Annotated in this window: 46 protein-coding genes and 2 tRNA genes (2 of these 48 cut by a window edge); 34 read left to right on the plus strand and 14 right to left on the minus strand. The window is 64.8% G+C overall.

From position 1 onward, the window contains the following. Positions 1-1,763, minus strand: partial view of an ATP-binding cassette domain-containing protein gene (locus KIH77_RS03855; RefSeq protein ID WP_219099779.1) — the 5' portion only. 466 nt of this gene lie to the left of the window's left edge; 1,763 of the gene's 2,229 nt are visible here — the first part of the coding sequence; it begins with the start codon at positions 1,761-1,763; its stop codon lies beyond the left edge, outside the window. A gap of 121 nt (positions 1,764-1,884) precedes the next feature. Here KIH77_RS03855 and KIH77_RS03860 point away from each other — a divergent pair, with 121 nt between their 5' ends. The 15 genes from KIH77_RS03860 to KIH77_RS03930 all read left to right on the plus strand — a co-directional run bounded on the left by KIH77_RS03860 (position 1,885) and on the right by KIH77_RS03930 (position 19,601). Continuing rightward, positions 1,885-5,094 carry a UPF0182 family membrane protein gene (locus tag KIH77_RS03860; RefSeq protein WP_219099780.1) on the plus strand — a complete coding sequence of 1,070 codons (3,210 nt, stop codon included), beginning with the start codon at positions 1,885-1,887 and terminating at the stop codon, positions 5,092-5,094. Between the two features lie 130 nt (positions 5,095-5,224). After that, on the plus strand, positions 5,225-5,773 hold the full coding sequence (locus KIH77_RS03865; RefSeq protein ID WP_308283203.1) for a GNAT family N-acetyltransferase: 549 nt from the start codon (positions 5,225-5,227) through the stop codon (positions 5,771-5,773). Between the two features lie 4 nt (positions 5,774-5,777). Beyond that, entirely contained in the window at positions 5,778-6,377 is a 600-nt protein-coding gene (gene pth, locus KIH77_RS03870; protein WP_219099781.1) for an aminoacyl-tRNA hydrolase, read from the plus strand. Next, complete coding sequence (gene mfd, locus KIH77_RS03875) at positions 6,367-9,933, plus strand: transcription-repair coupling factor (protein WP_219099782.1); 3,567 nt, start codon at positions 6,367-6,369, stop codon at positions 9,931-9,933. Before pth ends, mfd begins: the two co-directional genes overlap by 11 nt. After that, complete coding sequence (locus KIH77_RS03880) at positions 9,930-11,390, plus strand: anthranilate synthase component I family protein (RefSeq protein WP_219099783.1); 1,461 nt, start codon at positions 9,930-9,932, stop codon at positions 11,388-11,390. Before mfd ends, KIH77_RS03880 begins: the two co-directional genes overlap by 4 nt. Beyond that, positions 11,383-12,228: an aminotransferase class IV gene (locus KIH77_RS03885; RefSeq protein WP_219099784.1), complete on the plus strand. Its 846-nt coding sequence runs from the start codon at positions 11,383-11,385 to the stop codon at positions 12,226-12,228. Before KIH77_RS03880 ends, KIH77_RS03885 begins: the two co-directional genes overlap by 8 nt. A gap of 124 nt (positions 12,229-12,352) precedes the next feature. Continuing rightward, positions 12,353-13,651 (plus strand): phosphopyruvate hydratase, encoded by a 1,299-nt coding sequence (gene eno / locus KIH77_RS03890; RefSeq protein WP_219099785.1) that lies wholly within the window; start codon positions 12,353-12,355, stop codon positions 13,649-13,651. 255 nt (positions 13,652-13,906) lie between these two features. Then, the gene (locus tag KIH77_RS03895; RefSeq protein WP_308283205.1) at positions 13,907-14,359 is read left to right on the plus strand and encodes an FtsB family cell division protein; all 453 of its coding nucleotides are present in this window, start codon (positions 13,907-13,909) and stop codon (positions 14,357-14,359) included. Continuing rightward, positions 14,356-14,970, plus strand: a complete 615-nt coding sequence (locus KIH77_RS03900) for a DUF501 domain-containing protein (protein WP_219099787.1) — start codon at positions 14,356-14,358, stop codon at positions 14,968-14,970. The genes KIH77_RS03895 and KIH77_RS03900 overlap by 4 nt, the downstream gene beginning before the upstream one ends. Beyond that, positions 14,967-15,980 (plus strand): Ppx/GppA phosphatase family protein, encoded by a 1,014-nt coding sequence (locus tag KIH77_RS03905; RefSeq protein ID WP_219099788.1) that lies wholly within the window; start codon positions 14,967-14,969, stop codon positions 15,978-15,980. Before KIH77_RS03900 ends, KIH77_RS03905 begins: the two co-directional genes overlap by 4 nt. Positions 15,981-16,034: 54 nt before the next feature. Then, a tRNA-Leu gene (locus KIH77_RS03910) sits at positions 16,035-16,114 on the plus strand. Between the two features lie 57 nt (positions 16,115-16,171). Then, on the plus strand, positions 16,172-17,797 hold the full coding sequence (ptsP, locus tag KIH77_RS03915) for a phosphoenolpyruvate--protein phosphotransferase (RefSeq protein WP_219099789.1): 1,626 nt from the start codon (positions 16,172-16,174) through the stop codon (positions 17,795-17,797). A gap of 97 nt (positions 17,798-17,894) precedes the next feature. Further along, positions 17,895-18,494 carry a 4-hydroxybenzoate polyprenyltransferase gene (locus tag KIH77_RS03920; RefSeq protein WP_219099790.1) on the plus strand — a complete coding sequence of 200 codons (600 nt, stop codon included), beginning with the start codon at positions 17,895-17,897 and terminating at the stop codon, positions 18,492-18,494. Between the two features lie 147 nt (positions 18,495-18,641). Beyond that, a complete protein-coding gene (locus tag KIH77_RS03925; protein ID WP_219099791.1) occupies positions 18,642-19,052 on the plus strand; it encodes an FKBP-type peptidyl-prolyl cis-trans isomerase in 411 nt (136 codons plus the stop codon). A gap of 60 nt (positions 19,053-19,112) precedes the next feature. Further along, positions 19,113-19,601, plus strand: coding sequence for a GreA/GreB family elongation factor (locus KIH77_RS03930; RefSeq protein ID WP_219099792.1), 489 nt, complete (start codon positions 19,113-19,115; stop codon positions 19,599-19,601). A gap of 94 nt (positions 19,602-19,695) precedes the next feature. On the opposite strand, the gene trhA is transcribed toward KIH77_RS03930, so the two are convergent. Continuing rightward, a complete protein-coding gene (trhA, locus tag KIH77_RS03935) occupies positions 19,696-20,589 on the minus strand; it encodes a PAQR family membrane homeostasis protein TrhA (RefSeq protein WP_219099793.1) in 894 nt (297 codons plus the stop codon). A 175-nt stretch (positions 20,590-20,764) separates the two neighbouring features. On the opposite strand from trhA, the gene KIH77_RS03940 reads away from it, so the two are divergent. Then, positions 20,765-22,249 (plus strand): sensor histidine kinase, encoded by a 1,485-nt coding sequence (locus KIH77_RS03940; protein ID WP_219099794.1) that lies wholly within the window; start codon positions 20,765-20,767, stop codon positions 22,247-22,249. Positions 22,250-22,390: 141 nt separating this feature from the next. Here KIH77_RS03940 and KIH77_RS03945 read toward each other — a convergent pair whose 3' ends face one another. The 3 genes from KIH77_RS03945 to KIH77_RS03955 form a co-directional block, all read right to left on the minus strand. Continuing rightward, positions 22,391-22,669 (minus strand): WhiB family transcriptional regulator, encoded by a 279-nt coding sequence (locus KIH77_RS03945; RefSeq protein ID WP_093961469.1) that lies wholly within the window; start codon positions 22,667-22,669, stop codon positions 22,391-22,393. Between the two features lie 66 nt (positions 22,670-22,735). Further along, positions 22,736-24,634, minus strand: coding sequence for an FtsK/SpoIIIE domain-containing protein (locus tag KIH77_RS03950; protein WP_236024445.1), 1,899 nt, complete (start codon positions 24,632-24,634; stop codon positions 22,736-22,738). A gap of 115 nt (positions 24,635-24,749) precedes the next feature. Continuing rightward, positions 24,750-25,808, minus strand: a complete 1,059-nt coding sequence (locus tag KIH77_RS03955; RefSeq protein ID WP_308283208.1) for an LCP family protein — start codon at positions 25,806-25,808, stop codon at positions 24,750-24,752. Between the two features lie 570 nt (positions 25,809-26,378). Here KIH77_RS03955 and KIH77_RS03960 point away from each other — a divergent pair. The 3 genes from KIH77_RS03960 (at position 26,379) to KIH77_RS03970 (ending at position 31,444) form a co-directional block, all read left to right on the plus strand. Further along, complete coding sequence (locus tag KIH77_RS03960) at positions 26,379-26,702, plus strand: WhiB family transcriptional regulator (protein WP_219099796.1); 324 nt, start codon at positions 26,379-26,381, stop codon at positions 26,700-26,702. 81 nt (positions 26,703-26,783) lie between these two features. Continuing rightward, the gene (locus KIH77_RS03965) at positions 26,784-29,897 is read left to right on the plus strand and encodes a glycosyltransferase family 2 protein (protein WP_219099797.1); all 3,114 of its coding nucleotides are present in this window, start codon (positions 26,784-26,786) and stop codon (positions 29,895-29,897) included. Beyond that, positions 29,894-31,444, plus strand: coding sequence for a DUF5719 family protein (locus tag KIH77_RS03970; RefSeq protein ID WP_219099798.1), 1,551 nt, complete (start codon positions 29,894-29,896; stop codon positions 31,442-31,444). Before KIH77_RS03965 ends, KIH77_RS03970 begins: the two co-directional genes overlap by 4 nt. A gap of 43 nt (positions 31,445-31,487) precedes the next feature. Here the strand turns inward: KIH77_RS03970 and KIH77_RS03975 are convergent, their stop codons facing one another. Continuing rightward, positions 31,488-31,958 carry a metallopeptidase family protein gene (locus KIH77_RS03975; RefSeq protein ID WP_219099863.1) on the minus strand — a complete coding sequence of 157 codons (471 nt, stop codon included), beginning with the start codon at positions 31,956-31,958 and terminating at the stop codon, positions 31,488-31,490. 163 nt (positions 31,959-32,121) lie between these two features. On the opposite strand from KIH77_RS03975, the gene KIH77_RS03980 reads away from it, so the two are divergent. Together KIH77_RS03980 and KIH77_RS03985 are read left to right on the plus strand one after the other, a co-directional pair. Continuing rightward, complete coding sequence (locus tag KIH77_RS03980; protein WP_219099799.1) at positions 32,122-32,943, plus strand: HAD-IIB family hydrolase; 822 nt, start codon at positions 32,122-32,124, stop codon at positions 32,941-32,943. A 110-nt stretch (positions 32,944-33,053) separates the two neighbouring features. Beyond that, positions 33,054-33,827 carry a ComF family protein gene (locus KIH77_RS03985; protein ID WP_219099800.1) on the plus strand — a complete coding sequence of 258 codons (774 nt, stop codon included), beginning with the start codon at positions 33,054-33,056 and terminating at the stop codon, positions 33,825-33,827. A gap of 2 nt (positions 33,828-33,829) precedes the next feature. Here KIH77_RS03985 and KIH77_RS03990 read toward each other — a convergent pair whose 3' ends face one another. The 3 genes from KIH77_RS03990 to glgB all read right to left on the minus strand — a co-directional run bounded on the left by KIH77_RS03990 (position 33,830) and on the right by glgB (position 38,000). Further along, positions 33,830-34,906 carry a sensor histidine kinase gene (locus KIH77_RS03990; protein ID WP_219099801.1) on the minus strand — a complete coding sequence of 359 codons (1,077 nt, stop codon included), beginning with the start codon at positions 34,904-34,906 and terminating at the stop codon, positions 33,830-33,832. Beyond that, positions 34,906-35,625 carry a response regulator transcription factor gene (locus KIH77_RS03995; protein WP_219099802.1) on the minus strand — a complete coding sequence of 240 codons (720 nt, stop codon included), beginning with the start codon at positions 35,623-35,625 and terminating at the stop codon, positions 34,906-34,908. Before KIH77_RS03995 ends, KIH77_RS03990 begins: the two co-directional genes overlap by 1 nt. A gap of 122 nt (positions 35,626-35,747) precedes the next feature. Then, a complete protein-coding gene (gene glgB / locus KIH77_RS04000; RefSeq protein ID WP_219099803.1) occupies positions 35,748-38,000 on the minus strand; it encodes a 1,4-alpha-glucan branching protein GlgB in 2,253 nt (750 codons plus the stop codon). A gap of 194 nt (positions 38,001-38,194) precedes the next feature. On the opposite strand from glgB, the gene KIH77_RS04005 reads away from it, so the two are divergent. Further along, positions 38,195-38,818: a CarD family transcriptional regulator gene (locus KIH77_RS04005; protein ID WP_219099804.1), complete on the plus strand. Its 624-nt coding sequence runs from the start codon at positions 38,195-38,197 to the stop codon at positions 38,816-38,818. A 29-nt stretch (positions 38,819-38,847) separates the two neighbouring features. After that, complete coding sequence (gene ispF / locus KIH77_RS04010) at positions 38,848-39,363, plus strand: 2-C-methyl-D-erythritol 2,4-cyclodiphosphate synthase (protein ID WP_236024446.1); 516 nt, start codon at positions 38,848-38,850, stop codon at positions 39,361-39,363. 33 nt (positions 39,364-39,396) lie between these two features. Here the strand turns inward: ispF and KIH77_RS04015 are convergent, their stop codons facing one another. The 3 genes from KIH77_RS04015 to KIH77_RS04025 all read right to left on the minus strand — a co-directional run bounded on the left by KIH77_RS04015 (position 39,397) and on the right by KIH77_RS04025 (position 42,230). Further along, entirely contained in the window at positions 39,397-40,224 is an 828-nt protein-coding gene (locus tag KIH77_RS04015) for a metal ABC transporter permease (RefSeq protein ID WP_219099805.1), read from the minus strand. Next, positions 40,221-41,105, minus strand: a complete 885-nt coding sequence (locus tag KIH77_RS04020) for an ATP-binding cassette domain-containing protein (protein ID WP_219099806.1) — start codon at positions 41,103-41,105, stop codon at positions 40,221-40,223. Before KIH77_RS04020 ends, KIH77_RS04015 begins: the two co-directional genes overlap by 4 nt. A 147-nt stretch (positions 41,106-41,252) precedes the next feature. Continuing rightward, positions 41,253-42,230 carry a metal ABC transporter solute-binding protein, Zn/Mn family gene (locus tag KIH77_RS04025; RefSeq protein ID WP_236024447.1) on the minus strand — a complete coding sequence of 326 codons (978 nt, stop codon included), beginning with the start codon at positions 42,228-42,230 and terminating at the stop codon, positions 41,253-41,255. A gap of 165 nt (positions 42,231-42,395) precedes the next feature. Here KIH77_RS04025 and KIH77_RS04030 point away from each other — a divergent pair, with 165 nt between their 5' ends. The 11 genes from KIH77_RS04030 to KIH77_RS04080 all read left to right on the plus strand — a co-directional run bounded on the left by KIH77_RS04030 (position 42,396) and on the right by KIH77_RS04080 (position 55,786). Continuing rightward, positions 42,396-43,271, plus strand: coding sequence for a bifunctional methylenetetrahydrofolate dehydrogenase/methenyltetrahydrofolate cyclohydrolase (locus KIH77_RS04030; protein ID WP_219099808.1), 876 nt, complete (start codon positions 42,396-42,398; stop codon positions 43,269-43,271). A 166-nt stretch (positions 43,272-43,437) separates the two neighbouring features. Next, the gene (gene rpsA, locus KIH77_RS04035) at positions 43,438-44,919 is read left to right on the plus strand and encodes a 30S ribosomal protein S1 (RefSeq protein WP_219099809.1); all 1,482 of its coding nucleotides are present in this window, start codon (positions 43,438-43,440) and stop codon (positions 44,917-44,919) included. 179 nt (positions 44,920-45,098) lie between these two features. Next, positions 45,099-45,725 (plus strand): dephospho-CoA kinase, encoded by a 627-nt coding sequence (gene coaE / locus KIH77_RS04040; RefSeq protein WP_219099810.1) that lies wholly within the window; start codon positions 45,099-45,101, stop codon positions 45,723-45,725. A 50-nt stretch (positions 45,726-45,775) separates the two neighbouring features. Then, positions 45,776-47,887, plus strand: a complete 2,112-nt coding sequence (gene uvrB / locus KIH77_RS04045) for an excinuclease ABC subunit UvrB (RefSeq protein ID WP_219099811.1) — start codon at positions 45,776-45,778, stop codon at positions 47,885-47,887. Between the two features lie 147 nt (positions 47,888-48,034). Then, positions 48,035-48,397 (plus strand): hypothetical protein, encoded by a 363-nt coding sequence (locus tag KIH77_RS10420; protein WP_236024448.1) that lies wholly within the window; start codon positions 48,035-48,037, stop codon positions 48,395-48,397. 64 nt (positions 48,398-48,461) lie between these two features. Continuing rightward, positions 48,462-49,454, plus strand: a complete 993-nt coding sequence (locus KIH77_RS04055; RefSeq protein WP_219099812.1) for a TerC family protein — start codon at positions 48,462-48,464, stop codon at positions 49,452-49,454. A 211-nt stretch (positions 49,455-49,665) separates the two neighbouring features. After that, complete coding sequence (gene pyk / locus KIH77_RS04060) at positions 49,666-51,108, plus strand: pyruvate kinase (protein ID WP_219099813.1); 1,443 nt, start codon at positions 49,666-49,668, stop codon at positions 51,106-51,108. Between the two features lie 128 nt (positions 51,109-51,236). Further along, positions 51,237-51,310: transfer RNA gene (locus KIH77_RS04065), tRNA-Leu, on the plus strand. Between the two features lie 62 nt (positions 51,311-51,372). After that, the gene (locus KIH77_RS04070; RefSeq protein WP_109136476.1) at positions 51,373-51,975 is read left to right on the plus strand and encodes an ANTAR domain-containing response regulator; all 603 of its coding nucleotides are present in this window, start codon (positions 51,373-51,375) and stop codon (positions 51,973-51,975) included. Positions 51,976-52,005: 30 nt separating this feature from the next. Next, on the plus strand, positions 52,006-54,864 hold the full coding sequence (gene polA, locus KIH77_RS04075) for a DNA polymerase I (RefSeq protein WP_219099814.1): 2,859 nt from the start codon (positions 52,006-52,008) through the stop codon (positions 54,862-54,864). A gap of 25 nt (positions 54,865-54,889) precedes the next feature. Next, positions 54,890-55,786: a Nif3-like dinuclear metal center hexameric protein gene (locus tag KIH77_RS04080; protein ID WP_219099815.1), complete on the plus strand. Its 897-nt coding sequence runs from the start codon at positions 54,890-54,892 to the stop codon at positions 55,784-55,786. Between the two features lie 63 nt (positions 55,787-55,849). On the opposite strand, the gene KIH77_RS04085 is transcribed toward KIH77_RS04080, so the two are convergent. Both KIH77_RS04085 and KIH77_RS04090 read right to left on the minus strand, forming a co-directional pair. After that, complete coding sequence (locus tag KIH77_RS04085) at positions 55,850-56,509, minus strand: response regulator transcription factor (RefSeq protein ID WP_219099816.1); 660 nt, start codon at positions 56,507-56,509, stop codon at positions 55,850-55,852. Positions 56,510-56,579: 70 nt separating this feature from the next. Continuing rightward, positions 56,580-57,671, minus strand: partial view of a sensor histidine kinase gene (locus tag KIH77_RS04090; protein ID WP_219099817.1) — the 3' portion only. 132 nt of this gene lie beyond the right edge of the window; only the last 1,092 of its 1,224 coding nucleotides appear in the window; its start codon lies off the right edge, out of view; its stop codon occupies positions 56,580-56,582.

Consider the following 57,671-nt stretch of genomic DNA (forward strand, 5'->3'; position numbering starts at 1 on the left):
ACGGACTGCAGCAGCGTCTCCAGACACAGCACGATGAGCTTCGACGCCGTATAGGACGTGGGCGAGAGACCCACGGCGCGCTCGCGGTAGTAGATGGGCCGCTCCGAGACGATGTCGCGCACCGAAAGCGCCGCGCCCATGAAGCATGCGCCGAGAATCATCAGCACGAGCAGCTGGTTGGGCTCGGTGGGGGAGTCCTTCACGTCGGCGAGCCCGAGGCCGTGGTCGCCGGGCACGACCAGGGACAACGCGCCGAGGATCAGCGGAAGCAGCAGGAGGAACACCAGCAGCCCCGGGTCGGCCACGACGAGATGCAGCTGGCGGACCACCAGCGTGGCCGTCTGGCTGAATCTGCGTGGCTTCGGGGGTTTCTCGCCCGGATGACGGTCCACGCCCGCACCGGGAACGGCCGGCGCCGCGCCGAACGTGCGCGTGGGATGCTCGGCGACGTCGTTGAAGATGTCCGCCCACTGCCGGCCCTTGAACGTCTCGTCCATCTGCTCGACCGAACCGTAGAACGCGGGACGTCCGCCGGGGGCGAGCATGAGCACGTTGTCGCATACGTCGCGGATATATGACAGGGAGTGGGTGACGACCACGACCACACGCCCCGCATCGGCGAGCTTGCGCAGCATGGTCATCACACGCAGGTCGAGGGCCGGATCCAATCCGGATGTGGGCTCGTCGAGCACCAGCAGCTCCGGTTCGGTCAGCAGCTCGATCGCCGTCGACACGCGTTTGCGCTGGCCTCCGGAAAGCCGGTCGATGCGGGTGTCGCGATGCCGGGTGAGCTCGAGTTCGTCGAGCACCTTGTCGATCACCTTCGCCCGTTCCTCGGGCGACGATCCGGGCAGACGCAGTTTGGCCGCGTACTCCAGGGCGGCGTCCACCTTCAGTTTGTCGTGCACCACGTCGTCCTGCGGCACGAAGCCGATGCGCGTGCGCAGCAGGGCGATGTCGCGCTGCACGTCATGGCCGTCGAAGACGACATGGCCCTCGGTGGGGGATTCCAGACCAGCGAGAATCTTCACGAACGTGGACTTGCCGGCGCCGGACGGGCCGATCACCGCGGTGAGGGAGCCGACGTCGAAATTCGCGTTGATGCCTTCGAGCAGCCGCTTCGCGCCGGCGCCCCTGCCGACCGTCAGTCCGATGCCCTCGCAGGAGACGCATTTCGTGCTCATGAACGATTTGCGCGACTGCAGCACGGAACCCTGCACGACAAGGTCGGTGTTGCCCAGCGTGACGACATCGCCCTCCTGCAGCCAGACCCTGCCCACGCGTCTGCCGTTGACATAGGTGCCGTTGGCGCTGCGCAGGTCCGTCAGCTCGATGCCGTCCTTCGTGGACTCCACCCTGCAGTGGCGTCGCGACACCAGCATGTCGTTGAGTACGATCGCGCAGGCGGGATCGCGTCCGATGACGCCGCCGCTGCTGCTGCGAGGGTCGAACACGCCCTTGACGATGTGCGGCATGGCGACGGATGCGCGGCCGGCGGAGGCCCCGCCGCGCCGCCGCAGCATGGTCGCGCCCATGCTCCCGTTTCCATCGTCCGCGGTCCCGGGCGCGGCGGGCGTCCTCCGCCCAGTGTCGGCCCTGTCGGGGATCGCCGGCAGGCGAGGGGGAAGGGAGGGGGTTTTGGACGGTCTTCCGGGCATATCGGGGGCGTTCGTACGCCCGGCGTCGTTCCTCGTGCGCGGCGGGCGCGGCAGGGGGATGTCCGGCTTGTCGGGGGACTGGTTCATGATTCGCGGTTCCTTCATGCTGTCTTCGACTCTTCTACATCAATCATTATCGGACGCCATGTGACGTCCGCGTGTCATCGTCCATCCTCTCTCACGGCGTATTCCGCGCCCTCGGGCGGCCGTACGGTAGGCTGGAACCATGTCCTTATTTGATATGTTTGGAATTCCCGACCCCTTCGACCCCCGTGGCGGCCGCGGCCGGAACGGCAGGAACGCCGATGACGACGGGCCCGTCATCCTCGACGTCACCGCCGACGGCGACGACGAACGCCGTGGTTCGTCGTCCGGCCATGGCTCCGGCCGGGGCGTCCCGCCCAACTTCCCCCGCATCCCGCATGCCGCGAAGCCCTCGCCGGGGGCGGGCCGCGGCAACAAGATCTTCATCGGCGTGGTGCTTGCGCTGGTCATCATCGTGGGACTGGTGTTCGCCCTCTCCCGGTTCATCACCGAGGTGATGTGGTACACGCAGCTCGGCTTCTCCAGCGTGATCTGGACGACCTACGCCGTACGCATCGGCCTGTGGCTGGCGTACGCGCTCGTGGTGGCGCTCGTCGCCTACCTCGCCGCCGTGCTGGCCATCCGCGTGCGCCCCGACTTCGCCGACGGCACCAAGATCCGCTTCCGTGACGGCGTCATGGAGATGGACCCCGGAGTCAGCTCCAAGCTGGCCCGTCGCGTCGCGTTCGGCGTCGCACTGGTCGTCGGCCTCGTGTTCGGATTCCAGTTCAACGCCAACTGGTCCGAGATCCTTCTGCTGTTCCACAACCAGTCCTTCGGCACGAAGGACGCGCAGTTCGGCCTGGACAACGGCTTCTACGTGTTCGTGCTCCCGGGCCTTCGGCTGGTGCTGTCCGCGGCGTTCACCATGCTGCTCATGGGATTGGTGTTCTCCGTCGTCGCCCACCTGCTCATGGGAGGCATTCGGCTTACCATGCCGACCGGGGGCCGGTCGATCTTCGACATCACCAAACGCGCCCGCCGCCAGGTGGCCGTCTGGCTCATCCTGTTCTTCCTCATCTGGGCGGTGCGCATCGGCGTGGGCGTCTTCGCCACACTGACCCAGGAGGGCGATCGCATCACCGGCGCCGCATACTCATCCGTCCACGCCACGATTCCCGTCACCTTCGCCATGGCCGTGGTGGTGGCCCTGCTCGGCATCGTGCTCGGCGTATGGATGATGACCACCAGGACCCTGAGCAACGACACCCCCGCGGTCTCCGCCAAGGCCGCGCTCAGGGCCTGGCGCACGCCCATCGTCGCCGTGGCGGTCGCCGTGGTGGCCTCCCTGGTGCTCACCATGATCTACCCGGCCCTGCTCCAGCGGTTCAAGGTGAATCCGAACGCGCAGGAACTCGAATCCACGTACATCCAGCGCAACATCGATGCCACGACCGCGGCCTATGGGCTCGACAAGGTCAAGACGCAGAGCTACGACGCCACGACCGCCGGCAAGTCCGGCGCCCTCGAATCCGACGCCGAGACCACCGCGCAGATCCGACTGCTCGACCCGCAGGTCGTCGCCCCGACGTTCCGCCAGCTGCAGCAGTCCAAGCAGTACTACACCTTCGCCGACACACTGGCCGTCGACAAGTACGAGATCGACGGCGCAAGCCAGGACACGGTCATCGGCGTGCGCGACATCAACCTCGCAGGAAACGACAACCGCAACTGGGTCAACGACCACACCGTGTACACCCACGGCTACGGCGTCGTGGCCGCATACGGCAACAAAGTGACCTCCGATGGGCAGCCGCAGTTCTTCGAACAGGGCATCCCCACGCAGGGCAAGCTCACCGAATCGCAGCACTACGAACCGCGCATCTACTTCTCCCCGAACTCGCCCGACTACTCGATCGTCGGGTCGCCCAAGGGGACCGGCGCATGGGAGTTCGACTATCCGACCGGCTCGAAGGGCGCCACCACCACCTTCCAAGGCGACGGCGGCCCCGGCGTGGGCAACCTGTTCGCCCGCATCCTCTACGCCATCCGCTTCGGCTCCGACCAGATCCTCTTCTCCGACCGCGTGACCTCGGACTCGCAGATCCTCTACGACCGCGACCCGCAGACGCGCGTGGCGAAGGTGGCCCCCTATCTCACGCTCGACGGCCGCGTCTATCCGGCGGTCGTCGACGGCCGCGTCAAATGGATCGTCGACGGATACACCACGTCCGACGCCTACCCGTATTCGCAGAAGACCGATCTCGGGTCGGCCACCACCGACTCGCTGACCGTCAGCTCCGACACCGTCAAGGGCCTCGGCAGCCAGCAGGCGAACTACATCCGCAACTCGGTGAAGGCCACCGTCGACGCCTACGACGGTTCGGTCGACCTGTACGCCTGGGATCCCACCGATCCGGTGCTCAAGGCGTGGCAGAGCATCTTCCCGAACCAGTACAAGCCCATCTCCGATATCTCCGGCGACCTCATGAGCCACATGCGCTATCCGGAGAGCCTGTTCAAGGTGCAGCGCTCGCTGCTGAGCAAGTACCACGTCACCAGCGCCAGCCAGTTCTTCTCCGGCGAGGACTTCTGGCAGACGCCGACCGACCCGACCGAGTCCCAGCAGGAGCAGAAGGAGGACATCAAGCAGCCGCCCTACTACCTGACCATGCAGACGCCGGGCACCAAGGAGCCGACCTTCTCCCTGACCTCCACCTATATCCCGGCCGGAGGCCAGACCCGTGAGATTCTCACCGGGTTCCTTTCGGTCGACTCCGATGCCGGCAGCAAGAAAGGCACCATCGGGCCGAACTACGGCACGTTGAGACTGCTCGAATTGCCGAAGGACACCAACGTGCCCGGACCGGGACAGGCCCAGAACAACTTCAACTCCAGTGCCGACGTGTCGAAGGAGCTCAACCTGCTCGAATCCGGCAGCACCAACGTGGAGCGCGGCAATCTTCTGACCCTGCCGATCGGCGGCGGCCTCGTCTACGTGCAGCCGGTATACATCAAGTCCAGCGGCGCCACCAGCTACCCGCTGCTGAAGAAGGTCCTCGTGGCGTTCGGCGACCAGGTCGGGTTCGCCGACACCCTGGACGAGGCGCTCGACCAGGTGTTCGGCGGCGACTCCGGGGCCTCCGCAGGCGATGCCGAGAAGACGGGGCAGAGCCAACAGCGGTCCGGGGACACCGGCAAGACCACAACCGGCAAATCGAAGTCGCAACAGACCGGCGGCAACGCCACGATGACGCCCGAGATGAAGCAGGCGCTCGCCGACGCGTCCCAGGCCATGAAGGACTCCGACGCCGCCATGAAGAACGGCGACTGGACCGCCTACGGCAAGGCGCAGAAGCAGCTGCAGGACGCCCTGAACAAGGCCATGGCCCTCAGCGGCGACCAGCAGTGACGGCAATCCGCCGTCCCTCCGGAGCATAGGGGAGGGGGATTCTCATGCGTGAGGATTCCCCTCCCTTCGCGTATCGGCGAAAACTGGGGCGGCGGACGCGCGGCGTCACGCGGCGGTATACACTATTGCCGTGCAGTTATTGAACGAAACCTATTCCACGACGTATTCCAACGGGCGCACCATCGTGATCAGGGACGCCGAGGACGACGATCTGGACGACATCACCCGCATCTACAACATGGCCGTGGTCGTCGGAGGCAGCACGGCGGACCTCACGCCGCGCAACCTCGACCAGAGGCGTGAATGGGTGTATTCGCACAACCCACGGGACCAATATCCCGTGGTCGTCATCGAGGTCGACGGCAAGGTGGCGGGATTCGCATCGCTGTCGCGCTACCACGCGCGTGCCGGATACTCCGACATCACGGAATTCAGCTACTACGTCGACAAGGCATTCGCCCGTCAGGGGCTGGGCAGCATGCTGGTCGAATGGCTGATCGCGGCGGCCACCCGCATCGGCTTCCGCATCGCCGTGTGCGTGGTGTTCGCCGACAACGCGGGCTCCACCGCGCTCATGCACCGTTTCGGATTCGAACGCTATGGCTACCTGCCGAAGGCATGCTGCAATGGAGACCAGCTGCTCGACGTGGCCTACTGGTACAAGGAACTGGGGAACTGAACTGATGGCATCTGATTTCTGGCTTATCGCGGGACTGGGCAATCCCGGGTCGAAGTATGAGGGGACCCGCCACAACATGGGATTCATGTGCGCCGATGTGCTCGCCGAACGCTGGTCCGTGAGCCTGTCCGACCACAAGGGGCTGGCGAAGCTCGGCAAGGGCGTCATGGCGCTGGACGGCCGGCGGGTCAAGTTCTTCCTGGCCAAGCCGCTGACCTACATGAACGAGTCCGGCAATGCCGTCTCGTCCATCAGCGCATATTATGACATCCCCGCCGAGCATATCGTCGTCATTCACGACGACATGGATCTCGACTTCGGCCGTATCAAAGTGAAGGCCGGGGGCTCCGCCGGCGGCCACAACGGCATCAAATCCATCGACCGGTCCCTGGGAACCAACAAATACGCGCGTGTGCGGCTCGGCGTGGGGCACGCCAGGCGCGGCCCCAACGCCCACGACAACACCATTAACTGGGTGCTTGGCGGCTTCTCCCCCCAGCAGCGCAAGCAGTTGGACGAGTTCCTCGCCGACGGGGCCGACGCGGCCGAGACCGTCATCATCGACGGTCTGAGCAAGGCCCAGGAGCGGTTCAATGGCCGATGAGCGGGAAGCGCATGCGACGCTACGGGTAGACGGGATGCTGCACGATCTGCTGCGACGGCTTGACGGCGACGCCGATTTCCGGCGTCTCGTGGACGTCGGTGCCTCCCACGACGGCGGACGCTCCCGCCTGACCATCGGTGCGCCGGAAGGCATCCGTCCCGCGCTGGTCGCGGCGCTGGCCGAAGAAGCGCCGGGCTCCACCGTGGTGATGGTGGTGCCCTCCGGACGCGACGCCGAGGAATGCGTGCAGTCCATACGGTCATGGTATGGCGGTGACCCCGGGGACGTCGCCATACTGCAGGCATGGGAGACGCTGCCCCATGAGCGGCTCTCCCCGCGGTCCGACACCGTGGCGGGACGCATGGCCGTCTTCCGTCGCCTCGCCCATCCCGAACCCGGATCGGCGATGTCCGGCCCCATCCGCATCCTTGTGATGCCGATCCGTTCGATGATCCAACCCGTGGTCCGGGGCCTTGGGGACGTGGAGCCGCTCGTCTTCGCCGCGGGAAGGGAGATATCCCTCGAAGACGCGGTCCGACGGCTCGTGCGGAATGCGTACACACGCGCCGAACTGGTCATGGACCGCGGTGAATTCGCCGTACGAGGCGGCATCCTCGACGTCTTCCCCCCGACGGCGGCGCATCCGGTGCGCATCGAGTTCTTCGGCGACGAGATCGACTCCATCCGGGAGTTCCATGCCTCCGACCAACGCACCTACGGTGACGACGTCGGCACCGTCTGGGCGACCCCATGCCGTGAGCTACAGCTGACCGATTCGGTGCGCGAACGCGCCGGAAGGCTGGCCGGGCAGATACCCAACGCGCACGACATGCTCGAATCCATCGCGCACGCCATTCCCGTCGAAGGCATGGAATCGCTCATGCCCGCGCTCGTCGACGACCTCGTCCCGGTTGCCTCCTTGCTGCCGGAACGATCCCTGGTGTTGTTGGACGACCCCGAACGGCTGCGTCGGGCCAGCGAGGACCTCAACAAGACGGCGGACGAGTTCCTCGCCGCCAGCTGGCATGTGGCGGCCTCGGGCCACGGCGACGGCGCACCCATCAGCTTCGACGAGGCGAGCTTCCTCGACTATGGGGAGACCGTGGAATCGCTGGAATCCTCCTGCGACGCCGTGTGGGGGCTCACCGGCTTCGGTGTGGACGACACGATTGACGGGCACATTCAGCTCGACGCCGTGGCCCCCGAGGAGTTCCGCGGCATCGAGAGCAAGACGTCCGAAGGCATCCATGGACTGCTGTCGGCGGGATTGGACGTCACGGTCACCGCGGCGGCCAACGGCACACTGTCGAGGCTGCGCAGGATGCTGTCGCAGATCGGCGTCTCCGACATCCGATACGTGACGTCATGCGCCGTGGACGGCTTCATCGACAGGTCCGCAGGCATCGCCCTGCTCACCGAACGCGACCTGACCGGCAAATCCAGCGTCGCGGCCCATGCGAAGACGCCGAAACGCCGGCGCAAGGCCATCGACCTCATGGAGCTCAAGGCCGGCGACTACATCGTCCACGACCAGCATGGCATCGGACGGTTCGTCGAGATGCGGCAACGCACCATCGGATCCGGGCCGACGAAATCCCAACGCGAATACCTGGTCGTCGAATACGCGCCATCGAAACGCGGCGCCCCTCCGGACAAGCTGTTCATCCCCACCGACCAGCTCGACAAGATCAGCAAATACATCGGCGCGGACGTCCCCAAGCTCAACAAGCTCGGCGGTTCCGACTGGGCCGCCACCAAGGCCAAGGCCCGCAAGCATGTCAAACAGATCGCGCAGGACCTGGTCAAACTGTACTCCGCCCGCCAGCAGGCCAAAGGATTCGCGTTCAGCCCCGACACCCCGTGGCAGCGCGAGCTGGAGGACGCCTTCCCCTACCAGGAGACGGCCGACCAGCTCACCACCATCGACGAGGTCAAGGCCGACATGGAAAAGCCCGTGCCGATGGACCGCCTCATCTGCGGCGACGTCGGCTTCGGCAAGACCGAGATCGCGCTGCGCGCCGCATTCAAGGCGGTCCAGGACTCGAAGCAGGTGGCGGTGCTCGTGCCCACCACCCTGCTCGTGCAGCAGCACTACGAGACCTTCACCGAACGATTCTCGGGATTCCCCGTCAACGTCGCCGCCATGAGCCGTTTCCAGACGGCCAAGCAGATCAAGGAGACCACCGAAGGGCTCGCCGCGGGCACCGTCGACGTGGTGATCGGCACCCACAAGCTGCTCAATCCGAAGATTCGCTTCAAGGACCTGGGACTCGTCATCATCGACGAGGAGCAGCGTTTCGGCGTCGAACACAAAGAGACGCTCAAGGCGCTGCGCACGAACGTCGACGTGCTGAGCCTCTCCGCCACGCCGATCCCGCGAACCCTCGAGATGGCCGTCACCGGCATCCGCGAGATGTCCACGCTGGCCACCCCGCCCGAGGACCGTCTCCCCGTGCTCACCTACGTGGGCGCCTACGAGGACGCCCAGGTCACGGCCGCCATCCGGCGCGAGCTGCTGCGCGGCGGCCAGGTGTTCTATGTGCACAACCGCGTGGGGGACATCGAACGTGTCTCCGCGAAGATCAAGGAACTCGTCCCCGAGGCGCGCATAGGCGTCGCGCACGGCAAGATGGGGGAGAAGCAGCTCGACGCCATCATCCGCGACTTCTGGCACCGCGACATCGACGTCCTGCTCTGCACCACCATCATCGAGACCGGTCTGGATATCTCCAACGCCAATACGCTCATCGTGGACCATGCCGACAAATTCGGCCTCTCACAGCTGCACCAGCTGCGAGGCAGGGTCGGCAGGGGGCGGGAACGCGCCTACGCGTACTTCCTTTACGACCCGTCCAAGACGATGACCCAGACCGCGCACGACCGCCTCGCCACCATCGCGCAGAACACCGCGCTCGGCTCCGGGTACGACGTGGCCATGAAGGACCTCGAACTGCGCGGCACCGGCAACCTGCTCGGCGGCGAGCAATCCGGCCATATCGAAGGCGTCGGATTCGACCTGTACGTGCGCATGGTCTCCGAGGCCGTCGCCGAATACAAGGAGCCGCAGCGCACCGAACCGGTGTCCGTCACCATCGACCTGCCCGTCGACGCCTCCATCCCCGAGGCGTACATCGACTCCGACAAGCTGCGCCTCGAAGCCTACCGCAAGATGGCCGCGGCCCGCGACGAGCACGACCTGCAGGAGCTGCGCGACGAGCTCACCGACCGCTACGGCAATCCCCCCAAGGAACTCGACACCCTGTTCGACGTGGCCCGGCTGCGCGCACGCGCACGAGCGCTCGGGCTCAGCGAGATCGTCGCACAGGGACGCAACGTACGCGTCGGCAAGATCGACCCTCCCGAATCAGTGGCAATGCGCCTCGAACGCATCTACAAGGGCATCCAATACCGTCCCGTCACCCACACCTATCTCATCCCCGCCCCATTCCGCGGGACGATGGGCTCAGGGGCCATGGACTCGACCCAGGTCCTCGCCTGGGCCAACCAGCTCCTCGACGACCTGGCATGGAAGCACACACCAAAACGACGGTCATGACGCAACGAACCACCATCACCGAGCTGCGGCCGTATCGTACGCTCGCCGACGTCGCCGAGGCCTTCGACGCCGTCGGCGAACCGTTGGTCCTCCTCGACTCGCAGACGGGGGAACGGTATTCCATACTCGGCGTCAACCCGTTCCGCGGGGTGGAGCAATACGGCGAGACCGTCCGGGAGTCGCGCCATGAATCCGGCGAATGGACGTATGCGACCCATCATGACGCCGATGCGCTGGACGCCATCCGGTCATGGGCCGCGCAATCGTCCGTCGGCGTTTCGTCGGAAGAGGCGCTTCCGGCGGACGCCGGGAACCGCCGTCTCCCATTCACGTCCGGCGTCATGGGCTTTGCCTCCTACGATGACGGCATGCGACGGCACGGCCTTGCGCCGCGCCATGCCCGGCCGGGGGGACCGGCCATGCCCGACGCCGCATGGTGGGATTTCGACGACATCTTCGTCGAGGACCATCGCGATCGCCGGACGCTGCTGATATCCCATCACCGCCGTGACGGACTGCGCCCCGAGGAGGCCATCGGCCGCATCCGCCCCGATGGCGCCCCCCTGCCAGGGTCCCCGGCCGTCGACGCCGCCGCGTCCTGGGCCTGCGAGCATGACAGGGCATCATACGTGCGGGGTGTCGAATCCTTGCGTGGCCACATGCGCGAGGGCGATGCCTACGTGGCCAACTATTCGCTGCGTATGACCGTCTCCAGCCCGTTCGCGCCCTATGGGCTGTTCCGTCGTCTCGCCCTGTACAATCCGGCGCCGTACGCCGGCTACGTCAACGGCGGTGGTTGGCAGATCGTCAGCTCCTCGCCCGAACGGTTCCTGCGGTGCGAACGCCGGCACGTCACGACCGAGCCCATCAAGGGCACCCGTCCCCGCTCCGCCGATCCGACCGTGGACCGGCGCAACCGTGCCGAACTCGAACAATCGGAAAAGGACCACAGCGAACTGCTCATGGTCACCGATCTTGAGCGCAACGACCTGAGCAGGGTGGCGCGCCCCGGCACCGTGGCGACGCCGGCGTTCGCCGCAGTCCACAGCTTCGCCCACGTCCACCACCTCATCTCCACCGTGGAGGCCGATCTCGCCGGGGGGAGGACGGTCGAGGACGCCATCGCGGCCATGTCCCCGGGAGGTTCCATCACCGGCGCCCCGAAGCGCCGCGTCATGCAGCTCATCGACCGGTACGAACGATCCGCCAGAGGCGCGTACACCGGCTCCCTCGGATACATCGGGTTCAACGGCGACAGCGACCTCAACATCCTCATACGGTCGGCCACCCACACGGGCCAAGCCCGGGGGTGCGGCCCATACGAGTACCATATCGGCGCCGGAGGCGGCATCACCGTCGAATCCGACCCCGACTTCGAATACGACGAGGCGATGCAGAAGGCGGAGGCCCTGCTCGACGCCCTCGGATGCGACACGAAAGGACGATGGCATGACTGACGGGAACCGGAACGGTCCGCTCCGCGCCAGGCCTTTCCCCGGAGGGCGGCCGGGGGAGGGGTACCAATTCGGTCTCGGCGTCTTCGAGACCATCGCGATCCGGAACGGACAGGCCATCATGCTCGAACGCCACATCGAGCGGCTCGGCCGCGGATGCCGTGCGATCGGCGTGCCCGACCCCGATGGCGCGTCCATCCGGGACCGCATCGGGGAGCATCTGCGCCACATGCGGGAGGAAGCCCCGGCGTTGTGGGCGTCGTGCGCGCTGAAGGTCATCGCATCCGACGGCATCCTGACCCTGACCCACCGGCCCAATCCCTATGACGCGTGGGGCGACGGACGGACCCTCGGGCTCGGATGGTGCCAGGCGTGGCGCAACGAACGCTCCGTGCTGACCTTCCACAAGACCCTCAACCAAGGCGACAACATCCTCGAGACGCGTCGCGCCAAGGCGGCGGGCCTCGACGGGGCGGTGTTCGCGAACGCAAGGGGCGAGCTGTGCGAGACCACCAACGCCAACCTGTTCCTCGTGCGCGACGGAGTCATCCACACGCCGGCCGTGGAATGCGGCCTGCTGCCCGGTACGGTGCGTGGCTGGGTGTGCGAACGGCGGACGGTGGCCGAGGAGCGCATCGCGGTCATGGAAGCCGTCGGGGATACGTCCCGGGGCGACGCCCCGTTCGACATCGGCCGATGGGACGAGGCCTTCGCCACCAACGCCCTGATGGGCATCCGACCGGTGACGGCCATAGGAGGCACGGGGATTCCCCTCGGGCCGATCACGCGCCATCTCATGCGCGAGTATGCGCAATTCGTATGTGAGCGTGAACATGAATGAGCCGGCCGCATGGGGTGAAACGTCGCCCCTCCGGCGACACTTACGGGGAAAAACTGGGCATCGTCCATAAAAGGCATTATTCTTAGGTCTGTCAGCACAACATAATTTGTCTTAAGGAGAAGTTGTGGCAGCAATTGAAAGCGTGTACGCACGCCAAATCCTTGATTCCCGTGGCAACCCGACCGTTGAGGTCGTCCTCGACACCGAGGACGGCGCCCAGGGTCTGGGCCTCGTTCCCTCCGGCGCCTCCACCGGCGAGGCCGAAGCCTGGGAGCGTCGCGACGGCGACAAGTCCGTCTACGGCGGCAAGGGCGTCCTCAACGCGGTCAAGGCCGTGAACGAGGTCATCGCCCCGAAGGTCATCGGCATGGACGCTTCCGATCAGCGCGCCCTCGACGATGTCATGATCGAGCTCGACGGCACCCCGAACAAGGGCAAGCTCGGCGCCAACGCCATCCTCGGCGTCTCCCTGGCCGCCCTGTACGCCTCCGCCGAGTCCGCCGAGCTGCCGCTGTACCGTTACATCGGCGGCACCAACGGCCACATCCTGCCGGTTCCGAACATGAACATCATGAACGGCGGCGCCCACGCCGACTTCGCCACCGACATCCAGGAGTACATGATCTCCCCGTACGGCTTCGACACCTACTCCGAGGCCCTGCAGGCCGGCGTCGAGGTCTACCACACCCTCAAGAACGTCCTCAAGAAGGAAGGCCTGAACACCGGCCTTGGCGACGAGGGCGGCTTCGCTCCCAAGATGAAGTCCAACAAGGACTCCCTCAACTACATCATGGACGCCATCTCCGCCGCCGGCTACGAGCCCGGCAAGCAGATCGGCATCTCCCTCGACGTCGCCTCCTCCGAGTTCTACAACAAGGAGACCGGCAAGTACCACTTCGAAGGCGATGACCGCGACGCCCAGTACATGCTCGACTTCTACGAGCAGCTCATCGAGGAGTACCCGATCGTCTCCATCGAGGATCCGTACCAGGAAGAGGGCTGGGAAGACTGGGCGAAGATCACCGCCGAGCTCGGCGACCGCCTGCAGTTCGTCGGCGACGACCTTCTCGTCACCAACCCGAAGCGTCTGGCCAAGGGCATCGAGCTGGGTGCCGCGAACTCCCTGCTCGTGAAGCTCAACCAGATCGGTTCCGTCACCGAGACCCTCGACGCCATCGAGCTGGCCACCAAGAACGGCTTCACCTCCATGGTCTCCCACCGTTCCGGCGAGACCCCGGACACCACCATCGCCGACCTCGCCGTGGCCAAGAACACCGGCCAGATCAAGACCGGCGCCCCGGCCCGTGGCGAGCGCGTTGCCAAGTACAACCGCCTGCTCGAGATCGAGGAGGAGCTCGGCTCCACCGCGCAGTACGCCGGCTACAGCGCCTTCAAGGCCTGCAAGAAGTACCTCGCCAAGTGAGCCTCTCCGGCATGCGCCGGATGATGCCCGTTTGAACAAGCGGTAACGATACCCGTCGTATTCGGCACCAAGTCGAATGCGGCGGGTATTTTCGTGTCTATGGGCAAAAGGGACGCGAACGGCAAAGGCAGCAGAGGAATCAGGGGAGCGAAGACCGCACAGGGATCCTCTGCGGGAAAGTCCCCGCACAGGACGGGCGGGGCCACGGTTCCGGCCCCGTCACGGAGGGCATCGGTCGCCCCCATCACGTTTTTCGTGGCGCTGATCATCGTGGTGCTCGGCTCCATACAGCTGATTTCCACATTCCATACGTATGCGTTGAATCTCGCGGAACTCAACGCATTGCGTAATCAGGAATCCCAGCTCATCGCGAAAAAGGCGAAGCTTGACAACGACATCGAACGCTGGGATGACGATGCCTATGTCACCGCCCAGGCGAGGGAGCGCCTCGGATTCGTCTTCCCCGGGGAACGGTCGGTGCGCATCCTGCATCCCGAGGCGGTCACCGGCAAGACCGGTGATACCGAAAACCAGGGTCAGCAGTCGACCGGCGAACAGACGCTGCCATGGTACAAGGACATGTTCTCCTCCTTCGGCAAGGCCGACAAGCGTCCTGCCGCGGCATCCGGCGACGCCTCCTCCGGCAGCGGGGGAAAGACGTCCTCCGGCGACACCACGACCAACACGAACACAAAGGAAGGCCAATGACCAACGACGACATCCGACTGATCCACGACGTTCTGGACGAGCGGCTTTCGCATCCCCTCGACCGGCGTGACGTCGACGCCGTACGTCGCGAACTCGGCCGGTTCCCCCGGGGCATGGTGGCGGTGGGCGCACGCTGCGTGTGCGGCAGCCCGCTGGCCGTGATCACCCGGCCGCTGGTGGACGGCAGGACGCCGTTCCCCACCACCTGCTACCTCACCAGTCCTGAAGCGGTCAAGGCCGTGTCCAGGCTCGAGGCCGCCGGGCGCATGGCGGAATACACGCGGCAGGTGCAGGAGGATTCGGACATCTACGCCGCCTACGAACGAGCGCATGATCTGTATCTCGCGTTCCGTCATGAGCTCGCCGAACGACTGGGCGATTCCGAGGAGCATATCGAAGGCATCAGCGCGGGCGGCATGCCGGTGCGGGTCAAATGCCTGCATGCGCTGGTGGGACAGTCGCTCGTCATGGGACGTGGCGTCAACCCCATCGGGGACATGGTGCTTGACGAGGTCGCCGGGGAATTCGATCCGGGCGTCTGCAGGTGCTCGGTACGCGTCGCGGACCCCGGGGAATCCACGGAACCGGACACGGAAAGGAAGGACGTATGACATCGGTCACGGTCGCGGGAATCGACTGCGGCACCAATTCGATTCGCCTCATGGTAGCCGAGGTGGGGGAATCCGGCATGACGGTGACGGTGCCGCGCATCATGCGTGTGGTGCGTCTCGGCCAGGATGTCGACAAGACGCACCGTTTCGACGATGCCGCATTGGAACGCACCTATCGCGCCGTCGACGAATTCGCCGACGTGCTGCGCGATCATCCGGTTGACGCCCTGCGTTTCGTCGCCACGTCCGCCACACGGGACGCCGAGAACCGTGAGGAGTTCGAAAACGAGATCGAATCACGTCTGGGCGTACGTCCCGACGTGATTCCCGGTACGGAGGAGGCGTCGTTGAGTTTCCTCGGCGCCACGTCGGTGCTTGAATCACAGGCCGATGCCGGATCCCTGCCGCCCGCCCCGTACATGGTCGTCGATCTGGGAGGCGGCTCGACGGAAATGGTCATGGGAGGCGACGGCGAGACGGCACCCATCGATAAGGTGTCGGCCGCGTTCTCCATGAACATCGGATCGGTGCGCATGAGCGAACGTCATCTGGTGTCCGACCCGCCGACCGATGGGCAGATTCATCAGGCGTCGGAGGACATCGACCGGTACATCGACGAGGCGTTCGCGAAAGTGCCCGCCGGTCTGACCGGCACCCTGATCGGCGTCTCCGGCACGGTGACCACTATGAGCGGCATCGCCATGGGACTGAAGGAATACGACAGGGATGCCGTCGACGGCGCCGTCATCGGCATCGACGACGCGCGTGCCACCTGCGACCGCATACTGCGTATGACACGGGCCGAACGTGCCGGATATCCGGTCATTCATCCGGGACGTATCGACGTAATCGGCGGTGGAGCGCTCGTATGGGACCGGGTGCTCGACCGGGTCCGCAGTGCGGTCGCCGAACGATCCGGCCGCCGACTGGAATCCTATGTGACCAGCGAGCACGGTCTGCTCGACGGCATCGTGCTGGATCTCGGACGGCGTACGCTGGGACGTCGCTGACGCCTGTCGGCCGTCATCCGTGGCATAATAGCCAAGTCGGCTTTTCGCCGGCAGGCCTCCATGGCGGAATTGGTATACGCAGCCGACTTAAAATCGGCCGCTTCGGCTTGTGGGTTCGAGTCCCACTGGAGGCACGCTTTCCCGTTGCATCGGGGAGAATGAAACGCACGCTTCCGTAGGGAGAACCTGTGATGAGGTCGATACAGGGCGTTGGCGTATCCTCCGGCATCGCCATCGGCCCGATTCATGTGCTCGATGACGCCGACCACGCCATGGAACGCCGTGTGGTGGATGACTCGGAGGCCGAGGTGGAGCGTTTCCGCACGGCCCGTGATGTGGCGGTCGACCAGCTCAAGCGGTTGCGGGACAGGACCGCGGCCGAGTTCGGCGAAGACAAGGCGACGCTGTTCGACACCCACCAACTCATGCTTCGGGATCCGGACTATGTGGAGAGCGTCGAAGGCCTGATCGCACAGGACGGGGTGAACGCCGAGTTCGCGGTCAACAGCGCGGCCGAGCGGTTCGCCGCCATGTTCGCCGCCATGGACAACCCGTACATGCAGGCGCGTGCCGCCGACGTGAGGGACGTCTCCCGCCGCGTGATGAATGTGCTCGAAGGCGAATCCGGCGGCACGGCGCAGGATGGCGACGGCAGAGGTCATATCATCCTCGCCGAGGATCTGTCGCCCAGCGAGACCGTGCAGCTCGACCGTTCCAGGGTGCTGGGCTTTGTGACCGCCAGCGGTTCCGCGAACTCGCACACCGCGATCCTGGCCCGTACGATGGGACTGCCCGCCGTCCTCGGCATCGGCGACGTCTTCGACCCCGCATACGACGGCCATACCGCCGTGATCGACGGCACCAGCGGCATGGTGCTCGTCGACCCGGATGCGGCCACGCTGGCCGACTACCAAAGCCGGAAAGCCCGATTCGAGGAGCGCCTGCGCCTGTTGCAGGAGCTCAGGGGCAAGCCCACCGAGACCAAGGACGGCCGGAAGGTCCGCCTGTACGCCAACATCGGCCGTCCCTCCGATGTGACCGCCGTACTGGCCAACGACGCCGAGGGCATCGGCCTGTTCCGCAGCGAGTTCCTGTACCTGGAAAGCGCGGACTGGCCGACCGAGGAGTTCCAGTTCGAGGCGTACAGGGAGGTCATGCAGAGGATGGGCGACCGGCCGGTGGTCATCCGCACGCTCGACATCGGCGCGGACAAGCAGGTCGGCTACCTCGACCTGGAGCATGAGGACAATCCCGCCCTCGGCTACCGTGCCATCCGCATCTGCCTGACCCGTCCGGAGGTTTTCAAGGTCCAATTGCGTGCCCTGCTGCGCGCATCCGCGTACGGCGACATCGCCATCATGCTGCCCATGATCACCTCGGTCCGGGAGGTGCGCGACGCCAAGCGGATCCTCGACGAAGCCAGGAACGAGCTGCGCGACGAGCATGTCGGTTTCAACGAACACATCCGGGTCGGCGTCATGATCGAGACGCCCGCCTCGGTCATCATGGCCGACGAACTGGCCGCCGAGGCCGATTTCTTCTCCATCGGCACCAACGACCTGACCCAGTACACGCTGGCCTGCGACCGGCGGAACCCGAACCTCGGACGCTTCGCCGACCCGCACTCGCCCGCCGTATTGCGCATGATTCGCATGGCCGTCGAGGCCGCGCATCGTCATGGCATCTGGTGCGGCATCTGCGGCGAACTCGGCGCGGACCCGAGCCTGACCGACACGTTCCTGCGTCTCGGGCTCGACGAACTGTCCGTCCCGCCCGCAAGCGTCCTGCCCCTGCGCGACGCCATCCGCAACCACTGAACCGAAAGCCGCCGAACCGTGCATGACGCGTCCGTCACCGATTGCATGGTGGGCATCGGTAACACGGTTTTTCGAAAACCGTGGCATGATGATGCGCATGACTCAAGACAACCGTGTGAATCGTGAGAGCAAGTCCGCCGCGGCCGTTCCGGACGTACGGGAGGATTCCGGCCCTGTCCCGTTGATGCTGGCGCAGGCCATCATCATGGCGGCGGTCATGTGCCTGTGCGAGATCGTCTGCGCACCGATGATCATCAGCATGGCGGGCGGGGCGTTCGCCCTGGTCCCGTGGGCCACCCTCGCATGCCTGCTGGCGGTCGTGTTCGTCCTCATCCTCGGCTTCGCCTTCCTCTGGCTCGCCGACAACCTCTCCCACAACTTCCCCGCGAAGATGGCGCCGGTCACCTATGGCGTCGTCGGCGCCGCATCGTTCGGTGTCTGGGGAGGACTGATCTACCCCACGTTCATGAACTCCATCCTCAAGCCCGCGGGCCTGGCCGAGCTTACGTCCGGCGACGTGTGGGCCATCGGCTTCAACTGCGCGGTCATCGGCCTCGTCGCGTTCCTGCTTGCCGTGGTCTACGGCCCGCGGCTCGCGAAGCGCCGGTCGGCATCCGTGGCCATCGGCGTGGTCGTGCTGGTCCTGGCGGCGTTCGGAGCGTTCTTCCTGTGGCGGTTCATGGCGCGTCTGTACTAGAAAAAGGTTGTGCCGGGGGCTCGCGCGGCCGCAGTCCGGACGGGGCTTGAAACTCGGTCGGAAACCGTATAGATTTAACAGCTATGTGCGTTTGCCGGATGATGGAAATCATCCGGCATAATCAATCATGACGTGAGGAGTCAACAGATGAGCGAATCGACCATGCCTTCGGTCAATGCCGAATTCGGAGCTGCGCCGCAGATCGAGTTCCCGACCCCCGAGGCCCCGAAGGGCCTGAAGAGCGTTGAGATCATCGAGGGCGACGGCCCCGTCGTCCGCAAGGGCGATACGGTCACCGTGAACTACCATGGCGTGGTCTGGGGCAAGCAGGCGCCGTTCGATTCGAGTTTCGAACGCCATAGCCCGGCCAGCTTCGGCATCGGCGTCGGACAGGTCATCAAGGGATGGGACCAGACCGTTCCCGGCCACAACGTCGGCTCCCGTCTGGTAGTCTCCATTCCGCCGGAGTACGGCTACGGTTCCCGTGGCGTCCCGCAGGCCGGCATCGGCGGTACGGATACGCTGGTGTTCGTCATCGACATCATTTCCACCCGCTGAGCCGGGAATTCAACGATTCGGGAGTGGGCACACCCTTCATTCCCGCTATAGGAGGTCATAATGGCTGAAGAGAAGCCGCTGTTGCTGACCCAAGAGGCCTACAACCAGCTGAAGAGCGAACTCGAGCGTCGGCAGGGGCCGATTCGCGAGGAGATCATCGCCAAGGTCGCTGCCGCGCGAGCGGAGGGCGATCTGAGCGAGAACGGCGGATACCAGGCCGCCCGTGAGGCCCAGCGCAAGAATCAGGGCCGTATCGATGAGCTGACCGTGAAGCTCCGCCGTGCCAAGATCCTGCAGGCTCCTCCCGCCGGCGAGGTCGGCAACGGGTCGCTGGTCACGCTCGACGTGATGGGCAACGAGATGCAGTATGTGCTCGGCCCGCGTGACCTGTCCGTCGCCACGCATTACGAGATCATCAGCCCGGAGTCCCCTATCGGTGCCGCCATCCTCGGTACCAAGCAGGGGGATACGGTGAGCTACAAGGCCCCCAATGGCCGTGACATCCAGGTGACCGTCAAGGAATCCAAGCCGCTGCCGTCCGAGGCGTGATATTCGCGTCGTGGCAGAAGAAGGCCGGTGCAGGGAACGATTCCATGCACCGGCCTTCTGCGTTTCGCCGGACCGTGGACGACATCCGTGATTGTCAGACCGTGGATGACATCAGACCGACGATGACGAAGTAGATGGCCACCATGTGGCAGGCGTACCCCGCCACGGTCCCGCAGTGGAAGATTTCATGGAACCCGAACACCTTCGGCCATGGGTCGGGTCTGCGCAGGCCATAGACGACGGCTCCGGCGATATAGCAGATGCCGCCGGCCACGATCAGCCACACCACCACCGGACCGGCTACCGGCGACTTCCAGAACAGGCCCAGATATGCGGCGCCCGATACGCCGAAGACGATGTAGACGATGGTGTACAGCCATCGTGGCGCGGTGATCCAGAATACGTGGATGAGCAGTGCGATTACGGTGCAGACCCATATGCTGGAGAGGATGATGTCGCGCCAGAACGGTTCGAGCGCGAACGACACCGGCGTATAGGTGCCGGCGATGAGCAGGAAGATGTTCACATGGTCGATGCGGCGCAGCACGTCGGTCACCTTGGGCGACCAGTCGCCCAGATGATAGCAGGCGGAGTTGCCGAACAGGATCAGCGAGCACGTCATGAACGCCGCGCATGCCCATTTGAGCTGGGCTGTGGGGGAGAGACAGATCAGCACGATGCCGGCGGCCAGCGCCAGCGGCGTGGCCACGGCGTGGATCCAGCCCCGCATCAGCGGCTTGGGGCGCCCGTGCACGTCGAGACGCACGCGTCGTATGCCCAGCGCCTTGTTCTCGATGCGACGGGCCCTGAGCTCGCCGCGTGCGATTATGCGGTCGGCCTTCGCCCTGGCGTGGGCCCTCACCTCGTCCGCCTTGGCCTGACGGTCCTTCAGATACGCCTGACGGACGGCCTTCCTGGTCTTCTCGAGCCGGTCCTCCTGCTGGTCGGCGGGAAGCCGGGCGGGGTCGATTGCGGGGGAATCCGTCATGCGATCACCTCTGTATCGTGGAATACGGCGTGTGGGTCGGAGGGCACGGTCATGTCCGTCCTGCCTACGTTACCGTAACTTACGCTTCCGTAGCCAAAGTGTCAATGGGCCACGGTCCTGTCCGCCCACGTGTCGTGGACCGACGTTTTTCCGTTCCAACCGCTAGCATAAAACCATGGCTGATTTTTCTCATCTCGTAGCGAATAACCCTGATTTCGATGACGCGGATCGTGAATGGCTCCATCATCTTGTCGCCGACTGGCAGGTCATCGCCGACCTGAGCTTCGCCGATCTGATGCTGGTGCTGCCGGCCCCGTCCGGCGAGTTCGTCGTGGCCGGGCAGTGCCGTCCGTCGACGGTGATGTCGGTGCGGTTCGACGACATGGTCGGCACGGTCGTCGAGGGTGAGGACGCCCGCGCCATCTCCAAGACCATGAGCGAACAGCGCATCTCCCGTCTCGACCACTACCGCGCGGTCGGCAACACCACGGTTTGCGACGTGTACGCGCCCGTGCGCCGCAACGGCAAGGTCCTCGGCGTGGTGGTGCGCGAGACGAACATGGCGACACGTATGCTGAACGGACGTTTCGAGTCCGAAAGCATCGCCGCAGGCAAGAAACTGTTCGAGATGATCCCCGCCGGCGCGTTCCCGTACCATGACGCCATTCTCAACCAGCGGCACAACGCCCGCGTGTCCGACGGATTCATCGTCCTGTCCGAGGACGGGGTGGTGGAGTACGCCTCGCCGAACGCCATCAGCTGCTTCCGTCGTCTCGGCTCGGTCGAGGTGATGGAGGGCAAGTATCTTTCCGAGATCGGCACGTCGCTGATTCATGAGAACGACATCCTGCCCGAGACCCTGCCGCTCGTGCTGGCCGGCAAGGCCGCTGTGGACTCGGAGATCAACGCGGACCGTTCCACGGTCTCCATGCGGTCGCTGCCGTTCTACGACGAGCATGGGCACCGTACCGGTGCCGTCGTGCTGTGCCGCGACGTGACGGAGCTGCGCAGGCGCGAGAAGGAGCTCGAGACCAAGGATGTCGCCATCGCCGAGATCCATCATCGTGTGAAGAACAACCTGCAGGCCGTCTCGGCCCTGCTGCGCCTTCAGGCCCGACGCACGAAATCCCCGGAGGTCAAGGCCGAACTCGAGGAGGCAATGCGCCGCGTGGAGACCATCGCCGTGGTCCATGAGGGCCTGAGCCAGACCGCCGACGAGATCGTGGACTTCGACAAGGTCATCTCCGACCTGCTGCGCATGAGCGTGGATCTGGCGACCAGCAAGGAGCAGCATATCCACATCTCGTATCTGGGCAAGTTCGGGATGATGCCGGCGCAGGACGCCACGCCGCTGTCGCTCGTCCTCACCGAACTGGTCACCAACGCCGTCGAACATGGATTCCAGGGGAGGACCGAAGGCAACGTATGGATCTCCGTGGGTCGTGGAGGCAACAACCTCAACGTGGTCGTGGAGGATGACGGCATCGGCTATACGTCGGAGTCCGATCAGGGCATGGCACGTTCGAGCGGATCCGGACTGGGAACGCAGATCATCAACACCTTCGTCACCAATGACTTCGGCGGCTCCGTGCGATGGGAGCCCCGCAGGGACGGCGGCACCAGGGTCGTGCTCGACATGAAGCTGCGCGCCGCGCAGTGACAAGTCGCGGGCCGACGGACCGGCCGGCCCGCGAATACGAAACAAGTGGGGCCGACGACTGGTATCGTCGGCCCCACTTGTTTCGTTCCAACGCGTTACAACGCCGTGTCGGCGAACACGACCCGCATTCGAGGAATCGTCCTACGCCTGCATCTGCAGGGCGGCGGAGCGCCTCGCCCGCATGGCGCGGCGCTTCAGGGCGCGGCGCTCGTCCTCGCTCAGGCCACCCCACACGCCGTAATCCTGATTGGTGTCCATGGCGCACTTCAGGCATGCGTCAATGACCTTGCAGGTGCGGCATACGGCCTTGGCCTCTTCGATCTGCTGGTATGCGGCACCGGTGTTGCCCACGGGGAAGAACAATTCCGGATCCTTATCGCGACAAGCCGCCTTCGCACGCCAATCATATGCACTGCTCATGTGTGTCCTCGATCCCAGATGAATTACAACTCTTATGTAAGAGCAAACCACGAATGACGCGACTTTTCAAGAGGTGTTTTCCCCGGTTCTCCCGGAGCCGGGGCCCGACGGCGCATGACATTGGACGGGGAACGCCTTCGATTGCATGAGCAGCACCGCCCTGCCGGGGATGGATGCGTCGTCCGCGCCCAGCATGGACAGCGTCGTCGACGGGATGCCCGCCATCATGTCGACGGTCCTGTCGCCGGTCGGGAACACGATGCGCACGGAGCAATGCTCCGGGAACCGGAGATGCCGGGATGAGCCGAGGGCGAACACCACCAGGCACCGTGGGGAGCCGATGGCCTCCATGAAATCCTCGTGCAGGGCGTCGTCGCACAATGGGTCGAGCAGGGCCTCCGCATCGTCCACCATCCATATGCGTCGTGGCGCGGGCGGGGGAGCGTCCGACGGCATGGCCGGCCGCGCCGGTGAAACGACGCTGTGCCGCCGATATCCTTCGGGCGTTTTGACGATTCGTGTGATCTCGAGGCCGGGACGGCTGCGAAGCCGTTCGCCGATGACGCGCAGCGCCGAGGTCTTTCCCCGTCCCGTGGCCCCGATGATGGCGATGTTGCCCAGATGCAGGGGCAGCTCTAGGGGGAGTGTACGAACCCCGGAATCCATAAGACCGAACGGGACCGGGGCCAGCGCATCGACGCCATGGCCGTCGTGCCGGCCGACGTGGTCCGCCACGGGCCGTTCCCCGTCCGTGGACGGCACGCATTTCGGCAGAGGCGGGGAGAACAGCGGCTCGACATCGGGCTGGCCGAGGAACCTCGCCGCACGGTCGCATCCCATCGTCAGCGCATCGGCGGATCGCGGGGGCGCGCAGCGGAATATGGTGCGAGACTCGCCGTCGTGGATGTATCCCACCCCGGGATGCCCGGGGCTGATGGCCGCCGCATCGGCGGTGCCGAGCAGCTCCGACGATTGCAGGGAATCACGGACCCTCAGACAGATGTTGAGCCCGATGTTCGCCTTCATGTCGTTGCCGACCTGTCCCATGGGGTTCTGTGTGCATGCGATGAGATGCATGCCCAGGGACCGGCCCAGGGACGCCAGGGACACCAGCTGCGCCATATAGTCCGGCAACTGTTGGCGGAGCGCATGGAACTCGTCGATGACCACGATGAGCCGGGGCGGCGGCGACGGCAGGCCGTCCACGTCGGTCGCATGGTGCTCCGCCACCAGACGCTCACGGCGCTTCAGCTCCATTTCGATGGCCCGCAGGGCGCGTACCGCATGATCCAGGCTGAGGTCCGAGACGAATCCCACGGTGTGGGGGAGCCGGTGAAGCGTCTGGAACGCCGCCCCGCCCTTGAAGTCGAGGAAGACGAAATTCACCATGGTCGGGGGAAACCGGAGGGCCAGGCCAAGGCACCAGGATTGCAGCAGCACGGATTTTCCCGATCCCGTGGTCCCCGCGACGAGGGCATGGGGGCCGGAGCGTGGCAGATCGACGGTCACCGGACGTCCGTCCGGGCCGACGCCGACGGGGATCTCGTGGAACGCCGTCGGCGACCCCCGCATGCCGCCAGTCCGCATGTGCGTGGCCTGGTCCCATCGTCGCGCGATGACGCGCCACAGCCCGCTTGCATCGCATTGCCGAAGGCCAAGCAGTCGTTCCAACGGCATCGCGTAGCCTGCGCATCGGGCCTGAAGCGCCGCGTCGCCGCTGTCCGATGCCATGGCCGTTCCGGTCGCCGGTTCGGATCGCCCCGTCGTGCGGCCAGTGCGCCGTCTCGCGGCGATTGCGCCAAGCGCCGAAGCGAGGCATCCTATGAGGCCGGGGACTATCAGCCCGATGAACATCCAACGGCGTTCCGCGATCATGAACAGCAGCATCATCGTCTGCCCGGCCACGGGCGCGACCATGGAGATGAGGAACAGCGTGGTCCCGTCCTGATGTCGTTTCGTCGTCATGGCTCCAGTGTGGGGGCGGCGATGGCGCCCGTGCAACCCGAGGAGGAAATGTGGACGGATGGGACCGTCGTCCACATTCCCTCACGTGCCGTTTCGTCGTCGGTTTGGCGGTCGGTCACATGCCGCCGACGGTGCCGGGGGCATGTGTTCCGGCCTCGAGCTGGTCGAACAGCTCCGTGTTGCGCACGCCGTCGAGCAGGATGGTCGAGCCTATGCCGGACGGCGGATAGTAGTTGGCGTTCTGGTAGTAGACGCTTCCGGTCACGCCGTTTGCACCCGTGGCGTTCCTGAAGGCGAGCGCCATGCGGACCATGTCGAGGGCTCCGGTCTTCTCATCCACCGTAAGGGATGAGAGCCCGGCCTCCATCAGTTTTTTCACCTTGGCCGGGTTCATGAGCACGGACGGCGAGGAGGCCTTCTTCGCCACCGCGGAGATCACCTGCCGCTGTCGTTTGGCGCGGCCGATGTCCCCGGTGGGGTCGGAGTAGCGCATGCGGGAGAATGCGAGGGCGGTTGCGCCGTCCGCGGTGTGGCATCCCGCCTTCCAGTTCATGCCCGACCGCACGTCGTTGACGGTCCGGTCATAGCAGAGCTCCACGCCGTCCAGGGCGTCGACGACCTTTTCGACGCCGCCGAATCCGACGATCACCACATGGTCGATCTTCATGCCGGTGATGCTTTCCACTTCGCCGGTCAGGGCGGGATACCCGGCCATGGTGGAGACCGCGTTGATCTTCATGTCCTGGTTTTTGACGTTGACCAGGGAGTCACGGGGGATGGAGATCAGGGAGCTGTTGCCGCTTTTCGGCTTGGTGAGCACGAGGATGGAATCCGTGCGCGAGCCGGGGATGTCGGTCGCGCTGCCGGTGCCCGCGGTGCCGTCACGCTCGTCGGTGCCGAGTATCAGCCATGTGGAGGCGGGGGTGTTCGCCGCGGAGGTGAGCATGTTCTTATGCGTCAGCTGTCCGTTGACCCAGCCGGTGACGCTGAATGCGGCCACGAGCAGCGCCGCCAGTATGGCAGCGGCCACGATGAGCGCACGCCTGCCCGCACGGTGCGTCATGGCCGCGGTCCGCCCGCGCCGCGGCATGCGGGGCCGGTTCCGGGACGGCGACGAAAGGCCGTTGCGCGTGGACGATCCGTCACGGGCGACGTCGGCGTTCGTGGACCGCATACGCGTCGCGCGATATCCGGGCTGTCCGACGGAGCGGGTGGGGGAGGGACGTCCCGAAGAGGATCTTCCGGAGGACGGCGAGGACGGGGAGAAGCTCGGCGGTGTGGAGGGCTCACGGCGTGCGGCGCCGAGGTTCCTCGTGGTCCGTGTCCGCTGTTCCCTTGGCTGGAACGCTCGGGGCGCATCCGAGGTCTGCGGTGATGGGGCGGGCCGCCGGCGTTCCCCGGAAGGAATGAAGCTGGGCGGGTTGCTCCCTGACCGGTTGGCAAGAGGGTCAAGAGGCTCCTGTCCCATGTGTTTCTCCTTTACGCGCCGGATAACTGCTGAAACGACTATTGCGCACTTTGATGCGGGGCGGCATGAAACGCCGCAATCCTTCTCAGGAACGGCACACAACCGGTTCCGCCGGCGCGCCGGTCACAGCGGGCGCATGCCATAGCACTGTTGGTCTCGGAATGCGGTAGCGACACCCAAGAGACTTGACAAACCTTGAATGACAAGTGTGTAATTTAGGGCAGACTCATTGGGGCCCGGCAAGGCCCGTGCGGATAGTATTCGGGAGGTTGCGGCATGTGGGGGGTGTTCGGCGATTCCCAGGAGCCGGATGGACGGGAGCCCGAAGACGGGCTATTGGAGCTCTGGGGGCTGTTCAACCCGGATGAGGACGTGTCCTGGCAGCACAAGGCGCTGTGCGCGCAGACCGATCCCGAGGCGTTCTTCCCCGAGAAAGGCGGTTCCACCAGGGACGCCAAACGTGTATGCGCCCAATGCGAGGTGCGCGACCAGTGCCTGAAATGGGCCATCGACCACGATGAGCGTTTCGGCATATGGGGCGGCATGAGCGAAAGGGAACGCCGCCGCTATAAGAAGGAGCATGGCAAGGAGCAGGCCTGACGCGGGTCTGGCGAAATGCAGCCATGTCGGACCGATTGTTCTACAGTGGAGAAGATGAATCCTGTTATTGAGGCACCAAACGTGCAAGAACTGGTGGGCGACGTGCTGGCCGAATGCCGGATGTCCCCCGATCAGACCGTGGAACCCGCCGTTGCCGCCGTCGTCAGCGTCGAGGAGGACACCCGCTATCTTTCCCGCACGCTCCAGTCCCTGTTCTCGCAAAGCGTGATGCCGGCGACCGTCATCGTGGCCGACTGCACAGGGGGGACGCAATCGGCTGTGACCGCGACCCTGCGCGCCGGCGCCGGTGCAGAAGAAGGGGGTGCGCACCGGTCCATGACCATGCGCCATGTGGACGTGCAGGTCGTCAACGCCTCCGGTGCGTCCTCGTTCGGCGACAGCGTTGGCAAGGCCTTGGAACAGGCCCATGTCACCGTACGGATCAGGGCCTTGTGGCTGCTTCACGACGATTCTCGTCCCACTGGCGAACGATGCCTCGAATCCATGCTGGAGGCATGGCGCAATGCGTCCTCGGCATCGGTGCTGGGCTGCAAGCAACTCGACTGGGACGGCGACGTCCTCCACGACGTCGGCTGCTACGCCACGACGTCGCATGGCATCGCATCGTTGGTGGTCGACGGCGAACCGGACCAGGAGCAGTACGATGCCCGTCAGGACGTGTACATGGTCGATCTGGCGGGCGCCCTGGTGTCACTGCCCGTCTGGAGGTCATTGGACGGCACCACCCCCTCCCTGGGAGGCTTCGCCGAATCGGCCGACTTCTGCAGAAGGGTGAACCTCTCCGGCGGCAGGGTCCTTGTGGTGCCGAAAAGCGCCATCGCCCACAGGCGCGCACGGTTCGAAGGACTCCGTTCCTCGCGGGGAACCTCGCAGGAGGACGAGCGTACCTCCCCGTATGCCGCGGTCATCGACGGACGTGAACGGTTCCGCCTTACCGACATCCGGGTCGTCGCATGGCCTCTGATGTGGCTGTGGCGACTGCTCGCATCATTCATCCTGTTCTTCAGGGAACTCGTTCGCAAGCAGCCCTACCAAGCGGTCTGCGAACTCGGCGCGCCATGGCGTCTGCTTGCCTGGATGCTCCCCCATGGGCTCTCCGCGCGGCGACGCGTGGCCTCCCAGGCGAAGACCAGCCTGCGTCAATTGTCCGTGCTTGTGGCACGACGCGACCAGCTGGCCCAGTGGCGGGAACGGAACGAGGCGTTCTCCCGGTCACGGAACGCGAGACTGCTCAGCCCCCTCGAAATCATGCACCTGCGCGCCCAGCGCCGACGTCGCGCGATCTGGGCCGCCATCATGGCCGCCTTCGCATTCATCGCGGGAATCGCCGTCAACATCGACGCGTGGGGGTCTGCGATCACCGGCGGGGGATTCCACTCGCAGACGTTGGTGCCCTCCGCCGCATCACTCCGCCAGATCTTCGAATCCGCGACCTCCGTATACACCTACGCCGTCGGATTGGGGACTCCGGCACCGCCGGCTCCGTTCCTGCTCGTATTCCTCGTCCTGTCCGTCGTCACCGCAGGACATGCCATGGCGACGATGGCGCTGATCGTATTCGGTGCGGCGCCGTTGTCCGCGTTGTCGTTCTGGGCGCTCGCCGGCGTCTTCACCCGATCCAATCCGGTACGTGTGGTCAGCGGCCTGCTGTGGTGCTCGTTCGGCGCGGTCCTCGGGCTGTACTCCCAGGGGAATCTTCCCATGCTCGTCGTCATGGCATTTCTTCCGGCGGGACTGGCGTTCGTCTTCCGGTCGGTCGGCATGTACCGGACCGAGGACGCCGACGAGCCTACCGCGTCCGCGCAGCAGGCGGCGATGGCCGCGTTGTGCCTCGCGGTCTCGGCGGCCGCCGAACCGCAGCTCATCCTCCCTCTGGCGGTCGTGTTCATCGCGTTCCTGCTGCTGGTGCGTTCGCATCGCGTGCTGCTGCTGATGATTCCGGTGCCGGCCATGTTCATGCTGGCCCCGACATTGCTGAACATCGTGTTCAATCTCAATGCCGGCTCGTACCGTCAGCTGTTCGCGGACATGATGCTCCCCACGGCGGCGGTGAACGGCACCGTCGGCTCGGCCTCCCTGCCGTCCGTGCTCATGCATGGATTCGGACTGCCCTATGATGGCGACGTCTCGTCGTTGTATTCCGCCGCGAACATCGGGACCGTCCTGGCATTGGCCAGTCTGCTCGTGCTGACCGTCATCGCGGTCGTGGCCCTGTTCCTCCCGTTCGCGTTACGCGTGTCCAGAATGATGTGGGCGATCGTCGTCGCCGGTGCCATGACCGCCATGCTGGCGCCACGCATCGCCATCGCCCCCGGATCATCGGGGAACATCGCCGGTACTGCGCTTCCCGGCCTTGCCTTCGCCATGGCCGGGCTGCTGTCCTGCGTGTGCATCGTCGCCGGTCGTGCCGCGCGCCCGTTCTCCCCGCTGGTCTCCCGCCCGTCCGAGGACGGGAGGAGCGGTCTCAAGGCAATAGCGGCAGCCAACCGCCGTCACTACTCCCGACGCAGGGTGGTCATCGTCGCCCGCGCCGTCCTTGTGATGATGCTCGCGCTGTGCCTGGCGCTGTGGGGCTCCGTCTGCGGCGTTCGCGCAGGCGAAGGGGAGCGTCTGACGGCCCAACGGTATGAGATTCCCCTTATCGCGCAGGACTTTCTGGCGTCCGACGCCAACCATCGCATCCTCGCGTTGCGAGCCGAATCCCCGACTTCGGTGGAGTTCTCCGTGCTGCGCACCGCACAGGGCGACTTCATCGACGGATCCCCGGCCATGAACGCCGCGCTGCTGTCCACCGGCATGGACGAGACGACCCGCACCATGGCCGACGCCTCCGCCTCGCTGCTGCAGAACAACGACGATGAGGCCGTGAAGGCGCTCGCCCGACTGGGTATCGGCGGCATCTACGTCCCCTACGCGTCGGATTCCGCCAGGCGATCGCTGGTCTCCAACATTCTGGCCAGCGATGGCACGCAGTCGGTGGTGAGCAATGAGTCCGGCACCTATGTGCGACTGACCGCCGATGACGCGGCCACCCGTGGCATCGACGATTCCGGTGTGCGCCGCGCCCTGCATAATTCGTGGAGAATGGCGTGGCTGTGGTGTCTCGTCATCGTCGTTGCGTTGTATTGCATTGTCGCGTTCCCGCGCATGCGCCGAAATGAGGTGAAAGCATGAGCAGAGCATCCCGTCATGGCGTGCCGCGCAGGACAAGGGCCCGAAGAGGTGCGGTCGCGGCCAAGGCGCTGGCGTCGGCCGTCACGCTGATCGCCATTCTGGCGGTCTTCCTCGCGATGGTGGTCACGGTTCCCCTGCCCGGGCTGGTCGATGGCTCACCGGTGCGGCAGGCGCATACCGTGGCAGTCAGCCAGACCACGTTGCAATCCGTGTGCCCCGCCCGCATGCAGCTGGCCGATACCGGATCATACGGTGATTCCGCCTATCGCGTCTCCGAGGGGGACGTCACCGGCCAGGTCCGTTTCTCGGCATTCGGCTCGCTCTATGATGCGACGATCTCCGGCATCGATGGCGGCCAGGAGCAGAAGACGGCCGACGTCGACACCACGCAATCCGCGAAGGCGTTCATCCATACGGCCGGCGCCGGGAAGTCGTCGTTGTTGGACACCACCCGCGTGCTTGAGTCGAGCGCCGGGTCGGGATCCGCGTCTTCGATGGCATCCTGGGCGACCAAGGGAGACCTGCGAGGTGTGGCGGCCGCCGAATGCGTGACGCCTCAGCTCACGCAGTCGCTGCTGCTCCCTTCGACGCAGACGGGGTGGACCCAGCAGCTGGTCATCTCCAATCCCACCGACAAGGCGACCGCCGTGTCGATCGCCGCTTGGGGGACCAAGGACGACAAACCCATCGCATTGTCCACGGACAGCAAGGTGACGGTGCAGGCGCGGGGGGAGAGCGTCGTCAACCTCTCCGCCGCGGCACCTTCGCAGGATGGATTGTTCGTGACCCTGTCCAGTGAGACGACCCAGGTGACGGCCGTCGCGCGCATCGTGCATATGGACGGGCTCGTCGATCGCGGATCCGATTTCTCGGTTCCCGTCGACGTGCCCGCGAAGACGCTGGTGCTGGCCGGCATCAGCGGCGGCACCGATGTGAATGTGTTCGGATTCTCCGAGACGTCGGGCAGGATCACCATCGAATGGATGACCAAATCCGGCGTCAGGCAGGCCAAGACCATGGACCTCACCGCGAACAGGGTGCGGTCCCTCGATCTGGGCAAAGCCCCCGCCGACGCGACGGCGGTGAGGATTCGCGCCGGCATGGACACGTATGCCACGGCGATGTGCACGGACAAGGGATTGGACCAGTCGGACTTCTCCCTGGTGTCCTCGCGGCGACCGCAACGCTCCAGCGCCATAGCGGTGCCGGACGGAACCACGATGGCATTCGCCCTCGCGAACACCTCGGATCGCAAGACCACGGTCACCCTCACCGGCTATGGCAAGGACGGCGATCAGGAGGGGCAGAAGGAGATCACCCTTGACGCGGGCCGTGCGGTCAGCGTTCCCATGACCGACGTCGTCAAGAACGGCGTCGCCGCCGTCCGTCTCGACGATGCCGATGCGGCCGTGGCATGGGGAGGCACGGTCGGTGTGAATGCGGTCTCCAAGGCCAAGGTCAAAGGCGTGGCGTCCATCGGCGCCGTCAGCCTGATGCCTGTGAAGACCATGATCCGCTCCGGCCAGGCGCGCGACATCGTCCACTGACGCGCGCCCCATCCCGTTCCGCCGCCGGCATCACCGGCCGTGGTCACAGCCCCCAGTCGGGGTCGATGTCCTCGGGGCGTCTTCCCGTCAGGTCGGCCAGACATGACACCAGCTCATCGCGGATGATGAGCTGAAGGTCATCTCGGCCAAGGGCCCGCTGCTCGATCGGGCGTCGGTAGAGTACGATGCGTGCGGGAATGCCGTGGTTGGCGGGGAAGCTCTGCGAGAGGAACGCCCGTTTGGCCTCCCACGCCACAGGATCGGAGGGGGGCACATCCTCGACGGCGCATTCCACGTTGGCCAGCAGCTGCGGCCAGGCGGCGTTCAGACGTTTCATCTGCGCGACCACCATGCCGTCGAACATGCCGGCCTTGGTGCGGTATCGCGGCATGCGGATGCCGAACATGGCCTGACGCAATCCCCGGCCATGACGGTCACGGTAGATCTTGCGATTCCAAGGCAGCACCGCGGCAGTCGAATGGGCCAGCGTTCGTTTGGAGAAATCATCGGTCATGTTCTCCAGAGTATTCATGGCCATGACGTTTGCCGTTCTTTCCCGGCGGAGGGGCGGGACCGGCGCGGTGAGCCGGGACGAACGCTTCGGATGTGCGATAATGCAGTAGAAAACCATGGCCGCATGGGACGGCATGATTCTTCGATGCGTGAAAGGAATACGGATGAGCGAAGTGACCATTCACAACTGGGATGATGTCGATTACGACGATCTGTGCACGCGCATCGACGTCATCGGATTCGACCTGGACACCACGCTTGCCGTATCGAAGACCCCGATGACCGCGGACATGGCCACGGCGTTCGGAGAACTGACCCGGCGCATTCCCATCGCCGTCGTCTCGGGCGGCAAGTATCCGTTGTTCGAGCGGCAGATACTCGCCATGCTGGGCGATAATGTCGAGAAGGGCAATCTGCATCTCATGCCGACCAGCGGGACCCGGTACTATTCGTGGGATGGCACGGGCTGGCGATGCCGCTACGCCCATGACCTGTCTCCCGAGGACCGTGACGCCGCCATCGAATCGCTGACCCGTCATGCGAAGGAGCAGGGGCTGTGGCTGCCCGATGATGACGTCTGGGGGGATCGTCTCGAGGATCGCGGCAGTCAGATCACGTTCTCCGCATTGGGGCAAATGGCGCCGCCCGCGGCCAAGGCGGCATGGGATCCGGACCGGTCGAAGAAGAACCGCCTCGCCGCGGCCGTCGCCGCGGACCTTCCCCAACTGACCGTACGCTCGGGTGGATCCACCAGCGTCGACGTCGTGGCGAAGGGCATCGACAAGTCCTATGCGATGAGGAGACTGGCGGAACTGTTTTCCACGGATATCGCCCGCATCGCCTTCGTCGGGGACCGGATGGACCCGGACGGCAACGACTATCCGGCGGCGGCGGCCGGGGCATACGCCATCCGCGTCCACGAACCCGTCGATACCTTGCAGGTGATACGGCGGCTCAACGGGCTGCTTCCCGTCATCGGCCGATAGGAACCCGTTCGTGGCGCATGACTATCGGCGTCATGCCGGGCGTGTCCCACGTTCGTCAACATCGTCGGGGACACCGGTCGTCGTCATCCGTGATGGGATATCGTGGAGGCATGCGTCACGGAATAATACGTCGCAGGGTGCTGCGGGAATCGTTCATCGCACTGCTGCGGGAGGTGCGTGACGTGGTGATTCCCCGTGGCTGTGCGGGATGCGACAGACCCGATGAGACGTTGTGCCCCGAATGCCGTGCGTTGTTTTCGCGACTGGCGACAAGGGACATGGGCGGAATCGGCATGGGGGTGTTTTCGGCGGGACGGTATGGCGCCGAAACGCGTCGGGCCATCCTTCGTTGGAAGGACCATGGTGACGAGGAAGTCACCGCCGATTTCCGCGACGTCATATCCCGGTGTGTGATTGATAGCGGACTGCCACGGCTGCTGTGCGCCGCCGGGCTCGAATCCGCCGGACTCATGGTGGTTCCCGTGCCGTCCACGGCGGCATCGTCACGGAGCCGTGGACGGCATCATACCCTGCCGTTGGCGGAAGCCGTCCGCGATGCGCTGCGCGACGGGGGAGTGAACGCCGAGATGGGCAGGGCGCTGTCAATCGTCGGCAGGCTTGGCAAATCGGTGCAACAATCCGGCGTCGCCGGTCGCATCGGACGTCTTGAGGGGCACATACGGGTGGACGGCCGTCTGCTGGGCAATGGTGGGAAGGCGGTTCTCGTGGACGACATCATCACCACCGGCTCCACGTTGCAGCAATGCGTCCACGCCTTGGAAAGGCAGGGCGTGGACGTCATGGCCGCCTACACATTGGCGAGCGTGCACCGTCGGGAGATCGGCCCATCGGATGCATTCGTCGGTGATGACGGCTCCGCATGACTTCATTCGTCGGCGATATGGTATTTCGGCAGTGAGATCTCGAAGTTCGCGCCGCGCTCATCGGGAACGACCTTCACGGTGCCGCCATGAAGCCCCGCCGCCCAGCGGGCGATCGACAGGCCCAGACCGGTTCCGCCCGATCCGGTGCCGGGCCGTCCCACGCCCTTGACGTAGCGTCGGAAGATGTCGTTCCGAGCCTCCTTGGGAATCTGCGACCCGTAGTTGATGACGTTGGTGACGATGGTCCCTTGGTCGCGGTCCTCATGCACTTCGACGAGCACGGACGTGCCGTCGGGGGAGTGTTTGAGCGCGTTGGCGATGATGTTGGTGAACAGCTGGCTGAGACGGTCGGGGTCGCCTTCCATCATCACATGGCCGGGGACGTCGAGATGGATGTCGTGGTTATGGCCGCCGTCGGCGATCTCCAGCGGTTTGATGGTCTCGTCGAGGAAGTCGCCGAAGTCGAACTTCTCTATTTCAAGACTCGCCGCGCCGGCCTCCACGCGGGACATGTCGAGCAGGAACGCAATCAGGTCGGAGAGCCTGTGCGTCTGGTCGAGGATGCCCTCGAGGTTTGCCGGCGTGGGGTCGACCACGCCATCGGCCATGTTCTCCACGAGGGCCTGTAGTGCGGAGACCGGGGTGCGCAGCTCATGGCTGACGTTCGCCACCATGTCCCGACGCATTTGGTCGGCGTGTTGAAGCTCCTCCGCCATCTCGTTGAACGAGCGGGCGAGCTGGCCCACCTCGTCACGGGAATCGGACGCCTCCTCCACGCGGACGGTGTAGTCGCCCTCCGCCATGGCCTTCGCGGCGTCACGCATCTGGCGCAGCGGCGAGGTCAGCCCGTGGGCGAAGAAGTAGGTGATGCCCAATGCGACGACCAGCGTCAGCGGCATGGCGATCCAGCCGCTCCATCCCCATTTGAGGAAGTGCCAGGCCAGTACGAACGCGATCGCCGTGGCGATGACGATCAGCACGCTGAGTTCCGCCTTCAGCGAAGAGAACATGCCTATCGGCCGGTCGCGGATGGAGCGGCGCTTGAGCGGCAGCCTCGGTTTTCTGGGTTTGCCGGCCATCACTTGTCTTCCGGGGGCTCGAACGCGTATCCGACGCCATGCACGGTGCGAATCAGCTCCGGTCCGAGCTTATGCCGCAGGGCCTTGACATGGGAGTCGACGGTTCGGGTGCCCGAGGCATCGACCCAGTCCCAGACCTCCTCCAGCAGCTTTTCGCGGGTGAGCACCGACTTGGGCCGGCGGGCGAGCGTCGCCAGCAGGTCGAACTCGGTGGGGGTCAGATGCACCTCCTTGCCGCGGAGCGTGACGATGCGCTGCGCCGGGTCGATGACCAGGGTGCCGAAGTCGAGCAGCTTCTCGTTCTCCGAGTTCTTGGCGATGACCTTCGCCCGTTCCACACGGCGCAGCAGCGCCTTGCACCGGGCGATGAGCTCGCGCATGGAGAACGGCTTGGTCATGTAGTCGTCGGCGCCGGCGCCCAGACCGATGACCTTGTCCGCCTCGTCGTCGCGCGCGGTGAGGATCAGCACCGGGACGGGCCGGCTGGCGACGATGCGCTTGGTGGCCTCGAGGCCGTCCATCACCGGCAGCATGATGTCCATGATGACCAGATCCGGCTTCAACTGGGACGCGGCCTGCACCGCGCTGGCCCCGTCCCCGGCGACCCTGGCCGTCCAGCCTTCGGCGGTCATCCGCTGCGCTATGGCCGTGGCGAGCGTCGGCTCGTCCTCCACGACAAGAATCGTACGCTGAGGGGTATGTGTATCAATGCTGTTCATCGCCTAATCCCTTGTATCCAACATGTTGCTTCCGTATATCATACGTAAGGCCAGGAATCGAACCTGGCCTTACTCTACACCACGCGGGCTGGCGCGTGGACCCTTTCCGTACTACGGGACGGCTACCGTTCGGGCTTCAGGAACAGGGCGCCCAAAGCCGGCACGGTGATCTTCACGGAATACGGACGGGAGTGGTACTCCTCCTTGTCCGCCACGATGTCCGTGTTGGCGATGCCGGAGCCTCCGTATTCCTTGGCGTCGGTGTTGAGGATCTCCTTCCACCTTCCTCCGCTCGGCAGCGGCACCTGATAGTCCTGCCATGCGGAGCCGGAGAAGTTGACGACCACCACGATCGGGTTGCCCTGCTTGTCCAGACGCATGAAGCTCAGCACATTATGGTCGGCGTCGTCGCTGGTCAGCCACTGGAAGCCCGCGGGCTCGAAGTCCTGGCTCCAGAATTCGGGGCTCTCCTTGTACAGCTCGTTGAGGTCCCTGACCAGCTTCTGCACGCCCTGGTGGTCCGGCCAGTTCAACGCGTTCCAGTCCACGGAGGACTTGTAGTCCCATTCGCCGTACTGCGCGATCTCGTTGCCCATGAACGTGAGGTTCTTGCCCGGGTGGGCCCACTGGTAGGCGAACAGCGCGCGCACGCCGGCATAGCGCTGCCAGTCGTCGCCCGGCATCTTGCCGAACAGCGCGCCCTTGCCGTAGACGACCTCGTCGTGGCTGATCGGCAGCACGTAATGCTCCGAATAGGCGTACATCATCGAGAACGTGATCTCGCCATGGTGCCACTTGCGGTTGATGGGGGCCTCATGCAGGTATTCGAGCGTGTCGTGCATCCAGCCCATGTTCCATTTGAGGCCAAAGCCGAGGCCGCCCTCGTCCGTGGGAGCGGTGACGCCGGGCCATGCGGTGGACTCCTCGGCGATCATCATGATGCCGGGGTTGCGGCCGTATGCCGTGGCGGTGGCCTCCTTGAGGAAGTCGATGGCCTCGAGGTTCTCGCGCCCGCCGTACTTGTTCGGCCGCCACTGGCCGTTCTCGCGGCTGTAGTCGAGGTAGAGCATGGAGGAGACGGCGTCCACGCGCAGGCCGTCCACATGGAATTCGTCGAGCCAGTAGCAGGCGTTCGCCACGAGGAAGTTGCGCACCTCGTTGCGGCCGAAGTTGAACACGTAGGTACCCCAGTCCGGATGCTCGCCGCGCAGCGGGTCCGGGTCCTCGTACAGCGGGGTGCCGTCGAAGCGGGCTAGGGCGAAGTCATCCTTCGGGAAGTGTGCGGGGACCCAGTCCATGATCACGCCGATGCCGGCCTGGTGGAAGGCGTCGATGAGCGCCTTGAGGTCGTCGGGGTGGCCGAGCCGGGACTGCGGCGCATAGTATCCCGTGACCTGATAGCCCCACGATCCGGTGAACGGATGCTCGGCGAGCGGCATGAACTCCACGTGGGTGAAGCCCATCTTCTTCACGTACGGCACCAGCTCCTCGGCGAGTTTCGTGTAGTCCATGCCGATCTTCCAGCTGCCGGCGTGGACCTCGTAGATGCTGATGGGGCCTGCGTGGGGGTCGGTCTTGCGGCGGTGGTCCATCCAGGCCTCGTCGTTCCACCGGTGCTTGGAGTCGACGACCACGGAGGCGGTGTCCGGCGGGATCTGATGGAGGTTCTCCATCGGGTCGGCCTTCTGCTTCCATTCGTGGTTGGCGTTGAGGATCTCGTACTTGTACAGCTCGCCGGCGCCGACCCCGGGGATGAAGATCTCCCAGATGCCGGAGGATCCCAGCTCGCGCATCGCGTGCTGGCGTCCGGACCAGCAGTTGAAGTCGCCCACCACGCGCACGGCGTGGGCGTTCGGAGCCCATACGGCGAACGAGGTGCCGCTCACGGTGTCGGGGGAGGAGCCGTCCGGATCGCCCAGGACGCTGTCGTAGGTGCGTACGTGGGCGCCGAGCACCTCCCACAGCCGTTCATGGCGTCCCTCGCCGAAGAGATACATGTCCATGTCGCCGACGGTGGGCATGTAGCGGTAGGGGTCGTCCACCAGCGCGGTGTCGCCGCCTTCGTAGGCGACGCGGATGCGGTAGTCGGGGACTGTGGGGCCGTCCGGCGATTCCACGGCGGGAATCACGGCCGTGAAGATGCCGTTCCATTCATGCTCGGCGGCGTATTCGCCGTCGGCGGTCACGATGGAGACATGCTTGGCGAGGGGGCGAAGAACACGGACGGTGACGTAGCCCTCGCCGTGCTGATCGTCGTTGATGTGCGGCCCGAGAACGGTGTGCGGGTCGTAGTAGACGCCATTGCTGACGTCGTCCAGGACCGCATGGTCGACGCTGACCGGTTGCGGAATGCTTTTCTCTTGTGTATTTGCCATACCACGAGTCTACGCAATAATCGGGTCGAAACGCTGAACGCCACGGCGAATTTTGAACGTTCATATGTGTGAGCGTTCTCTTGGCGGCGTTTCGGGAGTGTCCCGGGCCGCGTTGGAGACGGATGCCGCCGACGGTGAGGTCCACCCTTGATGCAATCATGAAATGTCTTCTTATATCGTTAGAGGGGCTCTACATGACATATCAGGTTGGCGATACCGTTGTCTATCCGCGCCATGGCGCCGCGAAGATCGAGGCGATCACCGAACGTGAGATGAACGGCGTCAAACGTACGTATCTGAAGCTTTCCGTGCTGTCCTCCGACGGTCTGGTCATCCAGATTCCCGCGGAGAACGTCAAGAAGGTGGGTGTCCGCGACGTGGTCGACGCCAAAGCCGTCGCCAAGGTGTTCGAGATTCTCCGCACGCCCATCGTCGAGGAGAAGACCAACTGGTCCCGCCGGTACAAGCTGAACGTCGAGAAGATCGCCACCGGCGATGTGAACAAGATCGCCGAGGTCGTGCGCGACCTCGCCCAGCGTGACGATGACGAGCACGGACTGTCCGCGGGGGAGAAGCGCATGCTCACGAAGGCGCGCAACATACTGACCTCCGAGATTTCGCTGAGCGAGAAGATCAGCGAGGAGGAGACGCAGCGTCTGCTCGACGTCAACCTCGGCTATTGCGAACCGAGGCCGGGCGACGACAAGCACCACACCAAGACGCCGAAGGAGCCGGCCAGCGAGACGCTGAACCGCATCGAGGCCGAGGCCAAGGCGGCGAAGGCCAAGAAGAAGGCCTCCAAGAAGTCGGCGAAATAGGGAAGCGCAAAGGGGGTTTCTCCCGGATTATGGAATCGCTTTCCATGGATGCGGTGCGCGTGGGACAGGGTTTCGACGCGCACCGTTTTGCCACCGCGGGCACGCACCGCGAACTCTGGGTCGCATGCCTGCGCTGGACCGATGACGAGGCCCGCGGCATCGAGGGCATGGCAGGGGACTCCGACGGCGATGTGGCCGTGCACGCCGTCATCGACGCCGTGCTGTCCGCAAGCGGGCTTGGGGACATCGGCACCCTGTTCGGTGTCGGAAAGACCAGCCGTGGGGCCGGCATGCGCGGGGACGCCATGCTTCGCACCGTCCGGGGATATCTGGCGGACAACGGCTGGCGCGTCGTCAACGCCAGCGTCGTCATCATCGGCAACGCCCCGAGGATCAGCGGCCGAAGGGACGAGGCCTCGGCCGCCATGAGCGAGGCGATGGGCGCCCCGGTCACGGTCGGCGCCACGACCACGGATGGCATGGGATTCACCGGCAAGGGGGAGGGCGTCGCGGCGATCGCCAATGCCATGGTCGTCAGGATGTGACGCCGTCCTGCGGCGTCACATGCCACGAATCGGCTAGCGTTCCCTGCACACGAGCTTGGCGACCGCCCACAGCAGCGTGCTCAACGTGACGATGACGAAGCTCGGCGGGGTGGGGAACATGGCGGACAACACCAGGCCGCCCCATATGCTGACGAGGCACAGCACACACGAAACGACGATCGCGGCGAACGGCGAGCGTGTGAGCATGGAGGCCGTGGCCGCCGGTGTGACCACGAGCGCGAAGATCAGCAGCGTGCCCACGGCCGGCACGGCGATGGTGATGACGCCGGCCATGATGGCCATGAACAGCACGTTCATCAGTGTGATGGGCACGCCCTTGGCCCGGGCCACCTGCTCGTCCAGCGAGCTGAACAGCAGCGGCCGGTAGATGACTGCCAGTACGAGCAGCAGCACGGCATCGAATATGGCGAATCCCATGATCTGGTCATCGGTGATGGTCAATATGGAGCCGAACAATATGGACTGCATCTGCTGCGAGGCGCTCGAGGACAGACGGGCGAAGAACAGGCCGAGGCCGGTGGCGAAGGCCAGCACCGTGCCGGTGGCGATGTCGCGGTCCGCCACGCGTTTGCCGAGCGCGCCGATGACGAGCGCGCCTCCGAGTGCGAACGCCCCCAGACCCAGCGAGACCGGCAGGCCGAGCAGCACGGCGCCGGTCGCGCCGGGCAGACCGATGTGGGCGAGGGCGTGCGCGGCGAACGTGGAGTGCCTGCTGATGGTGAAGTACCCCATGATCCCCGCCGCGAGGGAGATAAGCAGGCCGGCCTTGATGGCGTTGAGCATGAATGGCGCGGTGAGCACGGAGGCCCATTCGGGGTCGAATGCGAATTGGATGGTCATCGGTCCTCCCCATTGCCGTTTCCGGCGTCGTGATGATGGAACAGCGCGGCCTCCCGCACGTCGTGCGTGTCCTGCTCCCTTCCCTCCGGCTCCAGCCTGACATTCGGTGTCACGAACATGTCGCCCTGCGGGGTCGTCACCACTTCGACCCGCGTGCCGTAGAGATGGGTGAGGAGCTTGGAGTCCAGCACCGAGTTCATGGACGAGTAGTGCGGATGCCCGTCGAGCAGGTAAATCGCGCCGGTGAGGATCGGCAACAGCATGTTCAGGTCATGCGCCACCACCTGGATGGTCATGTCCCATTCGCGGTTCAGCCGGGCGAGCAGCTCGACCACGGCGCGCTGGCTGGCGATGTCGAGATTGGCCAACGGCTCATCGAGCAGCAGCAGCTCCGGGCCGCCGACCAGCGCCTGGGCGATGGCCGCCCGCTGCCTGAGGCCCCCGGAGAGTTCGTTGAGGCGATAGTCGGCCTTGTCCGCGAGCCCGACGAATTCCAGGACCTCTTCGGCGCGGGAACGCTCCGCCCGGGTGACGAAGTGGATGCCGAACCTGGTCCCGGTCAGGCCGAGCACCACCGACTGCCGTGCCGTGATCGTCGAATCCAGCCCGGATATATAGGACTGCGGCACATACCCGATGCGACGGTTGCTTTGGCCCGCCGGCGTGCCGAGGACCTCGATCGAGCCCGACGACAGGGGTACGAGGCCGAGTTCCGCATCCAGCAGTGTGGTCTTGCCCGCCCCGTTCGTGCCTACGATCGCGGTGACGGTGCCCCGTGGGATGGAGAAGTCCCCGTGGGACCAGATGGTCCGCCCCCCGCGTCGCACTGCGGCGTTGCGGAGGATGACGGCGTTGCCGCCGTCCGATGGAGTGGAGCCCATGATTCCTTCCTTGTCCTCGATATTGCTAATGAGAATAGTAATCAATAATTGTCGATTTCGTCCAGTCCGTCGTGTTGCGGCGTCGCGTGACCCATCGGGGAATGGCGATGCCCCGGACCGCAGGGGTCCGGGGCATCGGGTGGAGGACTATTTTGAGGATGATGCCGACGGCGAGGCCGATGACGTCGACGACCGCGGCTGCGGAAGGCCGGCGCTCTCGTCCAGCGCCTTGCCGATTTCGGAGATCAGCGCGTTCATCCAGCCGGTCAGCGTCTGCTTGTCCTCAGGAACCTGCTCGGAGACGTTCACCACCGGCACGTCGGACTTGTGCGCGGTACCCGTCACGAGATTGGTCATGTCGGAGGCCTCCTGCGGGTTGTTGACCACAAGCCCGGCCTTGTGCCCTTCGATGAGCGACTGCAACGCCTGCACGTCCGCCGGCGCCGGCTCGCTGTCGTTCAGCGACGCCTGCGTGTATTTCTCAGGGGTGACGTCCTTGACCTTGAGGTCGCTCATGAGATAGTAGGCCACGGTCTCGGTGGCGGCATAGGTGGCGTTCGGATGCTGTCTCGCGAAGGTGTCCATCGTGGACTCCAGTTCGGTCTCGCTCTTCTGCCAGGCCTCCAGCTTGTCGGTGAAGTACTGCTTGCTCTCCGGCTTCGCCTTGGCGAAGGCGTCGGATAGCTCCTGGGCCATGGCCTTGCGTGCGTCCTTGGAGAACCACAGGTGCGGATTGTCGCCGTCGGAGGCGCCCACGGCGTCGGCCGCCGTGACGACGGTCGTGTCGCCGCTCACGGCCTTGGTGGCCCAGTCATCGTATCCGGCGCCGTTCGCCACGAGGATCCTCGCCTTGGATATCGTGGCGATGTCGCTGGTCTGCGGTTCGAAATCATGGGCGTCCACGTTCGTCGAGCCGAGGATCGACGTGACCTTCACCTGATCGCCGCCGAGCTCCTTGGCGAGGATTCCCCACTGGTTGATGGAGGAGACCACGGCGATCGGGTCGAACTGCGTGGTCGGATCCGCGCCCTGCTCCGTGCTCTGCGAGCCCCCGCACCCCGTAAGCCCGATGACGGCCGCGACGCACGCCACCGCCGCCGCGCCTGCGCGCAGCATCCCTCTCATCGTTCTCTCCATATGCATCGCCGCCTTCTGCGTTTTCCAAATCCGTCCGGGGCATCCTCGTCGCCGCCCCGGAATCCCATTCCATGGACTGTTTTCACGATAGCTTAAGATGCGGAGTAACGTAATTCCGGCACACGGAAGAAACAGGAAGGAGCCATGCGTCATATGGCACAGCGTTTGGATGGCAGACAGGCTGCGGCGGCAATCAAGGCCGACCTCGCGCGTCGGGTGGAGCGCCTCAAGGAGCATGGCGTCACGCCCGGATTGGGTACGCTGCTGGTGGGGGCCGACGCCGGTTCGGTCAAATACGTCGCCGGCAAGCATCGCGACTGCGCCGAGGTGGGCATCGCCTCCATCGCCGAGGAGCTGCCCGAGGATGCCGGCTACGACGCCATCGTCGACGCCGTGCACAGGCTGAATGCGAATCCCGCGTGCACAGGGTTCATCGTGCAGCTGCCCCTGCCCGGCGGCGTCGACGAGAACCGGGTCATCGACCAGATCGACCCCGCCAAGGACGCCGACGGCATGCATCCGTACAACCTCGGCGAGCTGGTGCTGCATCCGCGCGGGGAGCTCTCCACGCCGCTGCCGTGCACCCCCCGGGGTGTCGTGGAGCTGCTTGCCATGAACGGCATCGACCTCGCCGGCAAGCATGTGGTCGTGCTCGGCCGCGGCATCACCATCGGCCGCACCATCGGGCTGCTGATCAGCCGCAAGGAGATCAACGCGACGGTCACGTTGTGCCATACCGGCACCAAGGACGTCCATGGGCTGATGAGGCAGGCCGACGTCATCGTGGCCGCCATGGGCAGCGCGCATTTCGTCAAGCCCGACGATGTCAAGCCGGGGGCCGTGCTCGTCGACGTCGGTGTCAGCCGCGTCACCGACCCCGAGACCGGCAGGTCGAGGATCCTCGGCGACGTCGATCCCGCGGCCCATGAGGTATGCGGCGCCTACACGCCCAACCCCGGCGGCGTAGGGCCCATGACCCGGGCCATGCTGCTGCGCAACGTGGTCGAGATCGCCGAACGGTCGCTGTAGGGGGCGCGGACCGGGTGCGTCGCGCCGGTGCGCGACACGCCCGGGTTCCTGCGGATGTTTTTGACCATGGATTCGATTACACTTGTTCGGGTGCGCCGAGCAGGTGCACCTATACAACTGAATAACGATATTATCCACCCAACTATTTAAGAAACCATATATTTACATGGCAGAGAACAACACTGAAGTCACCAAGGTCGCCATCAACGACATCGGCACCGAAGAGGACTTCATCAAGGCAGTCGATTCCACCATCAAGAACTTCGATGATGGTGATCTGGTCGAAGGTACCGTCGTTAAGATCGATCGCGACGAGGTGCTCCTGGATATCGGCTACAAGACCGAGGGTGTGATTCCCTCCCGCGAACTTTCCATCAAGAAGGACGTCGATCCTGACGATGTCGTCGAGGTCGGCGACACCGTCGAGGCCCTTGTCATCACCAAGGAGGACAAGGAAGGCCGTCTGATTCTGTCCAAGAAGCGTGCCCAGTACGAGCGCGCCTGGGGCGATGTCGAGAAGATCAAGGAAGCCGATGGCGTCGTCGAAGGCACCGTCATCGAAGCCGTCAAGGGCGGCCTCATCGTGGACATCGGTCTGCGTGGCTTCCTGCCGGCCTCCCTCGTCGAGATGCGCCGCGTGCGCGACCTGGCCCCGTACATCGGCCAGAAGATCCAGGCCAAGATCCTGGAGCTCGACAAGAACCGCAACAACGTGGTCCTGTCCCGTCGCCAGTACCTCGAGGAGACCCAGTCCGAAGTGCGCGAGACCTTCCTCTCGCAGCTCAAGAAGGGCCAGATCCGCGAGGGCGTCATCAGCTCCATCGTCAACTTCGGCGCCTTCGTCGATCTCGGTGGCGTCGACGGCCTCATCCACGTCTCCGAGCTGTCCTGGAAGCACATCGACCACCCGTCCGAGGTCGTCAAGGTCGGCGACAAGGTCACCGTCGAGGTGCTCGACGTCGATCTCGACCGCGAGCGCATCTCCCTGTCCCTCAAGGCGACCCAGGAGGATCCGTGGCAGCGCTTCGCCCGCACCCACGTCCCCGGCCAGATCGTCAAGGGCAAGGTCACCAAGATCGTCCAGTTCGGTGTGTTCATCTCCGTGGACGACGGCATCGAGGGCCTGGTGCACATCTCCGAGCTCGCCAACCGTCACGTGGAGAACCCGGAGACCGTCGTCAAGCCGGGCGAAGAGGTGTTCGTCAAGGTGATCGACGTCGATCTCGATCGTCGCCGCATCTCCCTGTCCCTCAAGCAGGCCAACGACTCCGTCGACATCTCCTCCGAGGACTTCGACCCGGCTCTGTACGGCATGCCCGCCGAGTACGACGAGCAGGGCAATTACAAGTACCCCGAAGGCTTCGATCCGGAGACCAACGAGTGGATCGCCGGTTACGAGAAGCAGCGCGAGGAGTGGGAGTCCCAGTACGCGGCCGCCCACGACCTGTGGGAGCAGCACAAGGAGTTCGTCGCCAAGGAGCTCGAGAACGCCGAGGCCTCCGCCGCCGCCGATGGCCAGGGCGAGCCGAAGCAGGAGAAGGTCGAGGAGACCTCGAACTACTCCTCCGAGTCCTCCTCCGAAGGCACCCTCGCCGATTCCGACCAGCTGGCCGCCCTGCGCGAGCAGCTGCTCAACGAGAAGAAGTGAGCACGGCTTTCGATAGCTGATTGATGGAACCCGGTCGTCAATACCGTTGACGGCCGGGTTCCTTCGTATACTGGGAGCAGCATGGCCGGGGCCTGGAATCGACGGGTCGCATGGCTGGATGATGCGACGACGGGCAGGGAGGCCCCGGCGCATCACGCGGGAGACGAGGAGGACCTGCAGTGTTCACACGAGTCGGACTGACCGGCGGCATAGCGGCCGGGAAAAGCACCGTCGCCAGGAGATTCGTCGAGCTCGGCGCGTTCGTCATCGATTATGATGCCCTCGCCCGGGCCGCCGTGGCCAAGGGAAGCGAGGGGTTGGACGAGGTCGTACGCCGTTTCGGCCGCCATGCGCGTGGATGCGATGGGGAGATGAACCGGGCATGGGTCGCCGCGAACGTGTTCTCGGACCCGAAGAGGCTGGAGGAGCTCAACCGCATCCTCCATCCCATCATCTTCAGGGACGCGGGGCGTCTCGAGTACGAGTGGCTGGATTCGCACCCGGAACCCGCGGACGGGTCCCGGCGCCTGGTCATCCACGACATCCCGCTGCTGGTGGAGACCGCCCGATGGGATTACTTCGACGCCATCATCACGGTCGAGGCCCCCGAGGAGGTTCGGATCAGGCGCATGGTCAGGAACCGGGGCATGAAACGGTCCGACGCGGTGGCCCGCATCCGCAGCCAGGCCACACAGGAGCAACGGTTCGACATCAGCGACTACGTCATCGATTCCACCAAACCCCTCGAACAGATGTTCGAGGATGTTGATAGACTGTATCGCATACTGACGCATCCCGTGTACTGACGCCGTCCGCGCCGATCCGGGGATGGGGAACTTCAAGTACGGGGCAGGTCATGGGATACAACATCGAACGCATCAACAAGCCATTCGTGGTCAAGTCGCCGTACAAGCCGAGCGGCGACCAGCCGCAGGCGATCGACGAGCTGGCGCGTCGCATCGAGGCCGGTGAGAACGATGTGGTGCTCATGGGCGCCACGGGCACCGGCAAGACGGCGACGACCGCATGGCTCATCGAACGACTCCAACGCCCGACGCTGATTCTCGAGCCGAACAAGACGCTCGCCGCGCAGCTGTGCGCCGAGTTCCGCGAGCTCATGCCGGACAACGCCGTGAGCTACTTCGTGAGCTACTACGACTACTACCAGCCCGAGGCGTACATCCCGCAGACCGACACCTACATCGAAAAGGACTCCAACATCAACGACGACGTGGAGCGTCTGCGTCACGCCGCCACCGCCAACCTGCTGACGCGGCGGGACTGTGTGGTGGTGGCCACGGTGAGCTGCATCTACGGACTCGGCACCCCGGAGGAGTACGCGGGCCGCATGCTGTTCCTCAAGGAGGGGCAGGAGATCAACCGCGACGACCTGCTGCGCAAATTCGTCGACATGCAGTACAAGCGCAACGACATCGCCTTCACCAGGGGAACGTTCCGCGTGCGTGGCGACACCGTCGAGATCATCCCGGTCTATGAGGAGCTCGCCATCCGCATCGAGTTCTTCGGCGACGAGATAGACCGCATCTCCACCCTGCATCCGCTCACCGGCGATGAGATCGCGCACGAGCCGGAGGTGCACATCTTCCCCGCCTCCCATTACGTCGCCGGACCGGAGCGCATGGAGCGGGCGCTGAAGACCATCCGCCAGGAGCTTGACGAACGCGTGGCCGAGCTGAAGAAGCAGGGTAAGGACCTCGAGGCGCAGCGGCTCACCCAGCGCACCACCTACGACCTCGAGATGCTCACGCAGATCGGCGTCTGCCAGGGCGTGGAGAACTACTCCCGTCATTTCGACGGACGTGCCCCGGGCACCCCGCCTCATACGCTGCTGGATTTCTTCCCCGATGACTTCCTGCTGGTCATCGACGAGTCCCATGTGACCATCCCGCAGATCGGCGCCATGTACGAGGGCGACGCCTCGCGCAAGCGCACGCTGGTCGAACACGGGTTCCGCCTGCCGAGCGCCATGGACAACCGGCCGCTCAAATGGGACGAGTTCCTCGAGCGCATCGGCCAGACCGTGTACCTTTCCGCCACGCCCGGAGACTACGAGCTGGGGCTTTCCGACGGTGTGGTGGAGCAGATCATCCGCCCGACCGGCCTCGTCGACCCGAAGATCGACGTCCGCCCCGTCGAAGGCCAGGTCGACGACCTGCTTGGCGAGATCAAGGACCGCGTGGCCAGAAACGAGCGTGTGCTCGTCACCACGCTGACCAAGAAGATGGCCGAGGACCTCACCGACTATCTGCTGGAGCGCGACATCAAGGTCGAGTACCTGCATTCCGACGTCGACACGCTGCGGCGCGTGGAACTGCTCCGCGAGCTGCGCGAAGGCAAGATCGACGTCATCGTCGGCATCAATCTGCTGCGTGAGGGTCTGGACCTGCCCGAGGTCTCGCTCGTCGCGATACTCGACGCCGACAAGGAGGGCTTCCTCCGCTCCTACCGTTCACTGATCCAGACCATCGGACGCGCGGCGCGCAACGTGTCGGGCACCGTCATCATGTACGCCGACCACCGTACCGACGCCATGACCAAGGCGATCAACGAGACCAACCGTCGCCGGACCAGACAGATCGAATACAACAGGGAGCATGGCATCGACCCGAAGCCGCTGATCAAGAAGATCAGCGACGTCAACGACATGCTCGCCAAGGAGGACGTCGATACGCAGACCCTGCTCGAAGGCGGCTATCGCAACGCGAACAAGGCGGGCAACTCCCATCTGGGCGTCCCGTCGTTCAATGCCGACGAGGCGGATAAGCGGCACAGGGAGATTCTCGAGGCGGGGCTTCCCGCGCAGGACCTCGCCGACCTCATCCGGCAGCTCAGCGAGCAGATGCACACCGCCGCAGAGCAGCTGCAGTTCGAGCTCGCCGCTAGGCTGCGCGACGAGATCCGCGACCTGAAGAAGGAGCTGCGGCAGATCACCGAGGCGCAGAAATAGCAGGGACAATCGTCGGATGCCGGAGCCCCGCCGAAGGGGATGCCGATACGCCGGCATGGGCTTGGCGATGCCGGGTGCCGGTGGGAGGATCCGGCAATACAATATATTGGTGTTTTGGTGTTGCGATGCATTCCGCGAAGGAGGAGCATGATGGCAAAGGGCGACCGGACTTCCGGCGATCCGCGCATGGGGCGTATCGCCTCATATGCCGTGGTCGCGGTCCTCGTGGTGGCGATGATGGTGTACGTCGGCGTGCGATACAGCTGGTGGCTGACGGTGATACTGCTCGTCGTCATGATTCCCGCGGGCATTGCCACGCTGTACCTCGGCCTTCATCCGGAACGGACGGGCGGACGCAGCATGCTTGGCATATCCGACGCGTCGACGCTGCTCGATCCGCTGCGCGGCGGGAGGGGAACGGCACAGGCGCGTCCGAACGCCGATGGGCCGTCGTCCGGACGACGCGACGACGATGAACGGCCGGCCGCCTCCAAGCGCCCGGTTTTGTAAAAAAACGCCAGAATTTCCATGCCGTCCCCCGCGAGGTCATAAACCTTCCGTATAGTGATGACACATGGCTGAGACTCCACTGTGGTTTATGGCGGGCACGTTCGTCGTGCTCGCCGTGTTCTTCATCATCGATCTGTTCATCATCGGACGGCGGCCACATGTGCCGTCCACCAAGGAATGCGTGCAGCATATCGCGTTCTTCGTCGTCATGGCGCTGATCTTCGGCGGCATCGTATGGGGCGTCGCCGGCGCCAAACCCGCCATCGAATTCTATTCCGGCTGGCTCACCGAATACTCCCTGAGCATCGACAACCTGTTCGTGTTCGTCATCATCATGGCGAACTTCGCCGTTCCGAAGCAGCTGCAGAAGTTCGTCCTCTCCATCGGCATCACCATCGCCCTGATTCTGCGAGGCATCTTCATCCTGCTCGGCGCGGCGATCATCACACGATTCACCTGGGTGTTCTTCCTCTTCGGCGCGTTCCTGCTGGTCACGGCGTTCAAGCTCGCCTTCGGCAAGGACGACGACGAGGAATACCATGAGAACGCCCTGATCTCCACGCTGCGCAAGGTCATCCGCATCTCGGACGAATACGATGGCGAACGGCTGCGCACCACGAAGAACGGCGTGCGGTACTGGACCCCGATGCTCATCGTGTTCCTCGCCATCGGCACCACCGACGTCATGTTCGCCTTCGACTCCATCCCCGCGATCTTCGGCCTGACCAAGGACCCGTTCATCGTGTTCACCTCGAACGTGTTCGCGCTTCTGGGACTCCAGCAGCTGTACTTCCTGCTCGGCGCCCTGCTCGACAAGCTCGTCTACCTGCCGGTCGGACTGTCGGTCGTGCTCGGGTTCATCGGCGTCAAGCTCATCATGGAGGCCCTGCACGGCAATACGCTGCCGTTCATCAACGGCGGGCAGCCCATACACGCCGTCCCCGAGGTGCCGACCTGGCTGTCGCTCGCCGTCATCGTCGTCTCCATCGGCACCGCGGCCATCGCCAGCGTGCTGAAGATGCGCGCGGTCGAGGCCAAGGCGTCGCAGCGGGACTGAGCCGTCGTCGGGATGGATGCGGTTTTGCTATTGTTATCGTGTCCAGCCCTGAACGGACGCGCGGCGCGGTGCGCATCGGGACGTTACCCGGCGTTCATGCAACACGCCGCCGCGGTTATCGGTCAGGTCGTGAACAGCTAGTAAGCTAATCCATGGCAACAGCGGGGACGTTCCCTGATCCCCGTCCGTCTAGAAGGAATAGGCAGGCAATATGCGTAAAGCCAAGATCGTAGATACCATCGGACCCGCCACCGAGTCTCTCGAGAACATTACCAAGCTCGTCGAGGCGGGCATGGACGTCGCTCGTCTGAACCGCTCCCATGGCACGCCCGAGGATCATCTGAAGGTCTACAACAACCTCCGCGAGGCCGGCAAGACCGTTGGTCGCAATGTCGCCGCCCTGGTTGATCTGCAGGGCCCGAAGATTCGTTGCGGCTGGTTTAAGAAGAACGCTGAAGGCGAAGACAAGGTCATCCTCAAGGAGGGCCAGGAGTTCGTCATCACCACCGACGACATCGAGGGCGACGAGCACATCACCTCCACCACGTTCAAGGGACTGCCGGGCGACTGCCACCCCGGTGACCCGATCCTGATCGATGACGGCAAGGTCCGTCTCGAGGTCACCAAGGTCGAGGGCAACAACGTTCACACCAAGGTCGTCGTGGCCGGACCGGTCTCCTCCCACAAGGGCATCAACCTGCCGGGCGTGGCCGTGAGCCTGCCGGCGCTGACCGAGAAGGACGAGGCCGACCTGCGCTGGGCCATCCGCACCGGCGCCGACATCATCGCCATGTCCTTCGTGCGCTTCGCCACCGACATCGACCGCGCCCACGAGATCATGGACGAGGAAGGCCGTCGCATCCCGATCGTCGCCAAGATCGAGAAGCCGCAGGCTCTGGAGAACCTCGAGGACATCGTCAAGGCCTTCGACGGCATCATGGCCGCCCGTGGCGACATGGCCGTCGAGTGCCCGCTGGAAGAGGTCCCGCTGGCCACCAAGCGCATCATCGAGCTGGCCCGCAAGTACGCCAAGCCCGTCATCGTGGCCACCGAGGTCCTGGGCTCCATGGTCCACTCCCCGGTCCCGTCCCGCGCCGAGGCCTCCGACTGCGCCAACGCCGTGCTTGACGGCGCCGACGCCACCATGACCTCCAACGAGACCGCCGTCGGCGAGTACCCGACCGAGACCGTCTCCACCATGGCCCGCATCTCCGGCTACGCCACCTCCCATGGCTTCGACCGCATCCCGGCGCTCAAGAACCTTGACATGTCCAAGTCCGGCGCCGTCTCCTCCGCCGCCGTGGACCTGGCCGACAAGCTCAACGCCAAGGCCATCGTCGCCTTCACGCAGACCGGCGACACCGTGCACCGCGTCTCCCGCGAGCGTCCGGCCGCCCCGATCTACGCGCTGACCGCCAACGAGCACACCTACCACTGGCTGGCCCTGAGCTGGGGCACCGAGGCGTTCCTGCTCGACAAGGACTACCACGACATGACCCGCAAGGAGGTCATGGCCCTCACTGACGCCACGCTGAAGGCTGCCGGCAAGGTCGAGGACGGCGACCGCATCGTCGTGCTCAGCTGCTCCCAGGGCGACCACAAGCCGGGCAGCACCGACTCCATCTACGTGCACACCGTCGGCCACAAGGCCTGATGCGCCGTCGATGATTCGGTAACGGCATTCCGAACGAACGAAAGGGTTGGGCTGCGCGACACTGAACACGCAGACCAACCCTTTTGTTTGTCAAGCGAAACAAAGTAGTGTAACATCCCATGAGTAATGCCCCGGTATCCCAATTGGTAGAGGAGACAGCCTCAAAATCTGTACAGTGTGGGTTCGAGTCCCACCCGGGGCACTGGCTGATAAGCAAGGAAGCAATTTCGCTGATTATAACTGAAAGGGGCGGAAATGGCAGACATGGACGTTGATGAGATGGTTGACGATTCCAAGGGCCGTACCGTAGTCGTAGCGGAGGATGAGGCCCTTATTCGTCTTGATATCGTCGAGTCCCTTCGTGGAGCCGGATACGACGTGGTCGGCGAGGCCGCCAGCGGTCAGGAAGCCGTCGACCTGGTCAAGGAACTCGTCCCCGACGTCGTCGTCATGGATGTGAAGATGCCCGGCAAGGACGGCATCACCGCCGCCAAGGAGATCGCGGAGGAGAATCTGGCTCCGGTCGTCATGCTGACCGCGTTCTCGCAGCAGAATCTTGTCGAAAAGGCCGCCGACGCTGGCGCCATGGCCTATGTGGTCAAGCCGTTCGTCCCCGAAAAGCTGTTCCCCGCGCTCGAGGTGGCCATCAGCCGTTTCGACCAGATGAATGCTCTGCGTGACGAGGTTTCCGATATGAAGGCCCGTTTCGAGGCCCGTAAGCGTGTGGACCGGGCCAAGGGCCTGCTTATGGAGAACATGGGCCTCACCGAATCCGAGGCGTTCCGCTGGATTCAGAAGACGTCCATGGATCGTCGTCTTACCATGCAGGAAGTGGCCGACGCGGTCATCGAACAGGTTCAGGGATAACAAGAAGAACGACACCGAAAAAGGAGTCTCATGGTTCTGTCCTCGCAGGAGACGAGTACGGCGACGGCAGACAGGAGACTGCTCGTCGTCGATGGCCATTCGCTGGCGTTCCGCGCCTATTTCGCGCTGCCCGTCGACAACTTCAGCACGGAGTCTGGTCTCGCCACCAATGCGGTGTGGGGTTTCGCCAACATGCTGTCGAGGGTCATCCTCGACGAGCATCCCACGCACGTTGCGGTGGCGTTCGACGTCAAGGGGGGCACGTTCCGCAACGAGCTGCTGCCGCAGTACAAGGGCACGCGCGACGCTGCCCCGGAGGACCTGCTCGAGCAGCTGCCCGTCATCCAGGACATGCTCAAGGCACTGGGCGTCACCTATATTGAAAAGCCGGGGTACGAGGGCGACGACGTCATCGGCACGCTGGCGACGATGGGGGAGCGGGCCGGTTTCGACACATTGGTCCTGTCCGGAGACCGTGACGCGTTCCAGCTGATCGATGATTCCATCACCGTGCTCTATCCCGGGCATCATTTCAAGGACCTCAAGCATATGACGCCCCAGGCCGTCGAGGAGAAGTACAAGGTGTCTCCGCGGCAGTACCCCGATCTGGCCGCATTGCGGGGCGAGACCGCGGACAACATCCCCGGTGTTCCCGGTGTAGGCGACGGATTCGCCGCGAAATGGCTCAACCAGTTCGGCTCCCTGGATGGCATCATCGACCATGCGGACGAGATCAAGGGCAAGAAGGGCGAGGCCCTGCGCGAGCATATCGAGCAGGTGAAGCTGAACCGGCAGGTCAATGCGCTGGTCCGGGATCTCGACCTCGGTGTGGAGATTGACGAGCTCGTGCTCTCCCCGCCGAATCTCACCGCCGTCGACAAGCTGTTCGCCAGACTCGAGTTCGGTCCGCGAACCAAGTCCCGTGTGCTCAAGGCGTTCCCTGAAGGCATCACGGAGACGGATCATGACGACGGGAACGACACCGATGGCGCGGACATCGCGGAGCCACAGATCGATGTGCTGCCTTCGGATGGCGACGCATCCATCATGACCGGGTTCCGGGCTTGGGCGACGGAGCACATTGCTGGCCGCATCGCGCCGGGCACGGCCCCGACCGCTGCCGGCGACATCGCCGACCCCACGGGGACCGCCGAATCCTTCTGGACGATGCTCGCCGATGGGTCGACACGGCTTGGCACCAGCCATCTGACCTCGCTGGTCCTCGTCTCACCGGACAACCATGCCGTCATCCTGGACCGTGAACAGGCGCAGACCTGCCGTGAGGCACTCGTCTCATTGCTCGAATCCCATTCCGGCTCGCTCGCCATGCATGGCTATAAGGAGCAGCACCATCTTCTCGCATCCATCGGCATCGACGTTCCACATCCCTGGTTCGATACGCAGCTTGCGGGCTATCTGGTCGAATCGGACTATCATCCCGATTCTCTGGATGCCGCCGCGACGCATTTTCTGGACATCGTTCCCGACGAATCGAATCAGCCCGTCCAGGGGGAGCTGTCGTTCGACGATGCCGGGGACTCCCCGGAGCCGGGCAGGACGGAGGCCGACATCCGCGCGCGGAGGGGCGCATACGTCGTTGAACTGACACGCCATCTCGTGCCCATGACCGTACGGCGCGAGCAGTATTCGCTGCTGCACACCATGGAGATTCCCGTCTCCCAGGTCCTTGCCGGCATGGAATCGACGGGGGCGGCGGTCGATGAGGAAAGGCTGACCGGCATGCGCGACCGCTTCGCCACTGAGGCCCGCGAGGCCCAGGAGCAGGCCTGGCAGGCGGCGGGAAGGCAGATCAACCTGCAAAGTCCGAAGCAGCTGCAGTCCGTGCTGTTCGACGACATGGGACTGCGTGGCACCCGCAAGACCAAATCCGGCGGATACACCACCGACGCCGCGGCCTTGCAGGAGATGGCCATCCGCAACGTGAACAACGAACGGGCGTCCACGTTCCTCGTGGCGTTGCTGCGGCATCGAGAGACCAACAAGCTCAAGCAGATCGTGCAGAGCCTGCTCGACGAGGTCAACCATGACGACGGACGCATCCACACCACGTTCGAACAGACCGTCGCCGCCACCGGCAGGCTGAGCTCCGCCGCACCCAACCTGCAGAACATTCCCAACCGCAATGCCGCCGGACGTGAGATCCGCAGCGCGTTCGTGCCGGGGGAGGGTTTTGTGTCGCTGATGAGCTGCGACTATTCGCAGGTGGAGTTGCGCATCATGGCGCATTGCTCCGGCGATGAGGCCCTGATCGAGGCGTTCCGCTCGGGCGCCGACTTCCACCGGTATGTGGCGTCGCTCGTCTACGGCATCCCGATGGACGAGATCACCGGTGACCAGCGCTCCCACGTCAAGGCGATGAGCTACGGACTCGCGTACGGCCTGAGCACCTACGGCCTGGCACAGCAGTTGAAGATATCGCCGGCCGAGGCCGATGTGCTCAAGGACAAGTATTTCGCCACATTCGGCAAGGTGCACGAATACCTCGAGGGGCTGGTGTCCCAGGCGCGCAGCAACGGCTACACGGAGACGCTGTTCGGCCGGCGCCGATACTTCCCGGGTCTCAGGTCCGGCAGCCGAAGGGTCCGCGACGCCGCCGAGCGCGCCGCACTCAACGCGCCGATTCAGGGGACCGCGGCCGACATCATGAAGCTCGCCATGATCAAGGCGGATGCGGAGCTGCGCGAACACGACATGCGCAGCCGCATCATCCTGCAGATTCATGACGAACTCGTGCTGGAAATAGCCCCCGGCGAGTCCGAACAGGCCACGTCGCTCATCAGCGACGCCATGGAGCATGCGGTGAGCCTCGACGTGCCGCTCGACGTCTCCACCGGCATCGGCGACGACTGGCAGCTTGCCGCGCACTGAGCGCACTGAACGGAAGGAGCCCGACATGGCCGAAGAACCAAGCCTGTACCAGATCGTGAACGTGCTGGAGACGCTGTATCCCCTGCGGTACGCGGAGGAGTGGGATGAGCCCGGGCTCATCGTGGGCGATCCCGCCTGGTCGGTGAGCCGCATCTACTGCGCGGTCGATCCCACCTCCGAAATCGTGGACGAGGCGATCGCCCATGGCGCCAGCCTGCTCATCACCCATCATCCGCTGTTCTTCCGTTCGGTGCATGAGGTGTCCGGACTGGGCTTCCGCGGCGATATCGTCAATCGGCTCGTCGAACACCATTGCGCGTTATGGGTGGGCCATACGAACGCGGACTCCGCGCACCGCGGCACCGCCCACGCGTTCGCCGACCGTCTCGGACTCGTCGACCAGCGGCCATTGGTCCCCATTCATGACGACCGCAGTGAATTCTCGGTGGGATTGGGCCGTGTGGGCTCATTGCCTGAGCCGACGACGCTGCGTGAACTGGCGACGCGTGTGGCACGGCTCCTTCCCGAAACCTCCTTGGGCATCCAGGTGGCCGGCGACCCGGACGAACCGGTACGGCTCGTGGCCACGCTGCCCGGCTCCGGCGATTCGCTGTTCGACGAGGTCCGTGCCAGCGGCGCCGACGTGTACATCACCAGCGACCTGCGACATCATCCGGCCACCGACGCCTGGCAGCAGGCGAAATATGAGACGCGTCTGCGCGCACAAGGATTCGCCGTCGGCCATGGCGACGCCACACCTCGTCCCGCCCTGATCAACACCCCGCATTCGGCCATCGAACGCTCGCTGTTCCATTATCTCGTCGGCGATGTGCGGGACGCCATCGCGAACCGGCTCGGCGTGACGATTCCCGTGGAATTGTCGCAGACCAATACGGATCCCTGGACGTTCCGCATGGGCTGAACGCCGGACGATTGCCATGATGCGTCACCAATGCGTCATGATGCATTGGGAGCAGGCCTGCCCTCACCGTTTCGCCGCTCCGGACGCTTTGAGCCAATGCACGGCGAGCTGAGTGCGGTTCGTCAGCCCCGTCCGTTCGAGGATCGCGCTGACGCGGTTGCGTACGGTGCCTTCGCCAAGGAACACGCGGGCGGCGATCTGACGGTTGTCAAGCCCCTCGGCCACCAAGGAGGCAATCGCCCGGTCACGGTCGTTGAGATCGGAGAATTCGTCGGGGACTGCCGATGACGTGTCGTCCGCGGCGCCGGTGCCGGCGCCGGTGAGTTTGCCGATCACATCGGAGCCAAGCACCACCTGCCCGGCCATGACCGCGTGAAGCGCGGGGGCCACGGCGGTGACGTCCTGCTTGATGAGATACCCTTTGGCGCCGAGTCCCATGGCCTGCTCGATGTATGACCGGTCCGCGAACGTGGTGAGGAACAGGATGCGTGCGGCCGGGTCGCGTCGCAGTATCTCACGTGCCGCGGCGATGCCGTCGCGTCCCGGCATCTGGATGTCGATGAGCAGGATGTCCGGGTGGTTCGCCGGCTCGCGGAAGTAGTCGGCCAAGGCCGCGTCGCCGTCGTTGGCGGTCCATAATACGTCCGCCGTGCCGGTGGCGGTGAGGATGGTGGCCAGCGATTGGCAGACAATCGGATCGTCGTCCACGATGGCGATTCTCATGATGCCGTTCCCTTCCCTGTGTCTTCTTCTCTCATTATCGGTCTTGTCGTCGGTTCACGCGCACGCCATGTCATGCCCTGCTGCGCCATTGCGCCTTCGGCACGGAGACGAACACGCGCCATCCGCCGTCGTATGGTCCGCATACCGCGGTGCCGTCGAGCGCCCGCACACGCGCCTCGATGTCCGCTATGCCCATGCCGCGGGGAAGGCCTTCGACGTCCGTCTTCGGAGCATCCGTCATCGTCCCATGCGTTTTCGCGGGACCATCGTCTAGGATGACAAGCTGCCAGAACGCCGGAAAATCACGCAGGGTGACGGTGGCCTCGCGTGCGTCGCTGTGATGGACGACGTTGGCGAGCGCCTCGCGGATGACCGTGGCGAAGCATCGTGCCACCGGCGCCGGGGCTGATGCGATGCCGTTGGCGAGGGCCACTGTGAAGCCCGGCGCGGCCGCGTCGAACGATTGCGCCGCGTCGGTGATGCGGGCGGTGAAGTCGGTGCCGTCGTCCTCCAGATCGTGTACGGAGCGTCTGACCATGGTCATGGCGTCGTCCAACGTTCCGCCCACGTCGGCGAATCCCCGGGAGGCGACGGCGTCGCCGGTCGCGTCGGCCACGGCCTTGCCGGCCTGCGTCTGCATGATGGCTCGGGTGAGCAGATGGCCGACGTTGTCGTGGATCTCGCGGGCGATGCGCGTGCGTTCGGCGAGTGTGGCCATACGTACCGAACGGTCGCGTTCCTCGGTAAGGTCGGCGAGTCGTGTCCGTGCCGACCGGGAGGATGCGCGGGCATGGTCCTTGAGGACGAGCAGCTCGCTATGTGCCCGGGACGCGGCCGCGGCGCATGCGCCGAAGGCGAAGCCCGTCATCGCCGCGATTGTGAGCGTGACGTTCACTGCGATGGCGTCATGCATCCGTATCGGCGCCGCGCAGGCCGGCACGATCCATGCCCATCGCGCCAACATCCCGGCGATTGCGGGACCGGCGTCCGATGGAGTCCCGGATGAGGCCGTGCCGGTGCGGGGGACGGGCACGCGGGCCGTGTCGAAGGCCACGACGGGCAGAAACGCGGCCCAGGATGGGATGACAAGCGCCGCCAACGCATATGCGTCGACGACGATCCATGCATGTCGGGATCCCATCAGCCATTCGACTAGTCCCGA

Source organism: Bifidobacterium pluvialisilvae (assembly GCF_019331695.1).
Classification (GTDB): domain Bacteria; phylum Actinomycetota; class Actinomycetes; order Actinomycetales; family Bifidobacteriaceae; genus Galliscardovia; species Galliscardovia pluvialisilvae.

What these genes read in the sequence shown, in the direction of transcription:
- KIH77_RS10420 (WP_236024448.1), top strand. Translation starts at nt 48,035, where the DNA reads ATGATGGCAAAGGGCGACCGGACTTCCGGCGATCCGCGCATGGGGCGT.
- KIH77_RS03900 (WP_219099787.1), top strand. Translation starts at nt 14,356, where the DNA reads ATGACCAACGACGACATCCGACTGATCCACGACGTTCTGGACGAGCGG.
- KIH77_RS03980 (WP_219099799.1), top strand. Translation starts at nt 32,122, where the DNA reads ATGAGCGAAGTGACCATTCACAACTGGGATGATGTCGATTACGACGAT.
- KIH77_RS04030 (WP_219099808.1), top strand. Translation starts at nt 42,396, where the DNA reads ATGGCACAGCGTTTGGATGGCAGACAGGCTGCGGCGGCAATCAAGGCC.
- KIH77_RS03930 (WP_219099792.1), top strand. Translation starts at nt 19,113, where the DNA reads ATGGCTGAAGAGAAGCCGCTGTTGCTGACCCAAGAGGCCTACAACCAG.
- KIH77_RS03995 (WP_219099802.1), bottom strand. Translation starts at nt 35,625, where the DNA reads ATGAACAGCATTGATACACATACCCCTCAGCGTACGATTCTTGTCGTG.
- KIH77_RS03885 (WP_219099784.1), top strand. Translation starts at nt 11,383, where the DNA reads ATGACTGACGGGAACCGGAACGGTCCGCTCCGCGCCAGGCCTTTCCCC.
- KIH77_RS03945 (WP_093961469.1), bottom strand. Translation starts at nt 22,669, where the DNA reads ATGAGCAGTGCATATGATTGGCGTGCGAAGGCGGCTTGTCGCGATAAG.
- KIH77_RS03905 (WP_219099788.1), top strand. Translation starts at nt 14,967, where the DNA reads ATGACATCGGTCACGGTCGCGGGAATCGACTGCGGCACCAATTCGATT.
- polA (WP_219099814.1), top strand. Translation starts at nt 52,006, where the DNA reads ATGGTTCTGTCCTCGCAGGAGACGAGTACGGCGACGGCAGACAGGAGA.
- KIH77_RS03950 (WP_236024445.1), bottom strand. Translation starts at nt 24,634, where the DNA reads ATGACGACGAAACGACATCAGGACGGGACCACGCTGTTCCTCATCTCC.
- KIH77_RS03990 (WP_219099801.1), bottom strand. Translation starts at nt 34,906, where the DNA reads ATGGCCGGCAAACCCAGAAAACCGAGGCTGCCGCTCAAGCGCCGCTCC.
- KIH77_RS04020 (WP_219099806.1), bottom strand. Translation starts at nt 41,105, where the DNA reads ATGGGCTCCACTCCATCGGACGGCGGCAACGCCGTCATCCTCCGCAAC.
- KIH77_RS04015 (WP_219099805.1), bottom strand. Translation starts at nt 40,224, where the DNA reads ATGACCATCCAATTCGCATTCGACCCCGAATGGGCCTCCGTGCTCACC.
- KIH77_RS03920 (WP_219099790.1), top strand. Translation starts at nt 17,895, where the DNA reads ATGACTCAAGACAACCGTGTGAATCGTGAGAGCAAGTCCGCCGCGGCC.
- KIH77_RS03880 (WP_219099783.1), top strand. Translation starts at nt 9,930, where the DNA reads ATGACGCAACGAACCACCATCACCGAGCTGCGGCCGTATCGTACGCTC.
- KIH77_RS04070 (WP_109136476.1), top strand. Translation starts at nt 51,373, where the DNA reads ATGGACGTTGATGAGATGGTTGACGATTCCAAGGGCCGTACCGTAGTC.
- KIH77_RS03960 (WP_219099796.1), top strand. Translation starts at nt 26,379, where the DNA reads ATGTGGGGGGTGTTCGGCGATTCCCAGGAGCCGGATGGACGGGAGCCC.
- rpsA (WP_219099809.1), top strand. Translation starts at nt 43,438, where the DNA reads ATGGCAGAGAACAACACTGAAGTCACCAAGGTCGCCATCAACGACATC.
- KIH77_RS04080 (WP_219099815.1), top strand. Translation starts at nt 54,890, where the DNA reads ATGGCCGAAGAACCAAGCCTGTACCAGATCGTGAACGTGCTGGAGACG.
- KIH77_RS03970 (WP_219099798.1), top strand. Translation starts at nt 29,894, where the DNA reads ATGAGCAGAGCATCCCGTCATGGCGTGCCGCGCAGGACAAGGGCCCGA.
- KIH77_RS03925 (WP_219099791.1), top strand. Translation starts at nt 18,642, where the DNA reads ATGAGCGAATCGACCATGCCTTCGGTCAATGCCGAATTCGGAGCTGCG.
- KIH77_RS04005 (WP_219099804.1), top strand. Translation starts at nt 38,195, where the DNA reads ATGACATATCAGGTTGGCGATACCGTTGTCTATCCGCGCCATGGCGCC.
- KIH77_RS03985 (WP_219099800.1), top strand. Translation starts at nt 33,054, where the DNA reads ATGCGTCACGGAATAATACGTCGCAGGGTGCTGCGGGAATCGTTCATC.
- pyk (WP_219099813.1), top strand. Translation starts at nt 49,666, where the DNA reads ATGCGTAAAGCCAAGATCGTAGATACCATCGGACCCGCCACCGAGTCT.
- KIH77_RS03975 (WP_219099863.1), bottom strand. Translation starts at nt 31,958, where the DNA reads ATGACCGATGATTTCTCCAAACGAACGCTGGCCCATTCGACTGCCGCG.
- KIH77_RS03955 (WP_308283208.1), bottom strand. Translation starts at nt 25,808, where the DNA reads ATGCGGTCCACGAACGCCGACGTCGCCCGTGACGGATCGTCCACGCGC.
- mfd (WP_219099782.1), top strand. Translation starts at nt 6,367, where the DNA reads ATGGCCGATGAGCGGGAAGCGCATGCGACGCTACGGGTAGACGGGATG.
- glgB (WP_219099803.1), bottom strand. Translation starts at nt 38,000, where the DNA reads ATGGCAAATACACAAGAGAAAAGCATTCCGCAACCGGTCAGCGTCGAC.
- trhA (WP_219099793.1), bottom strand. Translation starts at nt 20,589, where the DNA reads ATGACGGATTCCCCCGCAATCGACCCCGCCCGGCTTCCCGCCGACCAG.
- ptsP (WP_219099789.1), top strand. Translation starts at nt 16,172, where the DNA reads ATGAGGTCGATACAGGGCGTTGGCGTATCCTCCGGCATCGCCATCGGC.
- ispF (WP_236024446.1), top strand. Translation starts at nt 38,848, where the DNA reads ATGGAATCGCTTTCCATGGATGCGGTGCGCGTGGGACAGGGTTTCGAC.
- uvrB (WP_219099811.1), top strand. Translation starts at nt 45,776, where the DNA reads ATGGGATACAACATCGAACGCATCAACAAGCCATTCGTGGTCAAGTCG.
- pth (WP_219099781.1), top strand. Translation starts at nt 5,778, where the DNA reads ATGGCATCTGATTTCTGGCTTATCGCGGGACTGGGCAATCCCGGGTCG.
- KIH77_RS04025 (WP_236024447.1), bottom strand. Translation starts at nt 42,230, where the DNA reads ATGAGAGGGATGCTGCGCGCAGGCGCGGCGGCGGTGGCGTGCGTCGCG.
- KIH77_RS04055 (WP_219099812.1), top strand. Translation starts at nt 48,462, where the DNA reads ATGGCTGAGACTCCACTGTGGTTTATGGCGGGCACGTTCGTCGTGCTC.
- KIH77_RS03860 (WP_219099780.1), top strand. Translation starts at nt 1,885, where the DNA reads ATGTCCTTATTTGATATGTTTGGAATTCCCGACCCCTTCGACCCCCGT.
- KIH77_RS03940 (WP_219099794.1), top strand. Translation starts at nt 20,765, where the DNA reads ATGGCTGATTTTTCTCATCTCGTAGCGAATAACCCTGATTTCGATGAC.
- KIH77_RS04085 (WP_219099816.1), bottom strand. Translation starts at nt 56,509, where the DNA reads ATGAGAATCGCCATCGTGGACGACGATCCGATTGTCTGCCAATCGCTG.